This window comes from Mycobacterium malmoense, from assembly GCF_019645855.1.
Taxonomy (GTDB): domain Bacteria; phylum Actinomycetota; class Actinomycetes; order Mycobacteriales; family Mycobacteriaceae; genus Mycobacterium; species Mycobacterium malmoense.
The window spans coordinates 1140149-1197819 of the sequence record NZ_CP080999.1; the positions used below are offsets into that span (position 1 = coordinate 1140149).

The following is a 57671-nucleotide window of genomic DNA, read 5'->3' on the forward strand; positions in this document are numbered from 1 at the left end:
GGCGGCTTCGGCGGTGGTGAACGGGGTGTGCGTGCGCGCGTAGCGGCCCAGCAGCTCGCCGAGCGGGTCGGCCACCGCCTCGGTGAACGCGGCCGGCACGCCCAGCGGGACCGCCGTCCCGACCCCGTCGCGCAGCCGGCCGATGTCCTCGATTGCCACCCACCAGCCGCGGCCGGCGAACGACACCGTCAGCGCGCGCCTGGCGGCGCGCAAGCCTTCCAGCCAGCCGGCGATGCCGGCACCGTCGGCCCGGGCGGCCACTTCCTCTTCGGTCAGCGGCCCCAGGAGCCGCAGCAGGTCCGCGACGCCCTCGGCGTCGCGGGCGGCCCGGTCATCCGAAAGGTGTTGCAGCTGAAGGCCGGTCGCGGCGATGACGTCCGGATCGAGCAGCTCGCGCAGCTCGACCCGGCCGAGCAGCTCGGCCAACAGCGTGGCGTCCAGCGAGAGCGCCGCGGCGCGGCGCTCGGCCAGCGGGGTGTCGCCCTCGTACACGAACGCACCGACGTAACCGAACAACAGCGACGCCGCGAACGGCGACGGCTTCGCGGTCTCGGTCTCGGCCACCCGCACCCGGCGCGCGGCGATGCCGGCCATCAACCCGACCAGCGCGGGCACGTCGTAGACGTCCTGCAGGCATTCGCGGACGGTCTCCAGCACGATCGGGAAGTCGGGGTATTTGCGGGCCACGTCCAGCAATTGGGCCGCGCGCTGGCGCTGGTGCCACAGCGGCGAGCGGCGGCCGGGATGCCGGCGGGGCAGCAGCAGCGCGCGGGCCGCGCACTCCCGGAACCGCGACGCGAACAGCGCCGAGCCGCCCACCTCCGCGGTGACGATCGGGTCGATCTCGTCGGCGTCGAAGACGAACAACTCCGCGCCCGGCGGGGCGTCTCCGCTGTCGGACGGGGTGTCGGGCAGGCGCACCACGATGCCGTCGTCGGAGGCGGTGGGCTTCTCGTCGATGCCGTAGCGTTCCAGCAGCCGCCGGCCCACGGCCAGCGCGAGCGGCCCGTGCACCCGCAGCCCGTACGGCGAGTGCAGGATCACCCGCCAGTCGCCCAGCTCGTCGCGGAACCGCTCGACCAGCAGGGTGGTGTCGGTGGGCACCACCCCGGCGGCGGCCCGCTGCTCGTCCAGCAGCCCCCACAGGTTATCGGTCGCATAGTCGTCGAAACCCAAACCGGCGCAGCGCTTCCCGAACGCGTCGCGGTCCAGGCCGGCCAGCTCTCCGGTGAACGCGCCCAGCGCGGCACCGAGCTCGGCCGGGCGGCCGACGCCGTCGGCGCGCCAAAACGGCAACCGGGCCGGCTGGCCCGGCGCCGGAACCACCAGCACCCGGTCGTGGGTGATCTCGGTGATCCGCCAGCTGGTGGCCCCCAGCGAGATCACGTCGCCGGGACGCGACTCGTAGACCATCTCCTCGTCGAGTTCGCCCACCCGCGAAGGCTTTTCGGTGGCCAGCCAGACGGTGAACAGCCCCCGGTCGGGGATGGCGCCGCCGGAGGTGACGGCGAGGCGCTGCGCACCGGGCCGCGCGGTCAGGGTTCCCGTGTCGCGGTCGTACACCAGCCGCGGCCGCAGCTCGGCGAACTCGGTGGACGGATATTTTCCGGACAGCAGGTCCAGGGTGGCCTCGTACACGCTGCGCGGCAGGGTCGCGAACGGGGCGGCCCGGCGCACCGTGTCGAACCACTTATCGGCATCGAGGGGCTCCAGCGCGGCCGCCGCCACGGTCTGCTGGGCCAGGATGTCGAGCGGGTTGGCGGGCACCCGCATCGTCTCGATCTGACCGGCCAGCATGCGCTGCACGCTCACCGCACAACCGATCAGGTCGGTGCGGTGCTTGGGAAACAGCACCCCCCGCGAGACCTCGCCGACCTGGTGCCCGGCCCGCCCGATGCGCTGTAGGCCGCTGGCCACCGACGGCGGCGCCTCCACCTGGATCACCAGGTCGACCGCGCCCATGTCGATGCCCAGTTCCAGGCTCGACGTCGCCACCACCGCCTTGAGCAGCCCGCGTTTGAGGTCTTCTTCGACCAGGGCGCGCTGCTCCTTGCTGACCGAGCCGTGGTGGGCGCGGGCCAGTACCGCGTCGGCGCCCCAGGTCTGGCCGCTGCCCATGATGTGCGCCGGCGCCCCGCCGGCCACCCGCGGGTTGGGCTCCGGGGTCAGCTCGAGACCACAGCGTTCGGCGTGAATCTCGTTGAGCCGGGCGGTGAGTCGTTCGGCCAGCCGCCGCGAGTTGGCGAACACGATGGTCGAACCGTGCGATTCGATCAGGTCGACCAGGCGCGCCTCGACGTCGGGCCAGATGGTGTTGTCCGCCAGGTTGGCCATGTCGGGCACCGGCACCTGCACGGCGAGCTCCACCGTCTTGGCCGACGGCGGGGCCACTATGGTTGTCCGAGTCGTCGGGCCTCCGCCGGACAGGAACCGCGCCAGCTCCTCGGGCGGGCGCACGGTGGCCGACAGCCCGATGCGCTGCGCGGGCGGCCCGTCGCGCAGCGCTTGTGACAAATCCTGGAGGCGCTCCAGCGACAGCGCCAGGTGGGCGCCGCGCTTGCCGCCGGCGATGGCGTGGATCTCGTCGACGATCACCGTCTGCACGCCGGCCAGGGTTTCGCGCGCCGCGGAGGTGAGCATCAAAAACAGCGACTCCGGCGTGGTGATCAGCACGTCGGGGGGCCGGGCGAGGAGCTGGCGGCGTTGCGCGGGCGGGGTGTCACCCGAGCGGACCCCGACGCTGATGTCGGGCGCCGGCAGACCGCGGCGCTCGGCGATCCTGGTGAGCCCGGCCAGCGGGGTGCGCAGGTTGCGCTCGACGTCGACGGCGAGCGCCTTGAGTGGGGACACGTACAGCACCCGGGTGCCCGACGGCCGGTCGGCGGCGCCGGCGAGGCTATCCAGCGCCCACAGGAACGCGGCCAGCGTCTTACCGGAGCCCGTCGGCGCGATCACCAGCGTGTTGTGGCCGTCGGCGATGGCGTCCCAGGCCTCCGCCTGCGCGGTGGTCGGTGCCGCGAAGGTGCTGTTGAACCATTCACGGGTGATTGCGCTGAACCGGCCTAACGGGTCAGGGTTGCTCACCTAACCATGGTGCCAAGGAACGTCGACAGAGTTCACAGTCGCGCGGTGGCCATCGCCTCGGCCAGCCCCTCCGGAATCTTCGGGATCCGCGCAATGGCATCCAGCAGGGCGTGCGCACAGGCGTCGGCGAGCTCCTCGGCGTCGGTCGTGGGGTCCATGATCCGCTGGCGGCAGATCTCGAAGGTGAGCGCGAGCCAACCGTGCAGAATCACGCGCAGGTGCCGCTCGATGTCGGGTTCCAGGGTTTGCCCGGGCACCGCGCTCACCAGTTCGGCGACCCGGCCCATGATGTGTTCCATCTGGCGGTTCTTGGCTTCGTCGCTGACGCCGAGCAGCACCGGGTCGGACCGGCCCAGGCCAACATAGGCAGCCCACGCCGACTCCGGATGATGTTGTTGGTAGGCCATATAGGCCAGCACACCGGTCTTGATCTCCTCGAACATCGTCAGGCCGGCGGGGCGGAGCTGGTTGGTGGCCTCGTAGAGCCGGTCGGCCTCGTCTTGCACCACCGCGGCGAAGAACGCCCGTTTATCGGGGAAGTAGTGATACATCAGGGCGCGGGACACTCCGGCCCGCTCGGCGATCTCGTCGATGCGGACCTCGTCGTAGGGCCGCTTCCCGAAAACCTCCGCCCCCAGAGCAAGCAGCTCAGCTCGGCGGTCCTCCGGGGACAGCCGCCCCCTAGCCGTTGGCATGTGTCAGATAGTACTCACGAAGGCCGCCTGGCAATCCGGACTGCGCTAATGGAACCGATTTGGGCCGGTCGGGATGGGCTAGGGCCGGGCCACACCCGATTGCCCGGCCCGGCCGGCCGCCGCGAGCGTAACGCCACCGCGAATCCCGACGCCGAAAAGCGCGGCCACGTTACGCTCGCGAGCCTTTGTCATTTGATCCGGCGCACGCAGAACCGGAACGCATACCAGGAAATTTCCGCCTTCAAACCGGCTTTGTCCAGATAGCCTTGCCAATCTTCACGCCGGAAGCTCCGGGCGATCGATATCATGCCGTCGGAGCGCACGATGGGGTGCCAACCCATCAGGCGGGACAGAATGGGGAAGCCGTAATACGCCAACGAATGGCGATGAAGATCCGCAATGTGCCAGCCGTACACGGAATTCGTCTCGAGCCAGGTCAGGAAATCGACAACATCCTCGTCGCTGAGGTGGTGCGCGACCTGCGAGCTGACGATGAAATCCAGCGGCTCGTCCGGGGTGTAGGAAAATACGTTGCCCGTTCGGTAGTCGATGTCCATTTCCGGCGGCGTCACGCCGCGCGCGACGACGGCGCTTCGGGGATTGAGGTCGATGCCCGATAATTGTGCCTTCAGCCCGCGCCGATCCGCCCAGCGCGCAATGGCCCGCAACAAATCGCCGTCGCCATAGCCGACGTCCAGCACGGAGAATTTCTCACCGACGGGCAATGCTCGAGTTGCCTGCGCCAGCCAGCGCAACGACGGGCGGTGGGTGAGGGTGAGTCGATTGACGACGGCAAGTTCGGCCAGGCAGCGCTGATAATCGGCAATGTCGACGCTTTCGTCGTCCAACACCTCTGGCGTCACGCTGCGCACCGAAAGATCCATTCGCCCTTCCCCCACCCCGAGCTCTCGATCCATGTTGCGGTACTCCTCAAGCTGGGGCCTCTTTGGCCAGGCAGGCCCCGCTAAGTCTGACCGGCGACGGGCGGGTCGGCAAGGCGGTTCATCCGAACTCCACGCCCTGGGCCAGCGGCAGCTCGCTGGAATAGTTGACGGTGTTGGTGGCGCGCCGCATGTAGGCCTTCCACGCGTCCGAGCCGGACTCCCGCCCGCCGCCGGTTTGCTTCTCGCCGCCGAACGCGCCGCCGATCTCGGCGCCGGACGTGCCGATGTTGACGTTGGCGATGCCGCAGTCGGACCCGTCCAGGAATCGCTCGGCCTCCCGCAGGTCGGTGGTGAAAATGGCCGACGAAAGCCCTTGCGGCACACCGTTGTTGAGCGCGATCGCCTCGTCCAGGTCGTCGTAGGTCAGCACGTAGAGGATGGGCGCGAACGTTTCGGCGGCCACGATGGCGGTCTGCGCGGGCATGCGGACGACGGCGGGCGCGACGTAATAGGCGCCGGGCGGGCCGTAGTCGTGGCGCGCGCCGCCGACGACCTCGCCGCCGTCGGCGCGCGCCAGTTCCAACGCTCCCACCATGTCGCGGTAGGCGGTCTCGTGGATCAGCGGGCCGACCAGCGTGCCCGGGGCCGACGGGTCGCCGATCGGCAGCCGCCCATAAGCGGCCGCCACCCGCTCCACCACCTCGTCGGCCACCGAGCGGTGCACGATCAGCCGGCGCAGGCTGGTGCAGCGCTGGCCGGCGGTGCCCGCGGCGGCGAACACGATGGCGCGCACGGCCAGGTCCAGGTCGGCCGACGGCGTCACGATGGCCGCGTTGTTGCCGCCCAATTCCAGCAGCACCCGCCCGAAGCGCGCGGCGACGCGCGGACCGACGGCCCGGCCCATCCGCACCGAGCCGGTCGCGGACAACAACGCGATCCGGGGGTCGTCCACCAGCCGCTCACCCAGGTCACGCTCGCCCAGGACCAGCCCGCTCACCGCCGGCGGGGCGCCGACGTCGGCGGCGGCCCGGTCGAGCAGCGCCTGGCAGGCCAGGGCCGTCAACGGCGTCAGCTCCGAGGGTTTCCACACCACCGGGTCGCCGCACACCAGCGCCACGGCGGCGTTCCACGCCCACACGGCCACCGGGAAGTTGAACGCGGTGATCACGCCGACCACGCCGAGCGGATGCCACGTCTCCAGCAGCCGGTGCCCGGGGCGCTCCGAGGCGATGGTCCGGCCGTAGAGCTGGCGCGAGAGGCCCACGGCGAACTGGCAGACGTCGATCATCTCCTGCACCTCGCCCAGCGCCTCGGAGGTGATCTTGCCGACCTCGAGGGTCACCAACGCCGCGAGGTCGCCGCGGTGTGCGGTGAGCAGCTCGCCGAGCCGGGCCACCAGCGCGCCGCGCACCGGGGCCGGCGTGCCGCGCCATGCCGAAAACGCCTGCGCCGCATCGGCGATCGTCCGATCTGCCCGCTCGGGCGTGGTGGGTGCGACGGTGAAGAGCACCTCGCCGGTGATCGGCGTGCTGGCGGGCAGCCCGTGCCCGCCGGGCTCGCCCAGCTCGACGCCGGATCCGGTTGCCCGCAGGGCGTGGCGGGCCCGGGCACGCAACTCGTCTGCGTGGGTCATGCGGCTGCCTCCTCGTAAAGCGCGTACGGGTCGTGAATGTCGCGGCCGATGGCGCCGGCCAGCCACCGCACGTCGTAACCGGAGTCATCGGAACCGTCGGCCGCCCGGGCGTCGGAGTCCAGGTTGGACCGGAAGATGCCCGCCGCCGACGCGGGCAGGAAATCCTCGTAGACGATCGGCGCGGCCGGGTCGCCGCCGCGGTAATAGGCCAGTCCGTCGGCGGCCATCTCCTCATCGGTCGACGGAAAGTAGTGGCTCCACACCGCCGCCGGATCCGCGGCCGTCATCGCGGCGTCGTAGCGCTCGCGCCCGCGCGGGGTCAGCGCGATACCGCGCGCCTCGACCTCGCCGAACCGCACCCGCAGGCTTCCCCTGGTGATGGTGCCGTCGCGGCCGCGAAACAGGCGCGGTTCGGCGAGCGCGCGAAAAGAGGTCTGGCGCAACAGGACCGCGGGCCCGTCGGTGCGGGGTGGGCCCTGGATGGCGTCGATCATGGCGATGCCACGCCGCGTCATCCGCCGGTACAGCTCGTCGATGTCGAGGACCCGCGGCGTCAGATGGTTGATGTGGGTGGAGCCGACCCCGGCGATGTCGGCGGCCACCGCGGACACCCGCGACAACTCGTCGTACCAGGACTTGTCGATCGGCTCGCGCGACAGCGCGAATGCGGCCACCGCCGCCGCGACGAAAGCCTGGGCCTCGTCGGCATCGCAGCCGCCCTCGGCGGCGAGGCGTCGCGCCCGGGCCAGCAACGCGGGGTCGAACAGTTGGCGGCGCGCGAGGAACGTTTCCACGCGGGCACGCAGGTCAGGATCGAAGAATCGGCGGTCCCGAGTGGCCAGCATCGAGGTGAACACGCGAAACGGGTTGCGCGCCAACTCGTTTGCCTCGACGGGCCGAAAGGCCGTGGACACCACCGGAATCGGCGACGCGGCCGAACGCAGGTCGTAGTAGCCCACCGGCCGCATGCCGAACGCGGCGAACAGGTCGGCGACGGCGGCCAGTTCGGCCGGGCCGCCCACCCGGATGGCGCCGTGCCGCTCGGCGGTGACCCGCTCCAGCGAGCCAAACCGCTCGGCATCCGGGCGACGCGCCACGTGGTCGGCGTTGACCCGCCCGCTCACCTCGACCAGCGTCGCGTAGGCGGGCACCTCGCCGGCGTACATGGCCGACAGCCCGGCGGCGAACCGCGCGCGCAGCTGCCAGGTCGCCAGCCTTTTCGCCCGGCTCATGCCGCGCCGCCGGTGCGATAGTCTCCGGCCATGAGCGACACGCTCGACGACGTCGACCGGATCCTGGTGCGCGAACTGGTCGCCGACGGCCGCGCCACGCTGGCGGAGCTGGCCGCGAGCGCCGGACTGTCGGTGTCGGCGGTCCAGTCGCGGGTGCGCCGGCTGGAGTCCCGCGGCGTGATAGCGGGGTATTCCGCGCGGATCAACCCGGAGGCGGTCGGGCACCTGCTGTCGGCGTTCGTGGCCATCACTCCCCTGGATCCTTCCCAACCCGATGATGCGCCCGCCCGTCTGGAACACATCGAGGAGATCGCGTCGTGTCACTCGGTGGCCGGCGAAGAAAGCTACGTCCTGCTGGTGCGAGTGGAGTCCGCGCGGGCGCTCGAGGACCTGCTGCAGCGGATCCGGACAACGGCGAACGTCAAGACCCGAAGCACCATCATCCTCAACACTTTTTACAGTGATCGGCAATACATACCATAATATTTACGGCGCTCCCGTCATGATTCCGTAAATATCAGGATAGTATGACGGTATGACTGCCGCCGTGAACTCCCTCGCGCTTGCCGGTTCGCAGCCAGAACCCGACCGGGTCCCTGAGGCGCTCTCGCGCAGCATCCTGGTCGACGGTTTCGACCTGGTGCTCGACCTGACGCGGTCGGCCGGCTCGTACCTGGTCGACGCCCGCGACGGTCGGCGCTATCTCGACATGTTCACCTTCGTCGCGTCCTCGGCGCTGGGCATGAACCACCCGGCGCTGGCCGGCGACGACGAATTCCGGGCGGAGCTCGTTCAGGCCGCGCTGAACAAGCCGAGCAACCCCGACGTGTGCACGGTCGCGATGGCCGGCTTCGTCGAGACCTTTGCCCGGGTGCTCGGCGACCCGGCGCTGCCGCACCTGTTCTTCGTCGAGGGCGGCGCGCTGGCGGTGGAGAACGCGCTCAAGGTCGCGTTCGACTGGAAGAGCCGGCACAACCAGGCCCGCGGCTTGAACCCCGGGGACCCGGGGCTGGGCACCCGGGTGCTGCACCTGCGCGGGGCGTTCCACGGCCGCAGCGGCTACACCCTGTCGCTCACCAACACCAAGCCGGTCGCCGTGGCGCGCTTCCCGAAATTCGACTGGCCCCGCATCGACGCGCCGTACATCCGACCGGGAGCGGACATGGACGCCCTGGAAGCCGAGTCGCTGCGGCAGGCCCGCGCCGCGTTCGAGGCGCACCCGCACGACATCGCCTGCTTCCTCGCCGAACCCATCCAGGGCGAGGGCGGCGACCGCCACTTCCGGCCCCGGTTCTTCGCCGCGATGCGCGAGCTGTGCGACGAGCACGACGCCTTGCTGATCTTCGACGAGGTGCAGACCGGCTGCGGGTTGACCGGAACCCCTTGGGCCTACCAGCAATTGGGCGTGCAACCCGACGTCGTGGCGTTCGGCAAGAAGACACAGGTGTGCGGCGTGATGGCGGGTCGCCGGGTCGACGAGGTCGCCGACAACGTCTTCGCGGTCGCCTCGCGGCTCAACTCGACGTGGGGCGGCAACCTGGTCGACATGGTGCGCGCCCGGCGCATCCTGGAGGTGATCGAGGCCGACGGATTGTTCGACCGCGCCGCCGACCAGGGCGCCTACCTGCTCGCCCGGCTCGGCGAGCTCGCCCGGGAGTTCCCCGCGGTCGTGCTCGACCCCCGCGGCCGCGGCCTGATGTGCGCGTTCAGCCTGCCGACCACCGCCGATCGCGACGAGGTGATCCGCCAGCTGTGGCAGCGTGGGGTGATCGTGCTGCCCGCCGGTAAGGACGGCGTCCGGTTCCGCCCCGCACTGACCGTGTCCCGCGGGGAAATCGACGCGGCGATGCGTGCCGTACGGGGCGCCGTGGCGGCGGTGGTCGGGGACTGAAGGCGGTTTACCGTGGTTTGCCGGTGGGTATCTGTCCCCATGCGATCGCCAATCAGAGCCAGCACCCGCGGGCGGCCCAAAAAATCGGCGTGCAGCGGTAACTAACGCCACGCGTCCGACGATGGATTAAGAGCAGCCAGGCGCGTGATATGAGGGGCAACGATGCAGAGAGCGGATGAGCGGTCGCCCGGCGACCGCTTGGGACAGGACGACGGTGAGGTGCATGCCGCCATCCGGTTTGCGGTCCTGGCCGCGGCCGCGGGGGTCGGCTTCTTGGTTCTGGCCGCGCTGTGGGTCAGCACCTGCCCGGGAACGGGCGTCGACACGGTGGCCTGCGGCGCGCCGCAGCGGACGGTGTTGGCGTTCGGTGGCCCGCTGATCTTGCTGGCCGGCGGGCTGTGGGCGTTCCTGCGCACCTACCGCGTGTGGAAGGCCCGCGGCACCTGGTGGGGATGGCACGGCGCGGGCTGGTTTTTGCTGACGCTGATGGTGGTGACGCTGGGCTTGGGCGTTGGGCCGATCGCCGGCCCGGTGCTGGCCTTCTGATTTTTCGCCGACTTCAGGTCTCGCAAACGCCTTCGGCGGGATCTACCGTTGATGGTGCGACTCCGATAGGAGCAGCCATGGGAGACACCTATCACGACCCCGTCGACCATTTGCGGACAACGCGGCCGCTGGCCGGTGAATCGCTGATCGACGTGGTGCACTGGCCCGGATACCTCTTGGTGGTGGCGGGCGTGATCGGAGCGTGCGGAAGCCTCGCGGCCTTCGGCACCGGGCACCAGCACGCGGGCATGACCGCGGGCGTGACGGCGGTCGTCGTTTCCGTGTTGGGCCTGGTGTGGCTGGCGCTCGAGCACCGGCGGATACGCAGGCTCTGTGACCGCTGGTACGCCGAACATCCCGAAGTGCGCAGGCAGCGACCGGCCAGCTGAGCGCGTCGAATACGTTGAAGTAACAAGCCCTTTCACGCACCCCAGCCCGGAGTGCCGCGCCGGCGTGCGGAATTTCTTGCCGGAGACCCAAATCCGTGGGTTATTGGCCACACCGAGTGGGTATCAGCTCTACACCATGATGAATGCCGGACGGGTTGCGTTAGCGTGGTCACCCCATCATGGGCGCAAGAATCACGAAAACGCCGACGTAGATGCCCACTGCGAGCACGATCAACACGACCAGCGTGATCCCGGCGATCACCGCGACCCGCTTGAGTCGCCGCGCCTTCGTGTCAGGCCCGTCCATATCGGGCGGGATACCCGGCGGTCGTCATGAATAACCGACCCGAACCCACGGTCGACGGCGGGCTGCAGCGCAATAGTAGTGTCAGTCAAACATTGCCGGGAGACCATATGACCGATGCGGGATTTCGCGCCGACAGGCGTCAACGCGGCCACCGCGCCGTCGAACTGCACGTTGCGGCGCGGCTGGAGAACCTGGCGATGCTGCGCACGCTGGTCGGCGCCATCGGCACCTTCGAGGACCTGGATTTCGACGCCGTGGCGGACCTGCGGCTCGCGGTCGACGAGGTGTGCACCCGGTTGATCCGCTCGGCCACTCCGGACGCGACGCTGGTCGTCGTCGTCGACCCGCACGACGACGAGTTGGTGGTGGAGGCCTCCGCGGCGTGCGACACGCACGACGTGGTGGCGCCCGGCAGCTTCAGCTGGCATGTGCTGACGTCGTTGGCCGACGACGTCCAGACTTTTCACGACGGTCGCGAACCCGACGAGGCCGGCAGTGTTTTCGGTATCACGCTGACAGCGCGACGGGCGGCCTCCAGCAGGTGACAGCGCGAGCTGGCGGCGGTTCGGCTTCGCGCCCGAACGAATATGCCGACATTCCGGAGATGTTCCGTGGGTTGGCTGGCATCGCGGCCGACTCCACGGAATTTCAGCGGCAGCGGGACAAGATCGTCGAGCGCTGCCTGCCGCTGGCCGATCACATCGCCCGCCGGTTCGAGGGCCGCGGCGAGCCGCGCGACGACCTGGTTCAGGTGGCGCGGGTCGGCTTGGTGAACGCGGTGGTCCGCTTCGACGTCGAAGCCGGGTCGGACTTCGTGTCGTTCGCGGTGCCCACGATCATGGGGGAGGTCCGCCGTCACTTCCGCGACAACAGTTGGTCGGTCAAGGTTCCGCGGCGCCTCAAGGAACTGCACCTGCGGCTGGGCGCCGCCACCGCCGATCTGTCGCAACGGCTCGGAAGGGCGCCCACCGCAACCGAACTCGCCGCGGAACTCGGCATGGAACGCGACGAGGTCGTCGAGGGCCTGGTGGCGGGCAGCTCCTACAACACCTTGTCCATCGACACCGGTGGGGGCGGCGAAGATGACGACGCCCGCGCGATTGCGGACACGTTGGGCGACGTGGACGCCGGTCTGGACCGCATCGAGGACCGGGAGGCGCTGCGTCCGTTGCTCGAGGCGTTGCCCGAGCGGGAACGAATGGTGTTGGTGCTCAGGTTTTTCGAGTCGATGACGCAAACGCAGATCGCCGAGCGGGTCGGCATCTCGCAGATGCACGTGTCGCGGCTGCTGGCCAAGTCGCTCGCGCGGCTGCGCGACCAGCTGCAATAAGCGGCCCCGCCCGGCGTCACTTGATCTCGGCGAGCACCGTGCCCTGCGTAATGGCGGCGCCGGCCTCGACCGCGAGCCCGGTGATGGTGCCGTCCTTGTGCGCGGTGACCGGGTTCTCCATCTTCATCGCCTCGAGGACCACCACCAGGTCGCCGACGGCGACCTCCTGTCCCTCCTCGACGGCCACCTTGACCACGGTGCCCTGCATGGGCGCGGTCACCGCGTCCCCGGAGGCCGCCGCGCCCCCATGCGACCCGCGCTTGCGCGGCTTGGGCTTCTTCCGCACCACACCGGCCGGGTCGGCGGCACCATTGGACAGCGCCAGGTCACCGGGCAGCGACACCTCGAGCCGGCGGCCGCCGACCTCGACGACCACCTTCTGGCGGGGCCGGGTGTCCGCTTCATCGTAGAGGGGCTCCGAGCCGGTGAACGGTTCGACGGTGTTGTTCCATTCGGTCTCGATCCAGCGGGTGTGCACCGAGAAACCGTCCTCGTCGCCGATGAACGCCGGGTCGGACACGACGGCGCGGTGGAACGGGATCACCGTGGCCAGGCCCTCGACCTCGAATTCGCCCAGCGCGCGCCGGGCCCGCGCCAGCGCCTCGGAGCGGTTGGCGCCGTACACGATCAGCTTGGCCAGCATCGAGTCGAACTGGCCGCCGATCACCGAGCCGGTCTCCACACCCGAGTCCAGCCGGACCCCGGGCCCGGTCGGCGGGTGGAACTTGATCACCGGCCCGGGGGCGGGCAGGAAGCCGCGGCCCGCGTCCTCGCCGTTGATCCGGAACTCGATGGCGTGCCCGCGGGGCGCGGGGTCCTCGGTGAGGTCCAGCTTCTCGCCGTTGGCGATCTTGAACTGCTGCAACACCAGGTCGATGCCCGCGGTTTCCTCGGTGACCGGGTGTTCGACCTGAAGGCGGGTGTTGACCTCCAGGAAGGAGATCAGGCCGTCCTGGCCGACCAGGTATTCGACGGTGCCGGCGCCGTAGTAGTGGGCCTCCTTGCAGATCCGCTTCGCCGATTCGTGGATCTCCTTGCGCTGCGCGTCCGTAAGAAAGGGTGCCGGCGCTTCTTCCACCAGCTTCTGGAAGCGCCGCTGCAGCGAGCAGTCCCGGGTGCCGGCGACGACGACGTTGCCGTGCTGGTCGGCGATCACCTGCGCCTCGACGTGGCGGGGCTTGTCCAGGTAGCGCTCGACGAAGCACTCGCCGCGGCCGAACGCGGACACCGCTTCGCGGACCGCCGACTCGTACAGCTCCGGGATCTCCTCGATGGTGCGGGCGACCTTCATGCCCTTGCCGCCGCCCCCGAAGGCCGCCTTGATCGCGATCGGCACGCCGTACTCCTTGGCGAAGGCCACCACCTCGTCGGCGTCCTTGACCGGGTCGGGCGTGCCGGGCACCAGCGGCGCCTGCGCGCGCGCGGCGATGTGCCGGGCGGTGACCTTGTCACCGAGGTCGCGGATCGACTGCGGGCTGGGGCCGATCCAGATGAGGCCGGCGTCGATGACGGCCTGGGCGAAGTCGGCGTTCTCCGACAGGAAGCCGTAGCCGGGGTGGATGGCGTTGGCGCCGGACTTGGCCGCCGCGTCGAGGATCTTGCCGAAGTCCAGGTAGGACTCCGCGGAGGTCTGACCGCCCAGGGCGAAGGCCTCGTCGGCCAGCCGCACGTGCGGCGATTCGGCGTCGGGCTCGGCATACACCGCCACGCTGGGCAGGCCCGCGTCGCGGGCCGCGCGGATCACCCGAACGGCGATCTCACCGCGATTGGCGACAAGGACCTTGGAAATTCCAGTGATCCTCGAGCTGGCGTGACTAGCCACTGCGCCTCCTGTTTGGCTGGACGTCTCTTCGTCTCTAAGAGAATTTCTTACAAGTCTTGTCCGGGAAGTTTATGCGCCGCGCCGCGGCCGCTGATAGCCGGTGCCCAAATCCGTTTCCGATCAGGCCGTCTCACGCAATCGCCGCTTGATGCGGGCCAGCATCGCGGACATGCCGCGCAGCCGCAGCGGGCTGATCAGGGCGGCCAGACCCAGGTCGGTGTAGAAATCCTCGGGCACCGCCAGGATGTCGGCGGCGGGTTGTTCGTCGAGGCCGGCGGCCAGGATCGACGCGAACCCCCGGGTGGTCGGCGCCTCGGCGGGCGCGCTGAAATACAGCCGCACCCGGTCCGGATCGTGGGCGTCGACGTGCAGAAACAGCGGCGACTGGCACTCGGGCACCGGCTCCATTGCCTGTTCATGCAGGTCGGGCGGCAGCGCGGGAAGTTCATTGGCGAACTCCAGCAGCAGCGTCAGCTTGTCCTGGCCCTGCACTTCGGCGAAGTCGGACACCACCTCGGCCAGCGGTGCAGGCAGACTCATCAGGCGGGGATGGCCCCCGGGCTTTCGCCCGCGACGATGGGCACGCGCACGGCGTTGCCCCACTCGGTCCACGATCCGTCGTAGTTGCGCACGCCGGGCTTGCCCAGCAAATGCGTGAGCACGAACCAGGTGTGGCTGGACCGCTCGCCGATGCGGCAATACACGATGGTCTTGTCGTCCGGCTCGAGGAACCCGTAGAGGTCCTCGAGCTCCTCGCGGCTGCGGAATCGACCGCTCTCGTCGACCGCCTTGCCCCACGGTATCGACCGGGCGGTGGGGATGTGGCCGGCGCGCAGCGCGCCTTCCTCGGGGTAGTCGGGCATGTGGGTGCGCTTGCCGGTGTACTCCTCCGGCGAGCGCACATCGATCAGCGGCTGGCCGCCCAGGCCGGCCAGCACGTCGTCCTTGAACGCGCGGATGGGCTCGTCGTTACGCCGCACGGCGGGGTAACCGGTCGACGTCGTGGTCGGGACGTCCAGGGTCGTCTCGCGGCCTTCGGCCAGCCACAGGTCGCGCCCGCCGTTGAGCAGCCGCACGTCAGGGTGGCCGAACAGCGTGAAGACCCACAGCGCGTAGGCCGCCCACCAGTTGCTCTTGTCGCCGTAGATCACCACGGTGTCGTCGCGGGCGATGCCCTTGCGGTTCATCAGGTCGGCGAACTGCTCGCCGTTGATGTAGTCGCGGACCCTCGGGTCGTTGAGGTCGGTGTGCCAGTCGATCTTGACCGCGCCGGGGATGTGGCCGATGTCGTAGAGCAAAACGTCCTCGTCGGATTCGACGATCGCCAGACCGGGCGCGCCCATGTTGGCGGACAGCCAGTCGGCGGTGACCAGTCGTTCCGGGTGGGCGTATTCCGTCAGGGTGGGGCTTGGATCGGGGGGTAATGCCACGGTTCCGAGCCTACCGCTGGCCGAAAGGCGGCGATTTGTCAGTGCTTGCCGCTTCCACCACGCGTTGCGGCGCTTTGCGTGTGAAGCCTGGGCTTTGCGTGTGAAGCTACGGCTTTGGGTGTGAAGCTACGGCTTTGAGCGTGAACCCTGGGCGTTGCGTGTGAACTTAGGGTTTTCCGTGTGAACGCTCGGCGGAAAAATCGCCGAATCGACGACCTGGCTTCACACCGAATGCCCAGGCTTCACACGCAACGCCGAGCCTTCACACCGAAAGCCCCGGCCCGGCCGCTGCCCACAGTGCGGCCACCGACAGCCCGACCCGCCGCAACATCGACCGCAGCAGCGGCAGGCTCACGCCGATCACGTTCGACGGATCGCCGTCGATCCCGTCGACGAACCAGCCGCCCAGCCCGTCGAGGGTGAAACCCCCCGCCACCTTCAGCGGTTCGCCGCTGGCGACGTATGCCTGCAGATCCGCGTCGGCGAGTGCGGCGAAATGCACTGTGGTACAGGCTGATTGGGCCTCTCGGTGGGTGATTGCGCCGTCGCTCAGCCGCAGCAGGCAGTGTCCGGTGTGCAGCTGGCCGGACCGGCCGCCCATCAGGCGCCACTGGCTCACGGCGGCGGCGACGGATTGTGGCTTGCCGCACAGCCGGTCGTCGATGTAGAGCATCGAATCACAGCCGATGACAACGCAATCCGCCGCGACCGTGCCGTCCAGCTCGCCGGCCACCCGCTCGGCCTTGGCCGCCGCGAGGGCGCAGACCACGTCAGCGGGCGAAGCGTCCGGTCCCAGACCCGCGGTGACCAGGTCCTCGTCGACGCCGGACACCACGACCAGCGGATCGATGCCGGCCTGGCGCAGTACCTTGAGGCGGCCCGGGGAGGCCGACCCCAGCACCACGCGGGTCATCGCCGCATGTGCATGCGTTCCTGCAGGGTGATCCGCTGGTAGTTGGAGATCGCGTATCGCAGCCGGTCGACCGGGAGCCCCCAGCGGGTCTGCTCGGGCTGCGCGGGCTCGGGCGCACGGCCGGCGCTGCCCAGCACGGCGATCAGCGCGGCCAACTCCTCGTCGGTCGGATTTCCCTTGAGTACCTGGATGTGCGGCTCGTCGGTCACGGTGCTCACGGTGCTCCCGTCGGTCACAGGGGTATGTTCCCGTGCTTCTTGGGCGGCAGGTGCGCGATCTTGCGTTCCAGCAGCCGTAGCGCCGTGCCGATGTAGCCGCGGGTGCACGACGGCGGGATCACCGCGTCGACGTACCCGCGCTCGGCCGCGACATACGGGTTGACCAGCGTGTCCTCGTACTCCTGCTGCAACTGTAAGCGCAGCGCATCGACATCCTGGCCGGCCTCGGCCGCGTCCTTCAGCTGCTTGCGGTAGACGAAGCCGACCGCGCCGGAGGCGCCCATCACCGCGATCTGCGCGGTGGGCCAGGCGATGTTGACGTCGCAGCCCATGTCCTTGGAGCCCATGACGCAGTACGCGCCGCCGTAGGCCTTGCGGGTGATGACGGTGATCTTGGGAACGGTGGCCTCCCCGTAGGCGAACAGCAGCTTGGCGCCGCGCCGGATGATGCCGTTGTATTCCTGGCCGGTGCCCGGCAGGAAGCCCGGAACGTCCACCAGCATGACGATCGGGATGTTGAAGCAGTCGCAGGTCCGCACGAACCGGGCCGCCTTCTCCGAGGCGTTGATGTCCAGGCAGCCGGCGAACTGGGTGGGCTGGTTGGCCACGATGCCCACCGGCCGGCCGTCGATGCGGCCGAACCCGACGACGATGTTCTGCGCGTAACCCGCCTGGATCTCCAGGAATTCGTCCTCGTCGAGGATGCGGGTGATCACCTCGTGCATGTCGTAGGGCTGGTTGGGCGAGTCCGGGATCAGCGTGTCCAGCTCGAGGTCCTCGTCGGTGAGGTTGTCTTCAATGGACTCAGCTCGGGCCTCCGCTTGGTATCGGGGGGGATCGGTGAAGTTGTTGGGCGGCAGGTAGCTCAGCAGGTCGCGGACCCAGTCGAAGGCGTCCTGCTCCCCGGAGGCGACGTAGTGCAGCGTGCCCGACTTGGCCATGTGGGTGTGGGCGCCGCCGAGCTCCTCCATGGTGACGTCCTCGCCGGTGACGGTCTTGATGACGTCGGGTCCGGTGATGAACATCTGGCTGGTCTGGTCGACCATCACCACGAAGTCGGTCAGCGCGGGGGAGTAGACGTGCCCGCCGGCGGCGGCGCCCATGATCAGCGAGATCTGCGGGATGACCCCCGACGCCAGGATGTTGTTGCGGAAGATCCGGCTGTACAGGCCCAGCGAGACGACGCCCTCCTGGATGCGCGCGCCCGCGCCGTCGTTGATGCCGATCAGCGGGCGGCCGGTCTTGATCGCCAGCTCCTGGACCTTGACGATCTTCTCGCCGTACACCTCGCCGAGGCTGCCGCCGAACACGGTGGCGTCCTGGCTGAAGATGCACACGTCGCGGCCGTCGATGGTGCCGTAGCCGGTGACCACCCCGTCGCCCAACGGCCGGTTGTTTTCCAGGCCGAAGTTGGTGCTGCGGTGCCGGGCCAGCGCGTCAAGCTCGACGAAGGAGTCGTCGTCCAACAGCGCGTAGATGCGCTCGCGGGCGGTCAGCTTGCCCTTGGCGTGCACCTTGTCGACGGCGGCCTCACCCACTGGGTGCAGCGACTCTTCGCGCCGCTTGTGCAGCTCGGCCAGCTTGCCCGCGGTGGTGTGGATGTCGATGGTGTGCTCGGCGGCCGGCTCCGCGGTGTGGTCGGTAACGCTTGTCATGGGACTCGATGGTATCGGCAGCCCGTGCGGGCGCGTTTAGGCTGGGCCGTGATGGACCGGGATCTGCTCAGGACGCCGCTGGACGCGGCCGCGCTGCGCGCCGAGCTGATCGGCACCGGGCTCGGTTGGCGCCAACTCGACGTCGTCGAACAAACCGGCTCCACCAACGCCGACCTGCTGGCGCGGGCGGCGGCGGGGACCGACGTCGCCGGCGCGGTGCTGATCGCCGAACACCAGACCGCCGGCCGCGGCCGCCACGGCCGCGGCTGGTCGGCCAGCCCGCGAGCCCAGGTCACCATGTCGGTGGGGGTGAGCGTCGTCGACGTCCCGGCCACGGGCTGGGGCTGGCTGTCGCTGGCCACCGGAGTGGCCGTCGTCGACGCGGTGGCCCCTCTGCTTGCGGGGACCGGGGTCGAAGTGGGCCTCAAGTGGCCTAACGACGTGCTGGCCGATGGCCGCAAGCTGGCCGGGATTCTGGCCGAGGTCGCGCGGCCGGTCGTGGTAATCGGCTTGGGGCTCAACGTGACTCAGGCCCCCGAGGAGGTGGACGGTCCCGGCGCCACCTCGCTGCTCGACCTCGGCGTCGCCGCGCCCGATCGCGACGAGTTGGTTCGCGGTCTGCTGCGCGAGCTCGGCAGGCGCTTTCTGGCCTGGCGCCTGGCCCGCGGCGCCGACTGGCAGCTCGCCTCCGACTACCGGGCGCGCAGCCTGACGATCGGCACCCGCGTGCGCGCCCACCTGCCCGGCGGAAGGGAACTCGTCGGGACCGCGAGCGGCGTCGACGACCAGGGCAGGTTGTGCCTGGAAACGGAAGGCGAGACCGTCGTGGTTTCGGCCGGCGACGTGGTGCATGTGCGGTAGCTTCGCCAGGTGGGTTATCCGGACAACGCTCTGGCCGCCGGCGAGCAGGTGGTCGTGCACCGCCACCCGCACTGGAAGCGGCTGATCTGGCCCGTCGTGGTGCTCATCGCGGCGACCGGGCTGGCGGCGTTCGGGTCCGGCTACCTCAACTCGACGCACTGGGAGCAGGTCGCCAAGAACGTCATTTACGGCGTCATCTGGGGGATCTGGCTGGTGATCGTCGGGTGGCTGACGCTGTGGCCCTTCCTGGGCTGGCTGACCACACATTTCGTCGTCACCAACCGGCGGGTGATGTTTCGGCACGGGGTGCTGACCCGCAGCGGGATCGACATTCCGCTGGCGCGGATCAACAGCGTCGAATTCCGGGATCGGCTGTGGGAGCGGATGTTTCGCAGCGGGACGCTGATTATCGAGTCGGCGTCACAAGACCCGTTGGAGTTCTACGACATTCCGCGGCTGCGCGACGTGCACGCGCTGCTGTATCACGAGGTTTTCGACACCCTGGGTTCCGCTGGGCCCGACGCGTCGCCCAGCTGAGCCAACCGGTTGGCCCGCCGGTTGCGCCAGGCCTGCAACAGCGTGACGTTGCCGCCCTCGATCTCGTCCTCGAGGATTTCGGCGATGCCGCCCGCGGTAAGGGCGGACTCCAGCGCCTTGTCGGGATTGCGGGCGAACTCGTCGGGAAACACCCAGCGCCGGAATGCCCAGAAACGGAACGCCATCTGCAGCAGGTTGCCGATGATGTAGGCCGAAATAAAGTCGGCGACGTTTTCCACGGTCAGCGACACCATCGGCTCCCGCAGCTGCAGCACGTAGCTGGAGATCCACAGCGGCGCCATGGACAGCACCACCCCGACGCCGCTGAACGCGAAAAACAGCAGCGCCTCGTGGTGGCGTTCGCGGCCGCCCCGGTCGCGGAAGCTCCACTCCCGGTTCAACACGTAGGACGCGATGACCGCGACGATGCCCGCGATCACCTTGGCGGTGACCGGCTTGGGTTCGAGAATTGTCAGCTTGAGGGTGTAGAAAATTGCCGAGTCGATGATGAATGTGGTGCCGCCGACGATGGCGAATTTGATCAGCTCGTGGTGGCGTTGCGCATAGGGCTGAATGGCCGCGGGTAAGCGCGCAATTGTGGCATCGGCGAAGGACACAAGTCGTCAGTGTACGGACGGACGCAAAAACGACGCAAAATGGTATATGCCGAGCCGGTGTCACCGCCGTTCAACAGCCCGTCGGGTGCCGTGAAACCATGAGGGCCGTGTCGAGTGCCCGCGCCCCGGTTGTCGCCATGGTCGGCGGTGGTCAGCTGGCCCGGATGACGCACCAGGCCGCGATCGCGCTGGGGCAGACGCTGCGGGTGCTGGCCGCCTCCGCCGACGACCCGGCCGCGCAGGTCACCCCGGACGTGATGATCGGTTCGCACACCGATCTCGAGGACCTGCGCCGGGTCGCGGCCGGGGCCGACGCGTTGACGTTCGACCACGAGCACGTCCCGGCGGAGCTGCTGGAGAAGCTGGTCGCCGAGGGCGTCAACGTGGTGCCGCCGCCGCAAGCGTTGGTGCACGCCCAGGACAAGCTGGTGATGCGGCGACGGCTGGAGGCGCTGGGCGCCGCGGTGCCGCGCTACGCCGAGATTCGCAGCGTCGACGAACTCGATGCCTTCGCGCGGCGCATGGCCGGCCCCGTGGTCGTGAAAGCGGTTCGCGGAGGCTACGACGGGCGCGGGGTGCGGATGGCTCGCGACCCTTCGCACGCCCGCGAAATCACGGCCGCCTTCCTGGCCGACGGGGTGCCGGTGATGGCCGAGGAGCAGGTGAACCTGCGCCGCGAACTGTCGGCGCTGGTGGCGCGTTCGCCGTTCGGGCAGGGGGCGGCGTGGCCGGTCGTGGAAACGGTGCAGCGCGACGGGATCTGCGTGCAGGTGATCGCGCCCGCGCCGGATCTGGACGACGACGTGGCCGCCGCCGCCCAGCGGCTGGCGTTGCGGTTGGCCGCCGAGCTTGGTGTGGTCGGGGTGCTCGCGGTCGAGCTGTTCGAGACCGCCGACGGTGACTTATTGGTCAACGAGCTCGCGATGCGGCCGCACAACTCCGGGCACTGGACCATGGACGGCGCCCGCACCAGCCAGTTTGAGCAGCACCTGCGGGCGGTGCTGGACTATCCGCTCGGCGATACCGCCGCCATCGCGCCGGTGACGGTGATGGCCAACGTGCTCGGTGCGGCGAGGCGGCCGGCGATGACGATGGATGAGCGGCTGCACCACTTGTTCGCCCGGATGCCCGACGCCCGGGTCCACCTCTACGGCAAGGCGGAGCGTCCCGGCCGCAAAATCGGGCACATCAACTTCCTTGGCGCCGACCTGACAGAGCTCGCCAGGCTGCGTGAACGCGCCGAGCTGGCGGCACACTGGTTGTCGCACGGGCAGTGGACGGACGGATGGGATCCACATGGGTAAAGACCCCCGGGTCGCGGTGATCATGGGCAGCGACAGCGACTGGTCGGTGATGGCCGACGCCGCCGCGGCGCTGGCCGAATTCGACATCCCGGCCGAGGTCCGGGTGGTCTCGGCGCACCGCACGCCGCAGGTGATGTTCGACTACGCCCGCGGCGCGGCCGACCGCGGCCTCGAGGTGATCATCGCCGGCGCCGGGGGTGCGGCCCACCTGCCCGGCATGGTCGCCTCCGCGACGCCGCTGCCGGTGATCGGCGTGCCGGTGCCGCTGGCCCGGCTGGACGGCCTGGACTCGCTGCTGTCGATCGTGCAGATGCCGGCCGGCGTCCCGGTGGCCACGGTCTCCATCGGCGGCGCCCGCAACGCCGGCCTGCTCGCGGTGCGCATCCTCGGGTCGTCCGACCCAGCGCTGCGGGCCCGGGTCGCCGCGTTCCAGGACCAGCTGGCCGAGAGCGTGCGGGCCAAGGATGCGGCCCTGCAGGAGCGTCAGGGTAAAGTTACCGGCGAGTAGCAAGGAGGCCGACATGGCTGGTTGGGCCGGAAACCCCACCTTTGATCTGTTCCAGTTGCCCGAGGAGCACCAGGAGTTGCGGGCGGCGATCCGCGCGCTGGCGGAGAAGGAGATCGCGCCCTACGCGGCCGACGTGGACGAGAATTCGCGATTTCCGCAGGAGGCGCTGGACGCGCTGAACGCCTCCGGCTTCAACGCCGTGCACGTGCCCGAGGAGTACGGCGGGCAGGGCGCGGATTCGGTGGCGGCGTGCATCGTGATCGAGGAGGTCGCCCGCGTCGACGCTTCCGCGTCGCTGATCCCCGCGGTGAACAAGCTGGGCACCATGGGCCTGATCCTGCGCGGCTCCGACGAGCTGAAGAAACAGGTGCTGCCGTCGATCGCCGACGGCACCGCGATGGCGTCCTACGCGCTTTCCGAGCGCGAGGCCGGCAGCGACGCGGCGTCGATGCGGACCCGGGCCAAGGCCGACGGCGACGACTGGATTCTCAACGGCGCCAAATGCTGGATCACCAACGGGGGCAAGTCGAGTTGGTACACGGTCATGGCGGTCACCGACCCGGACAAGGGCGCCAACGGCATCTCGTCGTTCATGGTGCACCGCGACGACGAGGGATTCACCGTCGGCCCCAAGGAAAAGAAACTCGGCATCAAGGGCTCACCGACCACCGAGCTGTACTTCGAGAACTGCCGCATCCCCCGCGATCGGATCATCGGGGAGCCGGGCACCGGCTTCAAGACCGCGCTCGCGACGCTGGACCACACCCGTCCCACCATCGGCGCCCAGGCCGTCGGCATCGCCCAGGGTGCCGTGGATGCCGCCATCGCCTACACCAAGGAGCGCAAGCAGTTCGGCCGTCCGGTCAGCGACAACCAGGGCGTGCAGTTCATGCTCGCCGACATGGCGATGAAGGTCGAAGCCGCGCGGCTGATGGTCTACACCGCCGCGGCCCGCGCCGAGCGCGGCGAACCCGATCTGGGCTTCATCTCCGCGGCGTCGAAGTGCTTGGCCTCCGACGTCGCGATGGAGGTGACCACCGACGCGGTGCAGCTCTTCGGCGGTTACGGCTACACCACCGACTTCCCGGTCGAGCGGATGATGCGCGACGCCAAGATCACCCAGATCTACGAGGGCACCAATCAGATTCAGCGCGTGGTGATGTCGCGGGCGCTGCTGCGCTGACTAGAGCCGTGTCTCTCATTCAGGGGCGTGGGCGGCTGTGGCCACGTACTACCCGACCGCCCCGAGTGTGCGAAACAACCCTGATCTCCGCCCTGCCTGCAGAACTTCGCAGTGGCATCGACTTATCGGGGTTCTCTTCCACCGGAGGCGCGACCGAGGTTTGCAAGCTACTTCCGGGGTCGAGCTTCGAGGACTGTGCGGCGATGCCGCGACGAATGAGATCAGCAAGGTCGCCTAAAGCATCCGCGGGAAGCCGCGCGGCCACTGCGGCAATCGCGTCCGGCAGCGCTGTTGCCATGAAACGCGTTCGTTCGACGAGTTTGTCTGGGTCGGTACCCACCGCGGTCGCGAATTTGGCTATATCGCGGATGCTCACGCCACCGAACCGACTACGCCCGTTAATTGGCATCGCGACGCGCGGTGGCTTTTCGTTCGCGTCACGGCCCGACGGATAGGGGAAGATGCTTGCCACGTCGTAGATCGGAGCCAGTGTCACCGCGTTCCCCGCAAGAACCACCGAATAATTCTTGGCGTGCCCGTCAGGCGCTCCGAGAAGATACTGAGCAACAACAGCGTTGGCGAAGCGATCGACATCGTCCTGAGTCGCGCTTTCGGCCAGCAGGCGTGCTATGTCAACGGCGGCCGGCCCGCCATGATCCGCATATTTGTTATCGGGCCATACTCCAAGGGCTTGGCACATGTCCTCCTGATGAACGCGTATTACCTTGTTGTTTTTGAACACGCGGTCGTAGCGTGTGACGACAATGGCTGGGACACCATCGAATTCGTGGTACTCAGTAAGTGCTGTTGGGACGTCGACCTGCGCGAGCGCGCTTAGGCACAAGTGTTCATTCAGTGCTTGCCCACGGAAGCCGGTTATTCCCGGCTTGATGATGTGAGTAGTTGCGGCGTTGCCGTTCGCACGCGCCCACCCAGCGTCGGTGCGAACAGCTGTGAACTTCGCTTGCGCTCCGGCAAGGCTCCACCGTTCATCAGCGTGAATCCATCGGCCCGGTTCAGTGTGAAGCTCACGCAGGCGGCTGCCTATCTCGAGCTCGCTGAGCGCCTCAGTGCTTCCTGTCCGCGCCAAAATGTCATCGACCTCACCCAGGGGAGCGATTTGCACCGCGCCCGCGCAGTCGCGGCCGACGTGACGCAGCAGTGCAGACGGGTTGCTAGAGGAAACCCTGTACTCCTTCGCCCACAACTCACGAACTCGCTCGTTGTCGGGCAGGAGGCCCGCCAACCAGGGTCCAACTACCTTGGGGCGATAGGTCTGGCCTTCGCGGAGTGGCATCGACAATGACAACGGCGTCAGGCCGGAGCTGGCATATGCGTCGACATATGCGAAACGCGGCTTGCCAGATTCGTGCACTATTGCGCCGGCGACGCGTTCGTTTAGGACAACGACTAGGTCGTCAATCACCGCGAGCGCCAAAGGCTCTTAGCCGGGCGATCAGGTCAAGCGCGGCTTGTTCGCCATCGTTGAGTGGTACTTCTTCGAGTAAACGCAACCGATGGTCGAGCGCATTTGCTACGGCTATGTAGGCTGCGATCTCACCGTTATAGCCGGCCTCGATTCGATTAACGAGTTGCCGCGACACCCCGGCTCGACGACCAACCTCAGCCTGGGTGAGTCCGGCCTGGATGCGTGCGTGACGCAGCTGCGCTCCCAGCTGCGCGAGATCTTCCCCGACGAGGTTTCGCATGGTGTCACAATACCATGACTAGCTATTCACTGTCGCAATAACCCGACACCAACCGGGTAGGATCGTGTCACGGTTCCACGACAAGCTCATGGCTATCATGGTACCGCGACACCACGGCCAACATGGACTTGCAAGCGGTGGTGAGCCCCAGGTGAGGGGGATTGGGGAGGCGCTCGGCCCTCTCGGGCTTGCGGCGATGACGTTCGCGGGGCCCCGCGGCAACTCACAGGTCACCTGGGGGCGGGCTACTGGACATACTTGAAAAGAACCTGAGGTCGTGGGACTTTCGATGAGCATGGGCAGATCACGCCGAGCAACTGCATGCTCGCAACCTTTGTGGTATCGAGAAATTGCTGGTAGCTGCGCTTGCACGCATCGAATGGCAAACTCCCGTCACCACCGCAATAGTTCAGTCTGAAACTACCTGACGGTAGCAAGGCATCTCGCGTTCTTGTTGACTGTTATTCGATCGAGATAGGCGTCTGCCGAGCCATATATTGACGACGTTTATGTTTGCTGCAGTAACTCGCCGCGAAGGGTGTGTAACCGGCGCATGAGCGTAGTTCGTCGTCGGTCAGGCGTTCCACGATTTTGGATGGTTCGAGGCCGAGGAGGGGGTTGTGGTCGATTTCTCTTTCGTCGGTCAGCCACGCGGTGAGGCGGCGGACGGCCTGCTGGCGGATGCGCGCGGTGGGGGGTTCGGCACCGGAGTCGAGAATATATGTGGCCCAGCGTTGTAGGGCGGGTCTGGGTGAAGGGTGTTCATTCAGCCCGGCTGCACACCAGGTGAGGTGGTACCGCGCACGCCTGACATAGGAGTCGATGGTGTCGGGGGACTTTGTGGGTCGGCGTGCATCGCCAGCTGCCAACGGGCCAGCAGCGCCACCAAGTGATCGGGCATGGCGGCGGCCAGCATTTCGGAACCAAAGTAATTTGATTCATATCGGGTGGGTTTTGCTACGAATTCACAAAACTTGCAGTTTATTGGTGGTTTTGTGGCGCGGTCTGCTCAATATATTTTTCAAGTACGTTCAGCGTGTCGTTATTCAGAACGCTTAAAGGAGATGGTCGTGCAGCTCGCAGCCCGCCCGCACATCACCACCGCAGCCGCGTTAGCCAGCGCCGCTGCCCCGGCTCCCGATCCGATGGCCCAGCACCCACCCGCCCGTCACGGGGCCCACAACTACGCCCGATGAGCGTCTTCACCGTTTAACTCACCGACGTCGCCGACACCATGTCGGATCTGTTCGCCGGGGTGGAGAGCGACTCGCCTTGTTGGTCAGCGAATCAAGCGCGGCCGCGGTGTGGCCAGGGTGCCTCGCGAATGTCGTTAGCGCTCAATTCTTTTCAGGTCCGTGTCTCAAAGCATCGTTTTATCGACTATGACAGGAAGGCTCGCAGATGAAACGTAAGCAACACACAACGAGGCGGAATCGTCGTAACGCCAAGACGCGTCGTCGCAATCATGCGATCAGCCTGGGCACCGCGGCGGGCGCTTTCCTTACTGCCGCGATGAGCCCAATGGCAACTGCTCCGGCCGCCCGCGCCGGGGTGCTCGACGCGATCATCGACCCCATCATCCAGCCGGTAATCTCCGCGGCCACCACAGCTGCCCAAGAAGGCATTAATGCCGGCGCAGTCGCCCTCGACGGCGTTGGTGTGGGTGCGGCAGCGTTCGACGGTGTTGGCGCGAGCGCGGCTGCGTTCACCGGCATTCATTCGGCTGCCCTGGAAGGCATTACCAACAGCATCAATGCCAGCGTCGCCGCACTGGGTGCCGGCGGGCTGCCCACGGCCGCTTTCGAGAGCATCAATTCCAGTGCGGCCGCCGTGGAGGGGATCAATATCAGTACCGCCGCTGTCGATCTGGGCGGCCTCAGTCTCAGTGCCGCAGCTGTCGAAAACCCGCGTGCCGCGCTCAATGACCTCATCTATGGCGCGTTCGACAGCTTCTATACCGGGATTCACGGGGCCGGCGAGTCGTGGATTGCCAGCCCAGCCGGCCAACAAGTGGACGGGGTGCTCAACGCACCGTTCCTGGCCTTGTTGGGGCGCGACCTGATCGGTAACGGCGTCAACAACTTCAGCGGTCCTAACACCTCGTTGCTCGGCAGTACCAACCTCACCGGCAACCTCCAAGATGGTGGGTTCTTGTTCGGTGACGGCGGGTCCGGTGCGGCCGGTACCGCCGCTAATCCCACCGGCGGTGCAGGCGGTGCGGCCGGGCTGATCGGCAACGGTGGCGTCGGTGGCTTGGGCGGCCCCACTCAAGGCTTCGTAATCACCGATGGTGGCGCCGGTGGTCCTGGCGGCATTCTGATGGGTAATGGCGGCGCTGGCGGCGCTGGCGGCGTCGCTGGCCCTACCGGCTTTTTCGGCGGCCAGGGTGGCCAGGGTGGTGCCGGCGGGTTCCTGTTCGGCAATGGTGGCGCCGGCGGTGCCGGCGGTAGCGGCAGCCCTAGTGGCGGTTACGCCGGCAACGGCGGCGCCGGCGGTAGCGGAGCCTGGCTGGTCGGCAACGGCGGCGCCGGCGGTGTGGGCGGTAGCAGCCAACCCGCTCCCGGTTACGGGGGCGGCGGTGACGGTGGTGCCGGCGGTCTCGGCGGCATGCTGGCCGGCAACGGTGGCAACGGCGGCAACGGTGGCAACGCCATCGGCGCCGGCTACGAAGGCGGCAATAAGGGTCTCGCCGGCTCGGCTGGGCTCCTCGGCCAGATCGGCGCGGTCGGCGCACATGGAGCCAACGGTTAGCCCCAATGACCATTCAGATCATAGACAGCAAAGGAATTAAGCGCATGCAACAGCTAGCAGCCCTTCGGCCCCTCGTCTCCGCGGGCGCCGCGGCAGTAGGTGCCAGCTTAATCGCCCTGACGCCGGCGGTCTCCAACGACCTCGCATCCGATATCCAGCACGGCACGACCATCATTCAGCAGCGCGCGGTGGAGCTGACCGATTACGTCGCTAACCCGGTCCAGACCTGGATCGACGTCTTCGAGGCGGCGGGCATCAACATCTCGTCGCTTGCCACGCAATATCAACAGCATCCGTTCCCGGTGCCGCAGCAGATGGCCGCCAACTTTTTGCAGTACGCAGTCGAATATGTGAAGCCCTACCAAACGGCCGCAAATCAGGGTATCGGGTACTTCCTCGGGACTCCTAACACCTCAACTCTGGGTATTTTCCTACCGCAGTTGGGCACCGCACTGGCTGACATCAAGGCGGGTAACATCACCAGCGCGTTTAGCATCTTTAATACCCTGTTTTTCGACGCGGCCTTATACGTCGGAGAACCGCTGGAAACAATTCCGCAGATCCTTAACCCCATCACGCAAAACCTCGCCAACGCGACTGCTTACCTGACGGACGACGCTATAGCTAATGTCGGTGTCTATTTTGTTAGTAGTCTTCCCGACGAGTTCTTCGGCTCACTCGGCACGAGTCTGCAAAATGTTTACAATTCATTCACCGCCGGGGACCCGCTGGGTGCGCTCATCAATGCGATTGATGTCCCCGGCGCATTGACAAACGCGGTCCTCAACGGAACCCCATTCAGTAACGGCACGTACGGTGGCGGCCTGATCAGCGACGGCGGCGGTCTTGCCAATACCCTTTCGCTACTCACTCCGCAAGGGCTTGCCAAAGACATGGTCGCTCCCAACGCCCAGAACATCATGAGTGGCGGCAGCCTCCCATTTGCGCTGGGGTATTTAGCCAACCTGGTGACCACTGGTTTTCCCACTCCGCAGACGTTCTTCGATAACCTGCTGAGCGCCATCCAATTTGCGATAGGTAACCCCGTGGGTGCGGCGGAGGCGATTTCGCCGGCGGCCAGCAGCGTTATGGCTGGCTTGCCTGGTTTGTCGGCGGATGTGTTGAAGGCGTTCGATCCGGCGGCGGTGACTAATATCGCGGCGTCGCTGGGTCCGTCGTTGGCGGCAAATGTCGCGGGATCGCTCGGCTCGTCGTTGGGGGCGAACATCGCGGGCACGTTGGCTGTCGAGCTCCCAACGCTGGCGCTGCACATCCTGTCTGCATTGTGAGTCCCAGCTAGACCAAGTGACAGGCAATGGCAATTGGGTCCTTTCGCTGTTGCTGTGGGGTATGCCGGCGGCCCGATCGGCGCCGCCGGCTACGACCAGGTGCTGGAGGTTACATCAATGATCCGGATCTGCTCGGCGACGCCCACGTGGCGTTGTGGCTCCAATTCCTCACCGCCAGCGGGTAGTACCGCACGCAACGTGGCCTGAGCTTTGGGTGCGGTCACCGATGTTTGTCTGTCGGCGGGAATTGGGTGAGGAGGAAGCCGCCTATGAAGTATGGGGCGGTGCCTGTGTCGAGGGCCAGTTGATCCCGCAGGCATGCGCGGTGCTTGAGGAGCCGGGATGCCGGACGGTCGCTGCCGGTACCGGCATGGGGGAGGCAAGCACCGACACCAGTCACGGTACGTGCGCAAGCGCTGGGCTGGCCCGCGAGCGTCAGGAGGTTCTTGATTGGGCGCAGGCGCGTATCGCTGAATTGATTGGTTTGGCTGAGGCGAAAGAACAATTCGTGGTGTGGCGGGCCGCGTTGCAGAGCGGCGACCAGTGTCGTGTCGAGCACGGTAGTGCGGTGAGGTCGTGTTGGGAAAACCATATGGTGTTGCTGGGTGCACCGGGTACGGCGAAAAGGACGTTCGCCCGGGTCATCGGTGAGGTGTTGTTCGGGGTGGGCACGCTCACGCGCCCGCAGGTCACCGTGGTCAGCGCAGGTGACATCGTCGGGGGTGACCTTTGGCGCGGCGCGGCCAGGATGAGGGATGTGTGCGAGGACGCGCGCGGTGGGGTGCTGTTGATCGACGAGGCTTATCGGCTGGACTCGGAAATCGACGGTCGCGCTTGGGGTGTGGAGGCGATCACCACACTGCGGGCGTGCATGGCGGCATACCGTAACGGGCTTGTGGTCATCCTGGCCGGCTACCCCCGTCCGATGCGCGACTTCTTGGCGGCTCACGCTGGGTTGGCCGCTCGATTTCTGTTCACCGTGACTTTTGCTAGCTATACCCCGCAGGAAGTCGTCGCGATTGGGCGTCACCTGGCCGGCAGAGAGCATTTGGTAGTGGAGGACGGTGCGTGGGATCTGCTGGGTGCTGAAGCAATCCGGTTGCGGTCGATCCGGTATGGGCCGGGCACGCTGCTTGATGTGGCCGGCAACGCCCGTTACGTCGGTGAGGTGATCGCGGTGTGTCGGCGTGCGCGAACCCGCCGATTGCGCAGGCTAGCGCCCAGCCCCCGCGATCTCGAGCAATTCGTGCGCACCGACCCGTGCGTGCTCCACGTCACCGCCGACGATATGGGACGTGCGATCACCGCAGCGCGCCCAGCCGTAACACCCTAAATCTGGTTTACTTCCACCCTCGCTTCGGTTAACGAGCTGCCGCGATACCCAGCTCGGCGACCAGCATCGGCCTGGGTGAGCCCGGCATGGATGCGTGCATGACGCAACTGCCTGGAGTCCAACCGCGACCTGGTGTGGCTCCCAGCTGGGCTAGATCTTCCCCGACGAGACTTCGCATGGTGTCTCACCTTGGGGGCGAGCTACTGGACGTACCTGGTAGGTACTTAAGGTCGTGGGACTTTCGATGAGCATCGGCAGATCACGCCAGCTAACTGCCTGCTCGCAACCTTTATGAAATCGAAAACTTGCTGGTAAGCGTGCCTTACACGCGTTAAAAAGCAAACTCTAGCCCTCGCTGCGATAGTTCAGTGTGAAAGTACCCGTCAGTAGCCACGTGCCTCGCATCCTTGGTAACTGTTATTCGATTGAGATATGCGTCTGCCAGGCCATATATCGAAAATATTGTGTTTGCTGTGGTTACTTCGCCGCGAAGGACGTGTGACCGGCGCAGGCTTTGAACATGAGGCGCAGTTCGTCGTCGGCGAGGCGTTCCATAACCTTGGTGGCGATCTTGTGGGGTTTGAGACCCAGGAAGGGGTTCTCGTCGATTTCTTTTTCGTCGGCCAGCCAGACGGCGAGCGGCGCACGGCCTGACCGGCGGATGCGTGCGGAGCTCGTTGGGCACCGGAGCCCAGGATGTAGGTGGTCCAGTGCTGCAGGCCGGGCCTGGTGAAAGGGTTGTTCATTGAATTCGGTCTTAGACCAGGTGAGGTAGTTAGCGGGTGCCTCGCAGGTAGGAGCCGATGGTGTAGGCGCTTTGCGGCCGGCCGGCAGCACTAATTGCCAACTGGGTAGCAGCGCCACCAGGTCGTGGGGCGGCGGAGGCGCCAAGCATTTCAGAAATGAAAATAAATTATCCGCGCACCCCGGACAGACTTTTTGCTGGAAATCTATATAGCCGCAGTTAATTGCCCATTTTATTGCACGATCTACTCAACATAACTACCAGGTACGTTCATTTCGTCGTTATTCAGAACGCTTAAAGGAGATGGTCGTGCAGCTCGCAGCCCGCCCGCACATCACCGCCGCAGCCGCGTTAGCCAGCGCCGCTGCCCCGGCTCCCGATCCGATGGCCTCACACCCATCCGCCCGTCACGGGGCCGATAACTACGCCAGATGAGCGTGTCCACCGTTTAACTGTCCCGACGCCGGCCGCCACCATGGCGGGCCTGGTCGCCGGGGTGGAGAGCGGCTCGCCTTGTTGGCTAGCGAATCAAACGCGGCCGCGGTGTGGCCAGGGTGTCCGCGAATGTCGTTAGCGCTCAATTCTTTTCAGGTCCGTGTCTCAAAGCATCGTTTTATCGACTATGACAGGAAGGCTCGCAGATGAAACGCAAACAGCACAGCATGAGGCGGAATCGCCGTCACGCCAAGGCGCGCCATCACGGCCGTGTGATCGGCATGGGTACGGCAGCCGGCGCCTTTCTGACTGCCGCGATGAGCCCGATAGCAACCGCGCCTCCCGCGCGCGCCGGGGTGCTCGACGCGATCATTGACCCGATCATCCAGCCGGTGATCTCTGCGGCCACCACCGCTGCCCAAGAGGGTATTAATGCGGGTGCGGTCGCCCTCGACGGCGTTGGAGCAGGTGCGGCGTTTGACGGTGTTGGTGTGGGTGCGGCTGCGTTCACCGGCATTCATTCGGCTGCTCTGGAGGGCATTACCAACAGCATTAATGCCAGTGTCGCTGCGTTGGGTGCCGGTGGGCTTAGTCCGGCGGTTTTTGGGAGCATTAATTCTGGTGCGGCCGCCGTGGGGGGGATCAATCTCAGTAGCGCCGCGGTCGGTCTCGGTGGCCTGAGTGCTGCGGCTGTCGAAAACCCGCGTGCTGCGCTCAATGACCTCATCTATGGCGCGTTCGACAGCTTTTATATCGGGATTCATGGGGCTGGTGAGGCATGGATTGCCAGCCCCACCGGCCAATCTGTGGACGGGGTGATCAATGCGCCGTTCGTCGACGTGTTTGGGCGGGATCTGATCGGCAACGGCGTCGACGGGGCGCCGATCCAAAACACCTCGCCGTTAGGCAGTTGGCTGCCCGTCGGCAACCTTCACGATGGCGGGTTCTTGTTTGGTGATGGCGGGGCTGGTGCGGCCGGCACCGCGACTCACATGGCTGGCTATGCCGGCGGTTCGGCCGGGTTGATCGGTAACGGGGGTGCCGGTGGCGCGGGCGCCGCCGCGGGTGCGGGCAGTCGCGCTGTTGGCGGGGCCGGCGGTGCTGGCGGGGCCGGCGGCTTGCTGATGGGCAATGGAGGTGTTGGCGGCATCGGAGGCGCCGCCAGTGGTGCTCATAGTTCTGGCGGCAACGGCGGCGCCGGCGGCGCCGGTGGTTTGCTGTTCGGCAACGGCGGCGCCGGCGGCAACGGCAGCGGCGCCTACTACGGCGGTGCTGGCGGTGCCGGCGGTCACGCCGCCCAGCTCGTCGGTAACGGGGGCCAAGGCGGCGCTGCCGCCACTGGCGGTGGTTACGGCTACAACGGTGGCGCTGGCGGTTGGGGCGGCCTGTTGGCCGGTAACGGCGGTAACGGCGGCGCTGGCGGTTACGGCTTTTACAGCAGCGGTGTCGGTGGTGCCGGCGGTTACGCCGGGATCCTCGGTCAATCCGGCACTGCTGGCATCAAGCCCTGACTTGTCGATGTACGGGATGGCTTCTGCACGCCCACGAATACCCAGACCACACACAGCAAAGGAATTTAAGCGCATGCAACAGCTAACAGCTCTCCGACCCCTCGTCACCGCGAGCGCCGCGGCACTAGGTGCCAGTCTGATCGCCCTGACGCCGACGGTCTTCAATGACGCCGCGGCCACGCTCCAACACGGCGCGATCACCGCCCAGCAGCGCGCGGTACAGCTGGTCGATGACGTCGTTAACCCGATCCAAACCTGGATCGACACCTTCCAGACGGCGGGTGCCAACATACAAACGATTCTCGGTGAGTTCAGTCAGCTTCCGTTCCCGGTCGCACAACAGCTGGCTGCAAACTGGCTCGACTACGGGAACATCGATATCAGTAACCTTCAATCCGTTGCCGGCGGGCTGGTTGGCTACTATCTTGGAGCACGCGGTAGTGATTTTGTTCCGCTGCTCGAAGACAGCATCACTGCCGCCAGGGCTGGCCAATTCGCACTTACTCCCACGAGCGATGGCGCGGTAACCTTACTCGTTGATGCGCTGTATTACTTTCCAGTCGCGAATTACGTGGAGAACCTCAAAAATATTCCAGTGAAGATTCTTGAAGGCATTACTCAAAATCTCGCGAATGCCACTTCGGCATTTTTTAGCACCCACTCCAACGTCGGTTTCGACGCCATCTCCGGCTCCCTTGTCCTATTGCCGACCTCGATCGATGCCCCTTTGGGGGACAGTCTTCAAGGTGCCTATGATTCTTGGGTGGCCGGGTCTCCGCTCGGGGTGTTGACCAACCTGCTTGATATACCTGGCGAAATGACGAATAGTCTCCTAAATTTATCTGGAGTGGGCGGCGGGCTGGTCTGCCCCGGCAGCTGTGGGCTTACCAACGGCTTTTTCCAAAACCTGTTGGTCAACGTGCCACGGCTTATTGCGGAGAACATGGTGGCTCCTGGTGCCCAGAACATCACGGAGGGTGGCAGCGTTGCGACCGCCTTCCAGCAATTGTCCGGCCAACTGATTAGCGGTTGGCCAACCTTGCAGACTGTTGTCGACTACCTGGTTAATCTGTGGAATACGTATGGCGGTGTCGGAAATGTTGCCGCAGCTTCGGCCGGTGCGGTGAATGGCGGCAGCCTTATCGGCGGCCTGTCGGCACAGCTGCCTGGTTTGTCGGCCGATCTGTTGAAGGGTTTTGATCCGGCGGCGGTGACCAATATCGCGGGGTCGTTGGGTCCGTCGTTGGCGGCTGATGTCGCGGGGTCGCTGGGTACGTCGGTGGTGGGAAGTCTGGGATCGGTGGCGGGCACGCTGGCCGTTGATCTCTCAACGCTTGGACTGCATATCCTCTCGGCGCTGTAAGCCCTCTTCTTCGCGCGTGTGCCGGTGGCGTGATTCGACGTCGCCGGCACGCGGCCCGGTGTCGGAGGTACTCACATGATCTGGATGTGGTCGGCGATGTCCAGGTGGTGTTGTGGTGCTAATTCCTTACTGCCAGCGGGTGTTACCGCGCGCGGTGTGGCCTGAAATTGGGTGGGGTCACTGATGTCTGTCCGCCGGGGGGAGTTGGGTGAGGAGGAAGCTGCCGCTGCGGTGTTGGGCGGTCGCAATGCGCGCGGGGGCGTCGTGCTGGCCGCCGAGTGTCAGGAGGTCCTTGAGTGGGCGCAAGCACGAATCGATGAATTGATCGGTTTGACCGAGGCCAAAGAACACTTCACGATGTGGCGCACCGCACTCCAAACCAGCCACCATCGTCTCGAGCACAGCGGCGCGGTGACCTCCAGCGCAGAAAATCACATGGTGTTTCTGGGCGCGCCGGGTACGGCGAAAAGGACGTTCGCTCGGGTCATCGCTGAGGTGTTGTTCGGGGTGGGCACGCTTACCCGCCCCGATGTCACCAAAGTCGCCGCCCACCACATCACTGTGAGCGACCCCGCGCGCAGCACGGCCAAAATGAAGGAGGTGTGCGAACAAGCGCGCGGTGGGGTGTTGTTTATCGACCAGGCCCACCGACTCGTCTCGGACACCGAGGACCACTGTTGTTGTGGTGTGGATGCGATCATCACACTGCAGGCGTGCATGGCGCAGTATTGCGACGAACTCGTCGTCATCCTCGCCGGCTATCCCGGCCCGATGCAGGATTTCTTGACAGCCCACACCGGGCTGGCCGCCCGATTTCCCGTCACGCTGGCTTTCGCCAGCTACACCCCCGAAGAAATCGTTGCCCTCGGACACCGCTTCGCTGTCAAGGAACACCTCGTCGTCGAGGACACCGCCTGGCAGCTGTTGGGTGCTGAAGCGACCCGGTTGCGGTCGATCCCGTACGGCCCCGGGACGCTGCTGGATGTGGCCGGCAACGCCCGTTATGTCGGTGAGGTGATCGCGGTGTGCCGGCGTGCGCGGACCCGTCGATTGCGCAGGCTAGCGCCCAGCCCTCGCGATCTCGAGCAACTTGTGTGCACCGATCCGTGCGTGCTTAACGTCAGCGCCGCGGATATGGGACGTGCGATCGCTGCAGCGCGCCCTGCCGTGGCGCCCTAAATTCGGTGTACCGACATTGATCCCGGGAGCGCCGAAATCCCGGGTGCTCTGAATGCGGTGACAAGCATGTTGATCACGAACCTCCTGAAGTTGCTCTGAGTCCGGTGGTGGTCGCGAATGCGCGCCGGTGATCGCCAAGCGCAGTATGCCCGGCATGGGTATTCGCTGGGAGGTGTGGGTTCTCGTGGGGGAGAAGGTGGTTGAACTGCGAGTCAGAGGCAGCTGCGTCACTGCGGGTGGGGTGGGAAGCCGGGGTGAAAACTTTGTACCGGGGGATGTGAATCGGGAGGCGTGTTGGTCGGGGTGGCCGGCGGATGGTGAGCCTGTTGCATCGAGAGTGGCGGGTGTGTACAGGCGGTGTGGGCGAGACGAGGTGGATGTTTTTTGGGGTTTGCTGGTTGTGCGGGACGGGTGGAGCAAATGTGTGTCAGGGCGCGGCCGCTGGTAGTTGCGTGTTGAACTAAAATTCGGGGGGGGGGTTAACTCTAGGCCTTCTTGAATCTCTGCAAGCATTGGTTCCTTTATTTCGTATAGTTTGCGTGACTCGATGTTTGCCGGGCCAACTTGACTGCTCTCACCCCAACTCGGCCGAAACTAAGCTGGTTCTCAGCTACCTTCTGACCATCCGAATTCGACTCACCGTTCAAAGGAGATGGTCGTGCAGCTCGCAGCCCGCCCGCACATCACCCCCGCAGCCGCGTTAGCCAGCGCCGCTGCCCCCGGCTCCCGATCCGATGGCCTCACACCTACCCGGCCGTCACGTGGCCGATAACTACGCCAGATGAGCGTGTCCACCGTTTAACTGTCCCGACGCCAGCCGCCACCATGGTGGGCTTGTTCGCCGGGGCGGAGAGCGACTCGCCTTGCTGGCCACCGAATCAAACGCGGCCACAATGCCCGCGAATGTCGTTAGCGCTCAATTCTTTTCAGGACCATGTCTCAAAGCATCGTTTTATCGACTATGACAGGAAGGCTCGCAGATGAAACGCAAACAGCACACAACGAGGCGGAATCGCCGTCACGCCAAGGCGCGCCGTGGTGGCCGTGTGATCGGCCTGGGTACGGCCGCCGGTGCTTTTCTGACTGCCGCGATGAGCCCGATAGCAACCGCGCCTCCCGCGCGCGCCGGGGTGCTCGACGCGATCATTGACCCGATCATCCAGCCGGTCATCTCCGCGGCCACCACCGCTGCCCAAGAGGGCATTAATGCGGGCGCGGTCGCCCTCGACGGTGTCGGTGCGGGCACGGTCGCCCTCGACGGTGTTGGCGCGAGCGCGGCTGCGTTCACCGGCATTCATTCGGCCGCTCTGGAGGGCATTACCAACAGCATCAATGCCAGCGCCGCCGCCCTCAATGCCGGCATGCTGAGCACCACTCTCGATGGTGTGTATGCCAATGCTGCTGCCGCCTTCAATGCCGGCGGTCTCGGTGCGGCGGTCTCGGCCGCGGAGGAGTCTCCTCGAGCTGAGCTGAACAACCTCGTGTACAACGCGTTCGACAACTTCTACACCACGATCTACACCGCCGGCCAGGGCTGGATCACCAGCCCCACCGGTGAACAACTGGACGGGTTGATCAACGCGCCCTTCCTGGCCTTGTTCGGGCGCGACCTGATCGGCAACGGCGTCAACAACTTCACCGGCACCAACACCTCGCTACTCGGCCAAACCAACCTCTTCGGCAACCTCAGCGACGGCGGATTCCTCTTCGGCGACGGCGGAACCGGCGCGGCCGGCACCGCCGCCCACCCGGCCGGGTTCGCCGGCGGGGCCGCCGGACTGATCGGCAACGGCGGCAACGGCGGCGCCGCGTTTAACGGCAGCAGTTTGGCGGGCGCCTCCCTCACTGGCGGTTCCGGCGGTCCCGGCGGGATCCTGATGGGCAACGGCGGTGGCGGCGGTCTCGGTGGCAACACAACCGGCACCCTCGGCGGCATCGGTGGCCAGGGCGGCGCGGGCGGGTTCCTGTTCGGTAACGGCGGCGACGGCGCCGTCGGCGGCCTCGGCACTGTCGCCGCCGGTAACGGCGGTGAGGGCGGTAACGGTGCCTGGCTGGTCGGCAATGGGGGCAGCGGTGGCTTCGGCGAGACAGTAGGAAGCGTCAACGCGCATGGTGGTTTCGCCGGGGTGGGCGGGATGCTCGCCGGCAACGGCGGCACCGGCGGTGGGGCTGGCAAGGCCGCCGACGTCCGTCCCGGCGGCGTCGCCGGGCTCCTCGGCCAAACAGGCGCCCCGGGCAGCGTGACCCCCTAGCCGCCGATAAGACCCTCCGGCCTCTAGACGCCACAGGCTACGGACACCCAGAACCACCCACAGCAAAGGAAGTAAACGCACATGAAACAGCTAGCAGGCCCCCGGCCCCTCCTCACCGCGGCCGCCGCGACAATATCCGCTGGCATGATCGCCCTCACACCCACGGTCTCCAACGATCTGGCCGCCGACATCCAACACAGCATGACCGATCTGCAGCAACGCGCGGTCGAACTCACCGACTACGTCGCCAACCCCATCCAAGACTGGATCACCACATTCCAGGCCGCGGGCACCAACCTCTCGTCGCTGTACACACAATTTCAGCAGTACCCGTTCGCGGATGCGCAACAGATCGCCGCCAACTTTTTGCAATACGCAGTCCAGTATGTGACGCCGTACCAAGCGGCCGGAAACGACGCGGTCAGTTTCTTTCTCGGAACCTCCCCCGAGAATCCTGTAGATTTCGTTCCGCAAGTTGCGATCGGACTGGCTGATCTTCAGGCGGGAAACTTCGCCGCCGGGATTCCCGCGCTTACGTCAACGATATGGGGGGATCTTGCCGTAGGAGTCCTTCAATCGCTCGAAACGATTCCGCGGATCCTTAATCCGATTACGCAGAACATCGCGAACGCGACTGACTACCTGACGACAACGTGGCTGGGCAATGTCCCTGGATACTTTGCCACCTGGTTTATGTCCACGGTTTTCGACCCGATCGGTGTGGGCGTTCAGAATGTTTACAATTCACTCGCCGCCGGGGATCCGCTCGGCGCCGTGATCAACACGATCGATATCCCCGCCCTGGTGACAAACTCGGTGCTCAACGGAACCCTCAACACAAAAACCGGGCTCTACAACGCGGGCTTGATCGCCGATGGAAACCCTGGCCTCCTCAAGTACTTCATCATCGTGACCCCGCAAGGGCTTGCCAAAGATATGGTCGCCCCGGGCGCCCAGAACATTATGAGTGGCGGCAGCCTCGAGTATGCGTTGGGGTACTTGGCGAACGTGGTGACCACCGGCTTCCCCACCCCGCAGACTGTTTTCGACAATCTGGTCAACGTCATCCAAACCTATGCGGCTATCCCCAGTGCTGCGGCCGCCGCGGTCACCAGCGGGGGTGACTTCGCTGCTTTGGCACCGGCAGCTAGCAGTGTCATGGCTGGTTTGTCGGGTGGGTTGCCCGGTCTGTCGGCAGATGCGTTGAAGGCGTTTGATCCGGCGATGGTGACCAATATCGCGGCGTCGTTGGGTCCGTCGTTGGGTTCGTCGTTGGGTTCGTCGTTGGGGGCGAATCTGGCGGGGTCGTTGGCGACGACGCTGTCGGTCGATCTCTCGACGCTCGCGCTGCACATCTTGTCTGCATTGTGAGTCTCAGCAAGGCCAGGTGTCAGGCAATGGCAATTGGCTCCTTTCGCTGTTGCTGTGGGGTATGCCGGCGGCCCGATCGGCGCCGCCGGCTACGGCCGGGTGTTGGGGGTACATCGATGATCCGGATTTGGTGGGCGACGTCCACGTGGTGTTGTGGCGCTAATTCCTCACTGCCAGCGTGTGTTGCCGCACGCGGCGTGGCCTGATCTGTGTGCGGTCACCGATGTTTGTCTGTCGGCGGGAATGGGGTGAGGAGGAAGCCGCCGATGAAGTAGGGGGCGGTGCCGGTGTTGAGGGCCGGTTGATCGTGCGGGCACGCGCGGTGCTTGAGGAGCCGGGATGCCGGACGGTCGCTTCTGGTACCGGTATGGGGGAGGCGGGCACCGACACCAGTCGTGGTATGTGCGCAAGTGCCGGGCTGGCCGGTGAGTGTCGGGAGGTGCTGGAGTGGGCGCGGGCGCGTGTCGATGAGTTGGTCGGTGTGGCCGAGGCGAAAGAACGATTCGCGTTGTGGTGCACCGCATTTCAGATCGACCAGTGTCGTGTCGAGCATGGTCTGGTGAGGTCGTGTGCGGGAAACCATATGGTGTTTCTAGGTGCACCGGGTACGGGGAAAACGACGTTCGCTCGGGTGGTGGGTGAGGTGTTGTTCGGGGTGGGCACGCTCACACGCCCGCAGGTCACCGTGGTCAGCGCAGGTGACATCGTCGGGGGTGACCTTTGGCGCGGCGCGGCCAGGATGAGGGATGTGTGCGAGGACGCGCGCGGTGGGGTGTTGTTGATCGACGAGGCTTATCGGCTGGTCCCCGACACCGAAGACCACTGTTTCGGTGTGGAGGCGATCACCACACTGCGAGCGTGCATGGCGGCATACCGTAACGGGCTTGTGGTCATCCTGGCCGGCTGCCCCGGCCCGATGCGCGACTTCTTGACAGACCATGCTGGGTTGGCCGCTCGATTCCCCGTCATCGTGACTTTCGCCAGCTATACCCCGCAGGAAGTCGTCGCTCTTGGGCGCCGCCTGGCCGGCAGAGAGCATGTGGTCGTGGAGGACGCGGCGTGGGAGCTGTTGGGTGCTGAAGCTGCTCGGTTGCGGGCGATCCCCTATGGGCCCGGGACGCTGCTGGATGTGGCCGGCAACGCCCGTTATGTCGGTGAGGTGATCGCGGTGTGTCGGCGTGCGCGGACCCGCCGGTTGCGCAGAATGGCGCCCAGCCCCCGCGATCTCGAGCAATTCGTGCGCACCGACCCCTGTGTTCTTAACGTCAGCGCCGCGGATATGGAGCGTGCGATCGCTGCAGCGCGCCCGGCCGTGGCACCCTAAATTCGGTGTACCGACACTGATCCCGGAAGCACCGAAATCCCGGGTGCTCTGAATGCGGTGACAGGCAAGTCGATCACGAACCTCCCCATGTTGCTCTGAGTCTGGTGGTGGTTGCCGATGCGCGCCGGTGACCGTCAATCGCAGTATGCCCAGCATGGGTATTTGCTGGGAGGGTGTGAGTCCTTATGGGGGAGAAGGTGGTTGAACTGCGAGTCAGAGGCAAGCTGCGTCATTGGTGAGGTGGGGTTGGGCAGGAAGCTGGAGACGAAATCTTGCGTTGAGGGGTACGAATCGGGGAGGGGTGTTGGGTCGGGGTGGGTCGGTAGCGGGTGGTGACGCCTGTTGTATCGAAAGCGGTGGGTGCGTACATGGGGTCTTGTCTGGGGTTTGCTGGTTGTGTGGGATGGGTGGAGCAAATGTGTGTTGGGGTGCGGCTGCTGGTAGTTGCGTGTTGAATTAAAATTCGGGGGGGGGGTTAACTCCAGGCCTTCTTGAATCTCTGCAAGCATTGGTTCCTTTACTTTATATGGTTTGCGCGTTTCGATGTTTGCCGCGCCAACTTGACCGCTCTCACCTCAACTCGGCCGAAACTAAGCTGGTTCTCAGCTACTTTCTGACCATCCGATTTCGACTCACCGCTTAAAGGAGATGGTCGTGGATCTCGCAGCCCGCCCGCACATCACCGCCGCAGCCGCGTTAGCCAGCGCCGCTGCCCCGGCCCCCAATCCGATAACCCAGCACCCATCCGGCCGTCACGGGGCCCACGACTACCCCAGATGAGCGTGTCCACCGTTTAACTCACCGACACGGCCAACACCATGGTGGGCCTGTCCGCCGGGGTGGAAAGCGACTCGCCTTGTTGGCCAGCGAATCAAACGCGGCACGGTGTCTCGCGGAAGTCGTTAGCGCTCAATTCTTTTCAGGTCCGTGTCTCAAAGCATCGTTTTATCGACTATGACAGGAAGGCTCGCAGATGAAACGCAAACAGCACACAACGAGGCGAAATCGCCGTCACGCCAAGGCACGCCGGGGTGGCCGTGTGATCGGCCTGGGTACGGCAGCTAGCGCTTTCTTCACTGCCGCAATGGCTCCAGTTGTTGGCGCGCCTCCGGCACGCGCCGGGGTGCTCGACGCGATCATCGACCCCATCATCCAGCCCGTAATCTCCGCGGCCACCACCGCTGCCCAAGAAGGCATTAACGCGGGCACGGTCGCCCTCGACGGCGTGGGTGTGGGTGCGGCCGCGTTCGACGGTGTTGGCGCGAGCGCAGCCGCCTTCGAAGGTATTCATTCGGCTGCCCTGGAAGGCATTACCAACAGCATCAATGCCAGCATCGCCGCGCTGGGCGCCGGCGGGCTGCCCACGGCGGCTTTCGAGAGCATCAATTCTGGTGCGGCCGCCGTGGAGGGGATCAATATCAGTACCGCCGCCGTCGATCTCGGCGGCCTCGGCGCCGCTGCTTCTGGTACGGGCCCTACGACGGCGCTGAATCAACTCATTTACGGGGCATTCGACGGTTTCTACAACGGTATTCATGCGGCAGGTGAGTCGTGGATTGCCAGCCCGATTGGTCAGGCCGTGGACGGGCCGGTCAATGCGCCGTTCGTCGACGTGTTGGGGCGCGATGTGATCGGCAATGGCGTTAACGGTTTTACCGGCACCAACACCTCGTTGATTGGTCAGACCGGGTGGTTTGGCAATCTCGGTGATGGCGGGTTCTTGTTCGGTGATGGCGGCACCGGTGCGGCCGGTACCGCCGCTCACACCGCCGGTTTTGCCGGTGGCTCCGCCGGATTGATCGGCAACGGCGGTGTGGGCGGAAGCGGCGCGACATTTACCACCGGAAATACCAGCGGCGGCGCCGGCGGGGCGGGCGGCGCGGGCGGCATGCTGATGGGCAACGGCGGCCTGGGTGGGGTCGGCGGCGGCGCCAGCGGCGGCGGCACGGGCGGGTATGGCGGCGCCGGCGGTGGCGGCGGCTTGCTGTTCGGCAATGGGGGCAATGGGGGCAACGGCAGCTTTGGCGGTGCTGGTGGCGGCTTTGGCGGCAAGGGTGGTGCCGGCGGGAATGGTGGCTTGCTGGTCGGTAATGGTGGTGTGGGCGGTCAGGCCGGCAATGGCGGCATCGGTGTCGGCGGTTACGGCGGTGACGGCGGTAGGGGTGGTGCTGGCGGTGTGAGCGGGCTGCTGGCCGGTAACGGCGGCAACGGCGGTAACGGCGGCATCGGCTACTACTACGGTCGCGGCGCCGGGGCCGGCGGGGCCGGCGGCCTGGCCGGGCTCCTCGGCCAAATCGGTGCAGCCGGCAGCACACCGACCGGCTGATACCCCAGTCGGCGCAATGGCCTTCTGCACTGCCCCGATCAGATCACCGTCGCGCGATTCCAGCGCCCCGGCCACACACACACCGTTTAACGGTTCTCCCGCACTATCAGACATGAGCAAAGGAACGATGGACATGCAACAGCTCGCAGCTTTTCGGCCACTGGTCACCGCGGGTGCCGCGGCAGTAGGTGCCAGCCTGATCGCCCTGACACCGGCAGTCTCCAACAATGTGGCATCTGATCTTCAGCGCAGCACGGTCACTATCCAGCACCGCGCGGTCACGCTAGCCGATGACGTCGTCAACCCCCTACAGACGTGGATCGACATCCTCCCCACGGCACTGACCAACCTGCAGGAAATATACAAAGGACCGTGGAGTACGTTGCCGGGGTCGTGGAGTACAGTTCCGTTTCCCGTCACCCAGCAGCTTGCGGCCAACGGGCTGTGGTACGCAACGGACTACGTCAACCACTACCACGAGGCTGCGGATAATCTCGTCGGTTACTTCACCGGGGCTGGTGGAGCGTATAGCTTTCCCGAGTTACTCCAACAGATATCCGCTGACTTCGCATCCCGCAACTTCGCCGAGTGGAGCCAAGCTATATATGTAGCCTTCTGGTTTGCGCCAATTTTCAACGTGGAGCCGCTCGAAGGGATTCTTTTAATCCCCTATCAGATGCTCCAGGACCTCACAAACGGGTACTACTCTTTGGTGAACGTCGGTGTACAAAACATCGCGCTCTACGGTGTTCTCGGCCTGCCCCAAGCCGCGGCGGACCAGTTCGGTGACAGTCTTCAAGCTGTTTATGATTCAGCGACTGCGGGGGATCCGCTGGGTGTGCTAACCAACCTGCTCAATTTCCCAGGCGCAATGACGAACGCCCTCATCAACGGTGCATCTGTAGCGGGCGCCGGCGACCCTGTTAACGGCTTGTTGACCCCTGGCCAGGGCCTGCTTAATACCATCGCGAACGCCGTGGTTCCCGGTTTGGCGGATGCAATCGCCAATCCCAATGCTCAGAATGTCGTGGAGGGTGGGAGTCTCCGGGTCGCACTCGAGGGGTTCCTGCACGTGCTGCTCAACGGTTGGCCGTCTCTGACGGGTGGCGGCGAGGCTGCGGCCAGTGTTGCTGGCGTGGGTGATTTCGCCGCTGCGGCGTCGGCTGCCGGCGTTTTTCCGGTCGATATCGCCAGTGTGGCTCCGTCGATCGCGGCCGACCTGTCCGGCCTAGCCCCGTCGGTCGTGGCGGACCTTGCCAGCCGGCTGCCGGTTGAGTTCGGGACGCTCGCGGCCAACGTCCTGACGTCGCTGTTCTGAGTTCCTACTGCGGCGTGAACCCGCCCAGCGTAGATGAGACCCACGCCAGCGCTGGGCGGGTTGGTCGCCGGATCCTCACCGCCGACGCTGACACGGTCGGCACTGGTACCGGCATGGAGGAGGCACGCGGGGGTACCGCTCTGGCTGCCGAGTGTCGGGAGGTTCTTGATTGGGCGCGGGCGCGTGTCGATGAGTTGGTCGGTGTGGTCGAGGCGAAAGAACAGTTCGCGGTGTGGTGCACCGCGCTTGAGCTCGACCAGTGTCGTGTCGAGTATGGCGGTGTGGTGAGGTCGTGTGCGGAAAACCATATGGTGTTTCTGGGTGCACCGGGCACGGCGAAAACGGCGTTCGCCCGGGTGGTGGGTGAGGTGTTGTTTGGGGTGGGCACGCTCACACGCCCGCAGGTCATCGTGGTCAGCGCAGGTGACATCGTCGGGGGTGACCTTTGGCGCAGCGCGGCCAGGATGAGGGATGTGTGCGAGGATGCGCGCGGTGGGGTGTTGTTGATCGACGAGGCTTATCGGCTGGTGCCCGAAATCGACGGCGGCTCTTGGGGTGTGGAGGCGATCACCACGCTGCGGGCGTGCATGGCGGCATACCGTAACGGGCTTGTGGTCATCCTGGCCGGCTACCCCCGTCCGATGCGCGACTTCTTGGCGGCTCACGCTGGGTTGGCCGCTCGATTTCCCGTCACCGTGACCTTCGCCAGCTATACCCCGCAGGAAGTCGTCGCCCTTGGGCGCCAGCTCGCCGGCAGAGAGCATTTGGTCGTGGAGGACAGTGCGTGGGATCTGCTGGGTGCCGAAGCAATTCGGTTGCGGTCGATCCCGCATGGCCCTGGGACGCTGCTGGATGTGGCCGGCAACGCCCGTTATGTCGGTGAGGTGATCGCGGTGTGTCGGCGTGCGCGGACCCGTCGATTGCGCAGGCTGGCGCCCAGCCCCCGCGATCTCGAGCAACTTGTGTGCACCGATCCGTGCGTGCTTAACGTCAGCGCCGTGGACATGGGACGCGCGATCACCGCAGCGCGCCCTGCCGTAGCACCCTAAATTTGGTGTATCGACATTGATTCTGGAGCACCGAAGTCCCGGGTGCTCTGAATTCGGTGAGGGGCATGTTGATCGCGAACTTCCTTAACTTGGCTCTGAGTTCGGTGGTGGTCGCGAATGCGCGCCGCGAACGGCGATTGGTCTCCTTCGGTTGAAGGGGCCAATCGTTGTCCGCCCGGCATGGGCATTTGCTGGGAGGTGTGGGTTCTCATGGGGGAGAAGGTAACGCTTCGTTGATGGCAGCTGCGTCACCGTGGGGGTGGGGAGAAAGCCGGGGGTGAAAACTTTGTACCGGGGATGTGAATCGGGAGGCGTGTTGGTCGGGGTGGGCCCGGCAGCGGATGGTGAAGCCTGTTGCATCGAAAGCGGCGGGTGTGTACATGGGGTGGAGGCAGAGGCGGGTGGAGGTTTTTATCTGGGGGTTTGCTGGTTGTGTGGGACGGGTAGAGCAAATGTGGGTCAGGGGTTGCTCCCGGGTAGTTGCGTGTTGAACTAAAATTCGGGGGGGGGGTTAACTCCAGGCCTTCTTGAATCTCTTCAAGCATTGGCTCCTTTACTTTATATAGTTTGCGCGACTCAATGTTTGCCGAGCCAACTTGACCGCTCTCACCCCAACTCGGCCGAAACTAAGCTGGTTCTCAGCTACCTTCTGACCATCCGATTTCGACTCACCGCATAAAGGAGATGGTCGTGCAGCTCGCAGCCCGCCCGCACATCACCGCCGCAGCCGCGTTAGCCAGCGCCGCTGCTCCGGCTCCCGATCCGATGGCCTCACACCCATCCGCCCGTCACGGGGCCCACGACTACGCCAGATGAACGTGTCCACCATTTAACTCACGACACGGCCGCCACCATGGTGGGCCTATTCGCCGGGGTGAAAAGCGACTCGCCTTTGTTGGCCAGCGAATCAAACGCGGCCGCGGTGTGGCCAAGGTGCCCTCGAATGTCGTTAGCGCTCAATCCTTTTCAGGTCCGTGTCTCAAAGCATCGTTTTATCGACTATGACAGGAAGGCTCGCAGATGAAACGCAAACAGCACACAACGAGGCGAAATCGCCGTCACGCCAAGGCCCGCCGTGGTGGCCGTGCGGTCGGCCTCAGTACGGCAGCCGGCGCCTTTCTCACCGCCGCGATGAGCCCAATGGCAACCGCGCCTCCCGCCCGCGCCGGCGTGCTCGACGCGATCATCGACCCCATCATCCAGCCCGTAATCTCCGCTGCCAGTCAGGCCGCCCTCGAAGGCATTAATGCGGGCACCGCGGCTCTTGAGGGCGTTACTGCGGGCACGACGGCGGCCATTGATGGCCTTGGTGCCGGCACGGCCGCCTTCGACGGCCTTCACACAGCCGCCCTTGGGGGCATTACTAGCAGCATCAATGCGAGTGCCGCCGCCTTCAATGCCGGCGCGCTAGGCACCACCCTCGACGGCGTGCACGCCAGTGCTGCTGCTGCCCTCAACGTCGGCGGTCTCGGTGCGGCGGTCTCGGCCGCGGCGGAGTCTCCTCGAGCTGCGCTGAACAACCTCATCTACGGAGCCTTCGACACTTTCTACAACACGATTCACACGGCCGGCGAGTCGTGGATCGCCAGCCCGACAGGTGAGCAGATAGACGGAGCGCTCAATGCGCCGTTCGTCGACTTATTCGGACGCGACCTGATCGGCAATGGCGTCAACAACTTCACGGGCCCCAACACCTCGCCGATCGGCCAGTTCGGGTGGAACGGCAGCATGGCCGATGGCGGATTCCTGTTCGGCGATGGCGGGGCCGGCGCGGCGGGCACCGCCGCGCATCCGGCCGGGTTTGCCGGCGGGGCCGCCGGGCTGATCGGCAACGGCGGCGCAGGTGGGGCCGGTCTGGCCGCTACCAGCGGTAACGGCTCTGTCGGAGGTGCCGGCGGCGCAGGCGGCGTCCTGATGGGTAATGGGGGAGCCGGCGGAGCCGGTGGCGCCTCCGGCGGCTCATTCACAGTCGGCGGTTCAGGTGGCGCCGGTGGCATCGGTGGCCTCCTCTTCGGTGACGGGGGCAAAGGTGGTGTCGGAGGTGGCGGCTACTACGCCGGCCGCGGTGGCGCCGGTGGTTTCGGCGGGCTACTGGTCGGTAATGGGGGCAAAGGTGGTCTCGGCGGCAGCGGCTACTACGCCGGCAGCGGTGGCGCCGGAGGTTTCAGCGGGCTGCTAGCCGGCAACGGCGGCAACGGCGGCAACATCGGTGCTGGCGGTGTACCTTTCTTCCCCTCATATCGAGCCGTGGGTGGCGCCGGCGGCGCCGCCGGCCTCCTCGGCCAGATAGGCACGGCCGGCGCCAACAGCTAATACAGCCAGCCCCGTAAGCAATAGCCCCTGCGTGCCTACAACACCCAGACCACAAACAAGCAAAGGAACAAAGCGCATGCAACAACTAACAGCCCTTCGACCCCTCGTCACCGCGGGCGCCGCGGCAGTAGGCGCCAGCCTGATCGCCCTCACACCGGCGATCTCCAACGACCTCGCATCTGACCCCCAGCACAGTGCTGTCAGCATCCAGTACCGCGAGGTGGCGCTGACCGATAATGTGGTGAACCCGATCAGCACGTGGATTGACGCTTTGTCCTCGGCGGCCCTGAATGGGCGGACGCTTTTGCAACAATGGGGCGAGATTCCCTTTGTGGTGCCGCAGCAGATCGCTGCCAACTGGGTGCAGTTCGCGAGTGACTACGTCGGGGCGTACCAAAACGCCGCCACAGCTGCAGTGAATTATTTTACCGGGAATAGTGCCTATGATTTTGTGCCTCTTATGCAGCAGGCGTGGGCTGACATCACATCAGGCAATATTGCGCAGGCATTCGCTTACGGTGGTCCGCTGGGGCTCGCCCTGCTAACAGAGCCGTCTCTCAAGATCCTGCAACCTCTCGAGAGTATTCCGAACATCCTTGCATATGTGACGACGGATTTGGCGAACGCGACCAACTATCTAGTGGGGCCCGGTATTGGGACTTTGTTGGCAGCTGTTGGGGAGAGCGCTGCCCTCAACCTCGGTGGATCGACATTGGCTGGGATTGGGACTGGTCTGCAAGCTGTTTACGATTCAGCGACCGCGGGGGATCCGGTGGAAGCGTTACTGAATCTGGCTAATTTCCCTGGCGTCGTAACAGACGCCTTTCTCAACGGGATTCACGGCGGTTTGCTGCTTCCTCCAAATAACGGCAATGGCGGCCTAGTCTCGACGTTCATCAATGGTTTCCGCACCCTCGCGACCAAAATGGTCGCTCCCAAGGCGCAAAATATCGGCGAAGGCGGCAGTCTCTTGGTCGCTGTCCAGGACTTCGTCAATCAACTGATCAACGGTTGGCCGTCGCTGGCGCCTTTGTTCGATGGTGGTGCAGGTGGTGCCGCCGCGGCATTCGCTCCATCGATCGCGGCTGACATCGGCGGCATAGCTCCATCGGTAGCAGCTGAGATCGGTGGCTTAACTCCGTCGATCACGACCAACATCGCCGGGACGCTGGCGCCCGAGCTTGGGACACTCGCAGTCCACATCCTCACCTCGCTGTTCTGAGTTCCACCGCAGCCAGTGCTGGCCTGATCTGTGTGCGGTTACCGACGCTTTTCCGTCGGCGACGGCCGCCTACGTATTTCACGATGTGCTGGCAGGGGCTCAGACGCCGTGCGCGGGGCGTTGGTAGCCGTTGGGGCAGGCCCAGTTTGCGTTGGATCTGGTGGCGGATGCATCGACCAGCAATGCCGCGGCGGTGTCGACATGGTGGCGGGATCTGGCATTGACGAAAGGCTCTGGTGTCTACGGGAATTGGGTGAGGGTGAGGCTGCTGATGAGATGTTGGGCGGCGTCGATGTCGATGGCCGGTTGATCCTGCAGCAGGCACGCCCGGTTGTTGTGGAGCCGTTGTCGGATCGTCACCGCCGGTGCTGACATGGTCGCTTCTGGTACCGGTATCGGGGAGGCACGCGGGGGTACCGCTCTGGCCACCGAGCGTCAGGAGGTGCTGGAGTGGGCGCGGGCGCGTGTCGCCGAGTTGATCGGTTTGGCCGAGGCGAAAGAACAGTTCGCGGTGTGGTGCACCGCACTTGAGCTCGACCAGTGTCGTGTCGAGCATGGTCTGGTGAGGTCGTGTGCGGAAAACCATATGGTGTTTCTGGGCGCCCCGGGTACGGCGAAAAGGACGTTCGCCCGGGTGGTGGGTGAGGTGTTGTTCGGGGTGGGCACGCTCACGCGCCCGCAGGTCATCGTGGTCAGCGCAGGCGACATCGTCGGGGGTGACCTTTGGTGCAGCGCGGCCAGGATGAGGGATGTGTGCGAGGAGGCGCGCGGTGGGGTGCTGTTGATCGACGAGGCCTACCGGCTGGTGCCCGAAATCGACGGCCGCGCTTGGGGTGTGGAGGCGATCACCACACTGCGGGCGTGCATGGCGGCATACCGCAACGGACTTGTGGTCATCCTTGCCGGCTATCCCGGCCCGATGCGCGACTTCTTGACAGCCCACACCGGGTTGGCCGCTCGACTTCCCGTCACCGTGACCTTCGCCAGCTACACCCCCGAGGAAATCGTCGCCATCGGGCACCGCCTCGTCGCCAAGGAACGCCTCGTCGTCGAGGACACCGCCTGGCAGCTGCTGGGTGCCGAAGCGACTCGGCTGCGGTCGATCCGGTATGGGCCCGGGACGCTGCTGGATGTTGCCGGCAACGCCCGTTACGTCGGTGAGGTGATCGCGGTGTGTCGGCGTGCGCGGACCCGCCGGTTGCGTAGGCTGGCGCCCAGCCCCCGCGATCTCGAGCAACTCGTGCGCACCGACCCCGGCATCCTCCACGTCAGCGCCGTGGATATGGGACGCGCGATCGCTGCAGCGCGCCCAGCCGCGGCACCCTAAATCGGGTTTGCTTCTACCCTCGCTTCGGTTAACGAGCTGCCGCGATACCCAGCTCGGGGACCAGCATCGGCCTGGGCGAGCCCGGCGCGGATGCATGCATGACGCAACTGCGCTCCCAGCTGGGCTAGATCGTTCCCGACGAGGTTTCGCATGGTGTCTCAATGCCATGACCAGCTATATCTCGTCACAGTATCCCGACATCAACCCTCGGGATCCTACCGCGAGGCCACGGCAAGCATGACCCGCGAGAGCTGGTGGTCCAGGTGAGGGGTGGGGATGCTGGGGCTATCGGACCTGCGATGATGACGCTCACGCCGCCGCGGGGCAACTCTCGCGGTCGCATGGGGCGAGCTACTGGAGGTACCTGGTAAGTACTTAAGGTCGTGGGACTTTCGATGAGCATCGGCGGATCACGCCGGCCAACTGCCTGCTCGCAACCTTTGTGAAATAGAAAACTTGCTGGTAAGCATGCCTTATACGCGTTAGAAGGCAAACTCCAGCCCTTGCTGCGATAATTCATTGTGAAAGTACCCGTCAGTAGCCACATGCCTCGCATCCTTGGTAACTGTTATTTGATTGAGATATGCGTCTGCCAGGCCATATATCAAAAATATTGCATTTGCTGTGGTTACTCGCCGTGAGGGCGTGTAAGCGGCGCGGGTTTGAGCATGAGGCGCAGTTCGGCGTCGGCGAGGCGTTCCACAACCTTGGTGTCGATCTTGCGGGGCTTGAGACCCAGGGAAGGGGTTCTCGTCGATTTCTTTTTCGTCGGCCAGCCAGGCAGCGAGCGGCGCACGGCCTGTGGGCGGATGCGTGCGGACGCCGGTTCGGCGCCGGAGCCCAAGATGTAGGTGGTCCAGTGCTGCAGGCCTGGCCTGGTAAAGGGGTGTTTGTTGGGTTCGGCCGCACACCAGGTGTGGTAGTAGCGCGCGCCTCGCAGGTAGGAGCTGATGGCGTAAGGGGCTTTGCAGTCGGCCAGCATGGTTAGTTGCCAACGGGCAGCAGTCTCACTAGGTCGTGGGGTGACGGAGGCGGCAAGCATTTCAGAAATGAAAATAAATTACCCACACGCCCCGGGCGGATTTTTTGCTGGAAATCTATATGGCCGCAGTTAATTGCCTATTTTGTTGCGCGATCTACTCAACATAATTACCAGGTACGTTCATTTCGTCGTTATTCAGAACGCTTAAAGGAGATGGTCGTGCAGCTCGCAGCCCGCCCGCACATCACCGCCGCAGCCGCGTTAGCCAGCGCCGCTGCCCCGGCTCCCGATCCGATGGCCTCGCACCTACCCGGTCTTCACGGGGCCCACGACTACGCCAGATGAGCGTGTCCACCGTTTAACTGTCCCGACGCCGGCCGCCACCATGGTGGGCCTGTTCGCCGGGGTGGAAAGCGACTTGCCCTGTTGGCCAGCGAATCAAGCGCGGCCGCGGTGTCGCGGAAGTTGTTAGCGCTCAATTCTTTTCAGGTCCGTGTCTCAAAGCATCGTTTTATCGACTATGACAGGAAGGCTCGCAGATGAAACGCAAGCAGCACACAACGAGGCGGAATCGCCGTCACGCCAAGGCGCGCCATCACGGCCGGGCGGTCGGCCTGGGTACGGCAGCCGGTGCCTTTCTCACGGCCGCGATGAGCCCGATGGCAACTGCGCCTCCCGCCCGCGCCGGGGTGCTCGACGCGATCATCGACCCCATCATCCAGCCGGTCATCTCCGCGGCCACCACCGCTGCCCAAGAAGGCATCAACGCGGGCACGGTCGCCCTCGACGGCATTGGAGCAGGTGCGGCGTTTGACGGTGTTGGTGTGGGTGCAGCTGCGTTCACCGGCATTCATTCGGCTGCCCTGGAGGGCATTACCAACAGCATTAATGCCAGTGTCGCTGCGCTGGGTGCCGGCGGGCTGCCCACGGCGGCCGAGAGCATCAATTCCGGTGCGGCCGCCTTGGAGGGGATCAATATCGGTACCGCCGCCGTCGATCTCGGCGGCCTGAGCGCCGCGGCCGTCGAAAACCCTCGTGCCGCCCTGAACGACCTCATCTACGGCGCGTTCGACACGTTTTATACCGGGATTCACGGGGCTGGTGAGGCATGGATCGCCAGCCCCACCGGCCAGCAATGGGACCCGGTGATCAATGGCCCGTTCGTCGCCCTGTTCGGGCGGGATCTGATCGGCAACGGCGTCAACGGCTTCACCGGCGCCAACACCTCGCCGATCGGCGGCATCGGCGCCAACGGCAGCCTGGCCGATGGCGGATTCCTGTTCGGCGACGGCGGGACCGGCGCGGCCGGCACCGCCGCCCACACTGCCGGATCCGCCGGCGGTGCCGCCGGGCTGATCGGCAATGGCGGTGCCGGCGGTGCCGGTTTCAGCATTGCCAGCGGCGGCGGTACAGGTGGTAAAGGCGGTCTCGGTGGTGCCGGTGGCCTCCTGATGGGTAACGGAGGTGCCGGCGGTGTCGGCGGTAACGCCGGCTTGGTGTCCGATAACGGCGGCTACGGAGGCGCCGGCGGTAACGCCGGCATCCTGTTCGGCAACGGCGGCGCCGGTGGTGCCGGCGGCAGCATCGGCGCCAACGCCAACGGTTGGTATACCGGCGACGGCGGTAACGGCGGTAACGCGGCCTGGTTAGTCGGTAACGGCGGTGCCGGAGGCGCCAGCCCTAACGCCCCGAGCGGCGGCATTGGTTACGGCGGAAGCAAGTTCGGTGGTGCCGGCGGTGTCAGTGGGCTGCTGGCCGGCAACGGCGGTGCTGGCGGCAACGGCGGTAACAACACTCCCGGCTCGGGCTACCGCGCAGGCTTTGGTGGTGCTGGCGGTTTGGCCGGGCTCCTCGGCCAAACCGGTGTGGCCGGCACCCCTGGGACCTATTACGGCTAAATACCCCCGTGAACGTAGTGGGCCTCTGCACGCCCACGAATTCCCAGACCACAGATAGCAAAGGAATTAAGCGCATGCAACAGTTAACAGCCCTTCGGCCCCTTGTCACCGCGGGTGCCGCGGCACTAGGCGCCAGCCTGATCGCCCTCACACCGGCGCTCTCCAACGACGCCGCCGCCGACCTCCAGCACAGCGCCGCCACCGCCCAGCAGCGCGCGGTGCAGCTGCTGGGCGGCGGCGACACGGGCGATCCCGGGGTCGTCAACCCGATCCAAACCTGGATCGACGTCTTCCAGCAAGCCGGCATGAACCTGCAGGAAATTGGGAGTCAAATGAGCACCGGGGGCACGATCCCGTTCCCGCTCGCCCAGCAGCTGGCCGCGAACTGGCTCACCTACGCAAGCATCTACGTCGGCGTCCCCAACTCTAGCGCCGGAGATAATGCGTACGCGGGCGCCGTCAGCGGCCTATACAGCTACCTCACTAATACGGCGCCAAACACTTTTTCGGTTTACTCCGAAATTACCAGCGCGATCACTGCCTTGCAGCAAGGTAACATCTTCAACTTCTTCCAGGCTCTATACGGTTTGCTTTGGGACGGGCCGGTTCAGCAGATATTTCAGCCGATGGAATCCATCCCGACCATCCTTGCCTACATGTCGACGAACTTCGCGGCCCTGGTAAACCTCGCTGTTAACGAACCTGCGCTTCAGAGTGAATCGATGGTGTCAATGCTGGGTGCCTTTTTTGCCATAGGTGTGAGTGGCAGCATCGCCACCGCCCTTGGCGTCGGTTTTCAGAATGCTTACGACGGGTTCACCGCTGGTGACCTGCCGGCGGGGGTGAGCAATTTGCTCAATATCCCGGGGCTCCTCGCGGAGGCAGTCATCAATGGATACAACCCTTACGGTCAGCTCGGCGGCACCGGCATCCTTTCTCCCACCGCCACGTTGCTATCTCCTGGCCTGCTGGACACGTTGGCGGTCTGGATTCCCCACACCCTCGCATCAGACATCGTCGTTAACAATCAGGTAAGAGGCACAATCACCACACCCAACATTCTGGAAGGTGGCAGTCTGGCTAATGCGTTCTCGCAGTTGGCAAGCCAGGTGACCACCAGTTGGCCGACTCCGAACGAATGGGTCGATGGGTTGCTCAATGTGTATCAGAGCTTCCTCACGTTCTTCGGCGGCCAGGGCGGCCTGGGTGGCGCGGCGTTCGCCGCACCTGCCGAGGTCGCGGGGATTGCCCCGTCGATCGGGGCTGAGATCGGCGGTATAGCTCCGTCGATTGCGACGAACATTGCCGGGACGCTGGCGCCTGAGCTTGGGACTCTGGCGGCCCACCTTCTCACGTCGCTGTTCTGAGTTCTGGTGCGGGTCTGCCTGCCTAGCGCGGGTGGCAACCACGCCAGTGCTGGGCGGGTTGGCCCGGTCGTCGCAACGCTCTCGATGTGGGAGGTTGCGGCGACCGTACCGCCTGCGGGTATTGCTGCGCGATGTGTCTGATGACCTGTTGGCGGGGACACGGACGATGCGCGCGATGGGGTTGGTGTCGTTGGGGCAGGCCCGGTCTGTGTTGGACCTGGTAGCAGAGGTGCCGATGAGCAAGGTCAACGGGGTAGCGGACCTGGCGCCGACAGAAGGCTGGTGCCGACCGGGTGCGTGCGCGGGTACCGCTCTGGCTGCCGAGTGTCGGGAGGTTCTTGATTGGGCGCGGGCGCGTGTCGATGAGTTGGTCGGTGTGGTCGAGGCGAAAGAACAGTTCGCGGTGTGGTGCACCGCGCTTGAGCTCGACCAGTGTCGTGTCGTGCATGGCGGTGTGGTGAGGTCGTGTGCGGAAAACCATATGGTGTTTCTGGGTGCACCGGGCACGGCGAAAACGGCGTTCGCCCGGGTGGTGGGTGAGGTGTTGTTTGGGGTGGGCACGCTCACACGCCCGCAGGTCATCGTGGTCAGCGCAGGTGACATCGTCGGGGGTGACCTTTGGCGCAGCGCGGCCAGGATGAGGGATGTGTGCGAGGATGCGCGCGGTGGGGTGTTGTTGATCGACGAGGCTTATCGGCTGGACTCGGAAATCGACGGCGGCTCTTGGGGTGTGGAGGCGATCACCACGCTGCGGGCGTGCATGGCGGCATACCGTAACGGGCTTGTGGTCATCCTGGCCGGCTACCCCCGTCCGATGCGCGACTTCTTGGCGGCTCACGCTGGGTTGGCCGCTCGATTTCCCGTCACCGTGACCTTCGCCAGCTATACCCCGCAGGAAGTCGTCGCCCTTGGGCGCCAGCTCGCCGGCAGAGAGCATTTGGTCGTGGAGGACAGTGCGTGGGATCTGCTGGGTGCCGAAGCAATCCGGTTGCGGTCGATCCCGCATGGCCCTGGGACGCTGCTTGATGTGGCCGGCAACGCCCGTTATGTCGGTGAGGTGATCGCGGTGTGTCGGCGTGCGCGGACCCGTCGATTGCGCAGGCTGGCGCCCAGCCCCCGCGATCTCGAGCAACTTGTGTGCACCGATCCGTGCGTGCTTAACGTCAGCGCCGTGGACATGGGACGCGCGATCGCTGCAGCGCGCCCTGCCGTAGCACCCTAAATTTGGTGTATCGACATTGATTCTGGAGCACCGAAGTCCCGGGTGCTCTGAATTCGGTGAGGGGCATGTTGATCACGAACCTCCCCATGTTGCTCTGAGTCTGGTGGTGGTTGCCGATGCGCGCCGGTGACCGTCAATCGCAGTATGCCCGGCAGGGTATTGGCTGGGAGGGTGTGAGTCCTTATGGGGGAGAAGGTGGTTGAACTCCTAGTCAGGGGCAGTTGTGTCCCTGGTGAGGTGGGGTTGGGCAGGAAGCTGGAGACGAAATCTTGCGTCGAGGGATACCAGGCGGGAGGGGTGTTGGTCGGGGTGGGTCCGGCGGCGGATGGTGACGCCTGTTGTATCGAAAGCGGTGGGTGCGTACATGGGGTCTTGTCTGGGGTTTGCTGGTTGTGTGGGACGGGTGGAGCAAATGTGTGTTGGGGTGCGGCTGCTGGTAGTTGCGTGTTGAACTAAAATTCGGGGGGGGGGTTAACTCCAGGCCTTCTTGAATCTCTGCAAGCATTGGTTCCTTTACTTTATATGGTTTGCGCGTTTCGATGTTTGCCGCGCCAACTTGACCGCTCTCACCTCAACTCGGCCGAAACTAAGCTGGTTCTCAGCTACTTTCTGACCATCCGATTTCGACTCACCGTTCAAAGGAGATGGTCGTGGATCTCGCAGCCCGCCCGCACATCACCGCCGCAGCCGCCCTGGCCAGCGCCGCTGCCCCGGCTCCCGGCCCGATGGCCTCGCACTCATCCGGTCTTCACGGGGCCGATAACTACGCCCGATGAGCGTGTTCACCGTTTAACTGTCCCGACGCCGGCCGACACCATGGTGGGCCTGTTCGCCGGGGCGGAGAGCGACTCGCCTTGCTGGTCAGCGAATCAAACGCGGCCGCGGTGTGGCCAGGGTGTCCGCGAATGTCGTTAGCGCTCAATTCTTTTCAGGTCCGTGTCTCAAAGCATCGTTTTATCGACTATGACAGGAAGGCTCGCAGATGAAACGCAAACAGCACACAACGAGGCGAAATCGCCGTCACGCCAAGGCACGCCGGGGTGGCCGTGTGATCGGCCTGGGTACGGCAGCCGGCGCCTTTCTCACCGCCGCAATGAGCCCAATAGCAACCACGCCGCCCGCCCGCGCCGGCGTGCTCGACGCGATCATCGACCCCCTCCTCCAGCCGGTCATCTCCGCTGCCAGCCAGGCCGCCCTCGACGGCGTCAATGCGGGCGCGGTCGCCCTCGACGGCGTTGGCGCGAGCGCGGCCGCCTTCGAAGGTATTCATTCGGCTGCTCTGGAGGGCATTACCAACAGCATCAATGCCAGCGTCGCTGCGCTGGGTGCCGGCGGGCTTAGTCCGGCGGTTTTTGAGAGCATCAATTCTGGTGCGGCCGCCGTGGAGGGGATCAATGTCAGTTCCGCTGCCGTCGATCTCGGCGGTCTGAGTGCTGCGGCTGTCGAAAACCCGCGTGCCGCGCTCAATGACCTCATCTATGGCGCGTTCGACAGCTTCTATATCGGGATTCATGGGGCTGGTGAGGCATGGATCGCCAGCCCCACCGGCCAGCAAGTGGACGGGGTAATCAATGCGCCATTCGTCGACTTGTTCGGGCGCGACCTGATCGGCAACGGCGTCAACGGCTTCACCGGCCAAAACACCTCGTTAATCGGCAGTCTCGGGCTCAACGGCAGCCTCCACGACGGCGGGTTCCTATTCGGCGACGGCGGGTCCGGTGCGGCCGGCACCGCCGCGCACACCACCGGCTTCGCCGGCGGTGCGGGCGGCCTAATCGGCAACGGCGGCACCGGTGGCACCGGATTTAGCCCAGCCAGCGGTAACGCTTTTGCCGGCGGCGTCGGCGGTAACGGCGGCACGTTGATGGGTAACGGCGGTATCGGTGGTGTCGGGGGCGCCGGTGGTCCCGAGCACAACGGCGGCGTTGGTGGTGCCGGCGGTAACGGCGGTTTTTTGTTCGGTAACGGAGGTACTGGTGGTGCTGGCGGTACTGCCGGCAGCGCCGGCGGTTACGGCGGTATCGGTGGTGCCGGAGGTAACGGCGGCGCGCTGATCGGTCAAGGGGGCAACGGTGCCGCCGGCGGCGCGGGCAGCCTCGGCGGCGGCTACGGCGGTTCCGGCGGGACCTCCGGCGGTGCCGGCGGTTTGGGCGGGCTGTTGGCCGGCAACGGTGGTAATGGCGGCAACGGCGGTCTCGGCTACTACGGCGGTGTCGCCGGCGCGCAAAGCGGTAATGGCGGTCTTGGCGGCCTCGCTGGGATCCTCGGCCAGGCCGGTGCGCACGGCATCAAGCCGACCGCGCCGCCCACCTAATACCCAATTCGACGCAATGGCCCTCCGCACTA

The 57671-nt window shown here is 65.7% G+C and carries 47 protein-coding genes and 5 pseudogenes (1 of these 52 cut by a window edge); 34 read left to right on the forward strand and 18 right to left on the reverse strand.

What is annotated here, in order from left to right:
* The 5 genes from K3U93_RS05405 to hglS all read right to left on the reverse strand — a co-directional run.
* A protein-coding gene (locus K3U93_RS05405; RefSeq protein ID WP_083011494.1) for an ATP-dependent helicase crosses the window boundary here: on the reverse strand, positions 1–3084 show its 5' portion. Its footprint begins 1467 nt before the window's first position; 3084 of the gene's 4551 nt are visible here — the first part of the coding sequence; it begins with the start codon at positions 3082–3084; its stop codon lies off the left edge, out of view.
* Between the two features lie 32 nt (positions 3085–3116).
* Positions 3117–3779, reverse strand: coding sequence for a TetR/AcrR family transcriptional regulator (locus tag K3U93_RS05410; RefSeq protein WP_220688584.1), 663 nt, complete (start codon positions 3777–3779; stop codon positions 3117–3119).
* A gap of 188 nt (positions 3780–3967) precedes the next feature.
* Positions 3968–4663 (reverse strand): methyltransferase domain-containing protein, encoded by a 696-nt coding sequence (locus K3U93_RS05415; protein WP_071513264.1) that lies wholly within the window; start codon positions 4661–4663, stop codon positions 3968–3970.
* Between the two features lie 118 nt (positions 4664–4781).
* Positions 4782–6296 carry an L-piperidine-6-carboxylate dehydrogenase gene (gene amaB / locus K3U93_RS05420; protein ID WP_083011493.1) on the reverse strand — a complete coding sequence of 505 codons (1515 nt, stop codon included), beginning with the start codon at positions 6294–6296 and terminating at the stop codon, positions 4782–4784.
* The gene (gene hglS, locus K3U93_RS05425) at positions 6293–7528 is read right to left on the reverse strand and encodes a 2-oxoadipate dioxygenase/decarboxylase (RefSeq protein ID WP_083011492.1); all 1236 of its coding nucleotides are present in this window, start codon (positions 7526–7528) and stop codon (positions 6293–6295) included. The genes amaB and hglS overlap by 4 nt, the downstream gene beginning before the upstream one ends.
* Positions 7529–7558: 30 nt before the next feature.
* Between hglS and K3U93_RS05430 the strand changes: the two genes are divergently transcribed.
* The 4 genes from K3U93_RS05430 (at position 7559) to usfY (ending at position 10354) form a co-directional block, all read left to right on the forward strand.
* Positions 7559–8011, forward strand: coding sequence for an Lrp/AsnC family transcriptional regulator (locus tag K3U93_RS05430; RefSeq protein ID WP_071513261.1), 453 nt, complete (start codon positions 7559–7561; stop codon positions 8009–8011).
* Between the two features lie 52 nt (positions 8012–8063).
* Positions 8064–9419 (forward strand): L-lysine 6-transaminase, encoded by a 1356-nt coding sequence (gene lat / locus K3U93_RS05435; RefSeq protein WP_083011491.1) that lies wholly within the window; start codon positions 8064–8066, stop codon positions 9417–9419.
* A 162-nt stretch (positions 9420–9581) separates the two neighbouring features.
* Positions 9582–9965: a hypothetical protein gene (locus K3U93_RS05440; protein ID WP_083011490.1), complete on the forward strand. Its 384-nt coding sequence runs from the start codon at positions 9582–9584 to the stop codon at positions 9963–9965.
* A gap of 77 nt (positions 9966–10042) precedes the next feature.
* On the forward strand, positions 10043–10354 hold the full coding sequence (gene usfY / locus K3U93_RS05445) for a protein UsfY (RefSeq protein WP_083011489.1): 312 nt from the start codon (positions 10043–10045) through the stop codon (positions 10352–10354).
* Between the two features lie 169 nt (positions 10355–10523).
* Here usfY and K3U93_RS05450 read toward each other — a convergent pair whose 3' ends face one another.
* Positions 10524–10661 carry a hypothetical protein gene (locus tag K3U93_RS05450; RefSeq protein WP_176220033.1) on the reverse strand — a complete coding sequence of 46 codons (138 nt, stop codon included), beginning with the start codon at positions 10659–10661 and terminating at the stop codon, positions 10524–10526.
* Positions 10662–10768: 107 nt separating this feature from the next.
* Between K3U93_RS05450 and K3U93_RS05455 the strand changes: the two genes are divergently transcribed.
* Together K3U93_RS05455 and K3U93_RS05460 are read left to right on the forward strand one after the other, a co-directional pair.
* Positions 10769–11206, forward strand: coding sequence for an ATP-binding protein (locus tag K3U93_RS05455; protein WP_071513257.1), 438 nt, complete (start codon positions 10769–10771; stop codon positions 11204–11206).
* Positions 11203–11991: an RNA polymerase sigma factor SigF gene (locus tag K3U93_RS05460; protein WP_083011488.1), complete on the forward strand. Its 789-nt coding sequence runs from the start codon at positions 11203–11205 to the stop codon at positions 11989–11991. The genes K3U93_RS05455 and K3U93_RS05460 overlap by 4 nt, the downstream gene beginning before the upstream one ends.
* A 16-nt stretch (positions 11992–12007) precedes the next feature.
* Here the strand turns inward: K3U93_RS05460 and K3U93_RS05465 are convergent, their stop codons facing one another.
* From K3U93_RS05465 to K3U93_RS05490, 6 genes are all read right to left on the reverse strand, one after another.
* A complete protein-coding gene (locus K3U93_RS05465; RefSeq protein ID WP_083011487.1) occupies positions 12008–13813 on the reverse strand; it encodes an acetyl/propionyl/methylcrotonyl-CoA carboxylase subunit alpha in 1806 nt (601 codons plus the stop codon).
* 120 nt (positions 13814–13933) lie between these two features.
* Positions 13934–14353, reverse strand: coding sequence for a SufE family protein (locus K3U93_RS05470; RefSeq protein ID WP_083011486.1), 420 nt, complete (start codon positions 14351–14353; stop codon positions 13934–13936).
* Positions 14353–15243 (reverse strand): sulfurtransferase, encoded by an 891-nt coding sequence (locus K3U93_RS05475; RefSeq protein ID WP_083011485.1) that lies wholly within the window; start codon positions 15241–15243, stop codon positions 14353–14355. Before K3U93_RS05475 ends, K3U93_RS05470 begins: the two co-directional genes overlap by 1 nt.
* A 262-nt stretch (positions 15244–15505) precedes the next feature.
* Positions 15506–16156: a Maf family protein gene (locus K3U93_RS05480; protein ID WP_083011484.1), complete on the reverse strand. Its 651-nt coding sequence runs from the start codon at positions 16154–16156 to the stop codon at positions 15506–15508.
* Positions 16153–16392 (reverse strand): acyl-CoA carboxylase subunit epsilon, encoded by a 240-nt coding sequence (locus K3U93_RS05485; RefSeq protein ID WP_083011483.1) that lies wholly within the window; start codon positions 16390–16392, stop codon positions 16153–16155. The genes K3U93_RS05480 and K3U93_RS05485 overlap by 4 nt, the downstream gene beginning before the upstream one ends.
* Entirely contained in the window at positions 16389–18029 is a 1641-nt protein-coding gene (locus K3U93_RS05490) for an acyl-CoA carboxylase subunit beta (RefSeq protein ID WP_083011482.1), read from the reverse strand. The genes K3U93_RS05485 and K3U93_RS05490 overlap by 4 nt, the downstream gene beginning before the upstream one ends.
* A 48-nt stretch (positions 18030–18077) precedes the next feature.
* Between K3U93_RS05490 and K3U93_RS05495 the strand changes: the two genes are divergently transcribed.
* Both K3U93_RS05495 and K3U93_RS05500 read left to right on the forward strand, forming a co-directional pair.
* Positions 18078–18890, forward strand: a complete 813-nt coding sequence (locus K3U93_RS05495; protein WP_217808440.1) for a biotin--[acetyl-CoA-carboxylase] ligase — start codon at positions 18078–18080, stop codon at positions 18888–18890.
* Between the two features lie 9 nt (positions 18891–18899).
* On the forward strand, positions 18900–19427 hold the full coding sequence (locus K3U93_RS05500) for a PH domain-containing protein (protein WP_083011480.1): 528 nt from the start codon (positions 18900–18902) through the stop codon (positions 19425–19427).
* Here K3U93_RS05500 and K3U93_RS05505 read toward each other — a convergent pair.
* Entirely contained in the window at positions 19373–20044 is a 672-nt protein-coding gene (locus K3U93_RS05505; protein ID WP_083011479.1) for a GtrA family protein, read from the reverse strand. The two genes, K3U93_RS05500 and K3U93_RS05505, sit on opposite strands and share 55 nt — an antisense overlap.
* Before the next feature lie 98 nt (positions 20045–20142).
* Here K3U93_RS05505 and K3U93_RS05510 point away from each other — a divergent pair, with 98 nt between their 5' ends.
* The 3 genes from K3U93_RS05510 to K3U93_RS05520 are packed head-to-tail and all read left to right on the forward strand — an operon-like array spanning position 20143 to position 23039.
* Positions 20143–21348, forward strand: coding sequence for a 5-(carboxyamino)imidazole ribonucleotide synthase (locus K3U93_RS05510; protein ID WP_083011478.1), 1206 nt, complete (start codon positions 20143–20145; stop codon positions 21346–21348).
* Complete coding sequence (gene purE / locus K3U93_RS05515) at positions 21341–21856, forward strand: 5-(carboxyamino)imidazole ribonucleotide mutase (RefSeq protein WP_083011477.1); 516 nt, start codon at positions 21341–21343, stop codon at positions 21854–21856. The genes K3U93_RS05510 and purE overlap by 8 nt, the downstream gene beginning before the upstream one ends.
* Before the next feature lie 13 nt (positions 21857–21869).
* Complete coding sequence (locus K3U93_RS05520; RefSeq protein WP_083011476.1) at positions 21870–23039, forward strand: acyl-CoA dehydrogenase; 1170 nt, start codon at positions 21870–21872, stop codon at positions 23037–23039.
* A 19-nt stretch (positions 23040–23058) separates the two neighbouring features.
* On the opposite strand, the gene K3U93_RS05525 is transcribed toward K3U93_RS05520, so the two are convergent.
* Positions 23059–24465 carry a type II toxin-antitoxin system HipA family toxin gene (locus tag K3U93_RS05525; RefSeq protein ID WP_217808439.1) on the reverse strand — a complete coding sequence of 469 codons (1407 nt, stop codon included), beginning with the start codon at positions 24463–24465 and terminating at the stop codon, positions 23059–23061.
* Positions 24458–24748, reverse strand: coding sequence for a helix-turn-helix transcriptional regulator (locus tag K3U93_RS05530; protein ID WP_083011474.1), 291 nt, complete (start codon positions 24746–24748; stop codon positions 24458–24460). The genes K3U93_RS05525 and K3U93_RS05530 overlap by 8 nt, the downstream gene beginning before the upstream one ends.
* A gap of 1070 nt (positions 24749–25818) precedes the next feature.
* Between K3U93_RS05530 and K3U93_RS25175 the strand changes: the two genes are divergently transcribed.
* The 3 genes and pseudogenes from K3U93_RS25175 (at position 25819) to K3U93_RS05540 (ending at position 28788) form a co-directional block, all read left to right on the forward strand.
* Positions 25819–25944 (forward strand): hypothetical protein, encoded by a 126-nt coding sequence (locus K3U93_RS25175; RefSeq protein WP_256250277.1) that lies wholly within the window; start codon positions 25819–25821, stop codon positions 25942–25944.
* Positions 25945–26758: 814 nt separating this feature from the next.
* Positions 26759–27445 (forward strand): annotated as a pseudogene (locus K3U93_RS25600) (PGRS repeat-containing protein); the annotation flags it as partial.
* 59 nt (positions 27446–27504) lie between these two features.
* On the forward strand, positions 27505–28788 hold the full coding sequence (locus tag K3U93_RS05540; protein ID WP_083013036.1) for a hypothetical protein: 1284 nt from the start codon (positions 27505–27507) through the stop codon (positions 28786–28788).
* 89 nt (positions 28789–28877) lie between these two features.
* Here the strand turns inward: K3U93_RS05540 and K3U93_RS25180 are convergent, their stop codons facing one another.
* The gene (locus tag K3U93_RS25180; RefSeq protein ID WP_254893637.1) at positions 28878–29012 is read right to left on the reverse strand and encodes a hypothetical protein; all 135 of its coding nucleotides are present in this window, start codon (positions 29010–29012) and stop codon (positions 28878–28880) included.
* Positions 29013–29014: 2 nt separating this feature from the next.
* Here K3U93_RS25180 and K3U93_RS05545 point away from each other — a divergent pair, with 2 nt between their 5' ends.
* From K3U93_RS05545 to K3U93_RS05605, 13 genes and pseudogenes are all read left to right on the forward strand, one after another.
* Positions 29015–30121 (forward strand): AAA family ATPase, encoded by a 1107-nt coding sequence (locus tag K3U93_RS05545; protein ID WP_139797246.1) that lies wholly within the window; start codon positions 29015–29017, stop codon positions 30119–30121.
* Positions 30122–30619: 498 nt separating this feature from the next.
* Positions 30620–30775 carry a hypothetical protein gene (locus K3U93_RS05550; RefSeq protein WP_176220101.1) on the forward strand — a complete coding sequence of 52 codons (156 nt, stop codon included), beginning with the start codon at positions 30620–30622 and terminating at the stop codon, positions 30773–30775.
* A 1374-nt stretch (positions 30776–32149) separates the two neighbouring features.
* Positions 32150–32812 (forward strand): annotated as a pseudogene (locus K3U93_RS25605) (PGRS repeat-containing protein); the annotation flags it as partial.
* Positions 32813–32885: 73 nt separating this feature from the next.
* Positions 32886–34175: a hypothetical protein gene (locus K3U93_RS05560; protein ID WP_071512231.1), complete on the forward strand. Its 1290-nt coding sequence runs from the start codon at positions 32886–32888 to the stop codon at positions 34173–34175.
* Between the two features lie 183 nt (positions 34176–34358).
* Positions 34359–35354: an AAA family ATPase gene (locus K3U93_RS05565; RefSeq protein ID WP_139797253.1), complete on the forward strand. Its 996-nt coding sequence runs from the start codon at positions 34359–34361 to the stop codon at positions 35352–35354.
* 1091 nt (positions 35355–36445) lie between these two features.
* Positions 36446–37606, forward strand: a complete 1161-nt coding sequence (locus K3U93_RS05570) for a hypothetical protein (RefSeq protein ID WP_176220102.1) — start codon at positions 36446–36448, stop codon at positions 37604–37606.
* 144 nt (positions 37607–37750) lie between these two features.
* The gene (locus K3U93_RS05575; protein WP_071510884.1) at positions 37751–38977 is read left to right on the forward strand and encodes a hypothetical protein; all 1227 of its coding nucleotides are present in this window, start codon (positions 37751–37753) and stop codon (positions 38975–38977) included.
* 223 nt (positions 38978–39200) lie between these two features.
* On the forward strand, positions 39201–40301 hold the full coding sequence (locus tag K3U93_RS05580) for an AAA family ATPase (protein ID WP_083013038.1): 1101 nt from the start codon (positions 39201–39203) through the stop codon (positions 40299–40301).
* A gap of 1627 nt (positions 40302–41928) precedes the next feature.
* Positions 41929–42627 (forward strand): annotated as a pseudogene (locus tag K3U93_RS25610) (PGRS repeat-containing protein); the annotation flags it as partial.
* Positions 42628–42760: 133 nt separating this feature from the next.
* Complete coding sequence (locus tag K3U93_RS05590) at positions 42761–43945, forward strand: hypothetical protein (protein WP_141772913.1); 1185 nt, start codon at positions 42761–42763, stop codon at positions 43943–43945.
* Positions 43946–43959: 14 nt separating this feature from the next.
* Entirely contained in the window at positions 43960–44994 is a 1035-nt protein-coding gene (locus K3U93_RS05595) for an AAA family ATPase (RefSeq protein WP_220688587.1), read from the forward strand.
* A gap of 1653 nt (positions 44995–46647) precedes the next feature.
* Positions 46648–47307 (forward strand): annotated as a pseudogene (locus tag K3U93_RS24740) (PGRS repeat-containing protein); the annotation flags it as partial.
* A 76-nt stretch (positions 47308–47383) separates the two neighbouring features.
* Positions 47384–48529, forward strand: a complete 1146-nt coding sequence (locus K3U93_RS05605) for a hypothetical protein (RefSeq protein WP_071512312.1) — start codon at positions 47384–47386, stop codon at positions 48527–48529.
* A gap of 240 nt (positions 48530–48769) precedes the next feature.
* Here K3U93_RS05605 and K3U93_RS25195 read toward each other — a convergent pair whose 3' ends face one another.
* Positions 48770–48904 carry a hypothetical protein gene (locus tag K3U93_RS25195; protein ID WP_254893636.1) on the reverse strand — a complete coding sequence of 45 codons (135 nt, stop codon included), beginning with the start codon at positions 48902–48904 and terminating at the stop codon, positions 48770–48772.
* On the opposite strand from K3U93_RS25195, the gene K3U93_RS05610 reads away from it, so the two are divergent.
* Positions 48903–49856 carry an AAA family ATPase gene (locus tag K3U93_RS05610; RefSeq protein WP_083013008.1) on the forward strand — a complete coding sequence of 318 codons (954 nt, stop codon included), beginning with the start codon at positions 48903–48905 and terminating at the stop codon, positions 49854–49856. The genes K3U93_RS25195 and K3U93_RS05610 overlap by 2 nt on opposite strands.
* Positions 49857–50484: 628 nt before the next feature.
* On the opposite strand, the gene K3U93_RS05615 is transcribed toward K3U93_RS05610, so the two are convergent.
* Positions 50485–50838, reverse strand: coding sequence for a hypothetical protein (locus K3U93_RS05615; protein WP_083013010.1), 354 nt, complete (start codon positions 50836–50838; stop codon positions 50485–50487).
* A 219-nt stretch (positions 50839–51057) separates the two neighbouring features.
* Here K3U93_RS05615 and K3U93_RS25200 point away from each other — a divergent pair, with 219 nt between their 5' ends.
* The 6 genes and pseudogenes from K3U93_RS25200 (at position 51058) to K3U93_RS05635 (ending at position 57639) form a co-directional block, all read left to right on the forward strand.
* Positions 51058–51183 (forward strand): hypothetical protein, encoded by a 126-nt coding sequence (locus K3U93_RS25200; RefSeq protein WP_269142759.1) that lies wholly within the window; start codon positions 51058–51060, stop codon positions 51181–51183.
* 884 nt (positions 51184–52067) lie between these two features.
* Positions 52068–52721: pseudogene (locus K3U93_RS25615) on the forward strand (PGRS repeat-containing protein); the annotation flags it as partial.
* An 89-nt stretch (positions 52722–52810) separates the two neighbouring features.
* Complete coding sequence (locus K3U93_RS05625; protein WP_083013004.1) at positions 52811–54103, forward strand: hypothetical protein; 1293 nt, start codon at positions 52811–52813, stop codon at positions 54101–54103.
* A gap of 133 nt (positions 54104–54236) precedes the next feature.
* Positions 54237–55325, forward strand: a complete 1089-nt coding sequence (locus K3U93_RS05630; protein ID WP_220688589.1) for an AAA family ATPase — start codon at positions 54237–54239, stop codon at positions 55323–55325.
* Positions 55326–55969: 644 nt separating this feature from the next.
* Positions 55970–56101: a hypothetical protein gene (locus K3U93_RS25210; protein WP_269142760.1), complete on the forward strand. Its 132-nt coding sequence runs from the start codon at positions 55970–55972 to the stop codon at positions 56099–56101.
* A gap of 206 nt (positions 56102–56307) precedes the next feature.
* Positions 56308–57639 carry a PGRS repeat-containing protein gene (locus K3U93_RS05635; protein WP_220688590.1) on the forward strand — a complete coding sequence of 444 codons (1332 nt, stop codon included), beginning with the start codon at positions 56308–56310 and terminating at the stop codon, positions 57637–57639.
* Positions 57640–57671 lie beyond the last annotated feature (32 nt).

What these genes read in the sequence shown, in the direction of transcription:
- K3U93_RS05470 (WP_083011486.1), bottom strand. Translation starts at nt 14,353, where the DNA reads ATGAGTCTGCCTGCACCGCTGGCCGAGGTGGTGTCCGACTTCGCCGAA.
- K3U93_RS05605 (WP_071512312.1), top strand. Translation starts at nt 47,384, where the DNA reads ATGCAACAACTAACAGCCCTTCGACCCCTCGTCACCGCGGGCGCCGCG.
- K3U93_RS05570 (WP_176220102.1), top strand. Translation starts at nt 36,446, where the DNA reads ATGAGCCCGATAGCAACCGCGCCTCCCGCGCGCGCCGGGGTGCTCGAC.
- K3U93_RS25195 (WP_254893636.1), bottom strand. Translation starts at nt 48,904, where the DNA reads ATGTCAGCACCGGCGGTGACGATCCGACAACGGCTCCACAACAACCGG.
- K3U93_RS05480 (WP_083011484.1), bottom strand. Translation starts at nt 16,156, where the DNA reads ATGACCCGCGTGGTGCTGGGGTCGGCCTCCCCGGGCCGCCTCAAGGTA.
- K3U93_RS05540 (WP_083013036.1), top strand. Translation starts at nt 27,505, where the DNA reads ATGACCATTCAGATCATAGACAGCAAAGGAATTAAGCGCATGCAACAG.
- usfY (WP_083011489.1), top strand. Translation starts at nt 10,043, where the DNA reads ATGGGAGACACCTATCACGACCCCGTCGACCATTTGCGGACAACGCGG.
- K3U93_RS05450 (WP_176220033.1), bottom strand. Translation starts at nt 10,661, where the DNA reads ATGGACGGGCCTGACACGAAGGCGCGGCGACTCAAGCGGGTCGCGGTG.
- K3U93_RS05625 (WP_083013004.1), top strand. Translation starts at nt 52,811, where the DNA reads ATGCAACAGTTAACAGCCCTTCGGCCCCTTGTCACCGCGGGTGCCGCG.
- K3U93_RS05560 (WP_071512231.1), top strand. Translation starts at nt 32,886, where the DNA reads ATGCAACAGCTAACAGCTCTCCGACCCCTCGTCACCGCGAGCGCCGCG.
- K3U93_RS05545 (WP_139797246.1), top strand. Translation starts at nt 29,015, where the DNA reads ATGTTTGTCTGTCGGCGGGAATTGGGTGAGGAGGAAGCCGCCTATGAA.
- K3U93_RS05415 (WP_071513264.1), bottom strand. Translation starts at nt 4,663, where the DNA reads ATGGATCTTTCGGTGCGCAGCGTGACGCCAGAGGTGTTGGACGACGAA.
- K3U93_RS05590 (WP_141772913.1), top strand. Translation starts at nt 42,761, where the DNA reads ATGCAACAGCTCGCAGCTTTTCGGCCACTGGTCACCGCGGGTGCCGCG.
- K3U93_RS05580 (WP_083013038.1), top strand. Translation starts at nt 39,201, where the DNA reads ATGTTTGTCTGTCGGCGGGAATGGGGTGAGGAGGAAGCCGCCGATGAA.
- K3U93_RS05455 (WP_071513257.1), top strand. Translation starts at nt 10,769, where the DNA reads ATGACCGATGCGGGATTTCGCGCCGACAGGCGTCAACGCGGCCACCGC.
- K3U93_RS05615 (WP_083013010.1), bottom strand. Translation starts at nt 50,838, where the DNA reads ATGCTGGCCGACTGCAAAGCCCCTTACGCCATCAGCTCCTACCTGCGA.
- K3U93_RS05490 (WP_083011482.1), bottom strand. Translation starts at nt 18,029, where the DNA reads ATGACAAGCGTTACCGACCACACCGCGGAGCCGGCCGCCGAGCACACC.
- K3U93_RS05530 (WP_083011474.1), bottom strand. Translation starts at nt 24,748, where the DNA reads ATGCGAAACCTCGTCGGGGAAGATCTCGCGCAGCTGGGAGCGCAGCTG.
- lat (WP_083011491.1), top strand. Translation starts at nt 8,064, where the DNA reads ATGACTGCCGCCGTGAACTCCCTCGCGCTTGCCGGTTCGCAGCCAGAA.
- hglS (WP_083011492.1), bottom strand. Translation starts at nt 7,528, where the DNA reads ATGAGCCGGGCGAAAAGGCTGGCGACCTGGCAGCTGCGCGCGCGGTTC.
- purE (WP_083011477.1), top strand. Translation starts at nt 21,341, where the DNA reads ATGGGTAAAGACCCCCGGGTCGCGGTGATCATGGGCAGCGACAGCGAC.
- K3U93_RS05635 (WP_220688590.1), top strand. Translation starts at nt 56,308, where the DNA reads ATGAAACGCAAACAGCACACAACGAGGCGAAATCGCCGTCACGCCAAG.
- K3U93_RS05410 (WP_220688584.1), bottom strand. Translation starts at nt 3,779, where the DNA reads ATGCCAACGGCTAGGGGGCGGCTGTCCCCGGAGGACCGCCGAGCTGAG.
- K3U93_RS25210 (WP_269142760.1), top strand. Translation starts at nt 55,970, where the DNA reads ATGGTCGTGGATCTCGCAGCCCGCCCGCACATCACCGCCGCAGCCGCC.
- K3U93_RS05440 (WP_083011490.1), top strand. Translation starts at nt 9,582, where the DNA reads ATGCAGAGAGCGGATGAGCGGTCGCCCGGCGACCGCTTGGGACAGGAC.
- amaB (WP_083011493.1), bottom strand. Translation starts at nt 6,296, where the DNA reads ATGACCCACGCAGACGAGTTGCGTGCCCGGGCCCGCCACGCCCTGCGG.
- K3U93_RS05430 (WP_071513261.1), top strand. Translation starts at nt 7,559, where the DNA reads ATGAGCGACACGCTCGACGACGTCGACCGGATCCTGGTGCGCGAACTG.
- K3U93_RS05610 (WP_083013008.1), top strand. Translation starts at nt 48,903, where the DNA reads ATGGTCGCTTCTGGTACCGGTATCGGGGAGGCACGCGGGGGTACCGCT.
- K3U93_RS05510 (WP_083011478.1), top strand. Translation starts at nt 20,143, where the DNA reads ATGAGGGCCGTGTCGAGTGCCCGCGCCCCGGTTGTCGCCATGGTCGGC.
- K3U93_RS05520 (WP_083011476.1), top strand. Translation starts at nt 21,870, where the DNA reads ATGGCTGGTTGGGCCGGAAACCCCACCTTTGATCTGTTCCAGTTGCCC.
- K3U93_RS05565 (WP_139797253.1), top strand. Translation starts at nt 34,359, where the DNA reads ATGTCTGTCCGCCGGGGGGAGTTGGGTGAGGAGGAAGCTGCCGCTGCG.
- K3U93_RS05575 (WP_071510884.1), top strand. Translation starts at nt 37,751, where the DNA reads ATGATCGCCCTCACACCCACGGTCTCCAACGATCTGGCCGCCGACATC.